General features: G+C 57.2%; 53 protein-coding genes and 1 pseudogene (2 of these 54 running past the window's edge). 28 read left to right on the forward strand and 26 right to left on the reverse strand.

Going from position 1 to position 57,671, the window contains the following annotated elements:
• Nucleotides 1-863, reverse strand: partial view of a tetratricopeptide repeat protein gene (locus AC6IY8_RS15480; RefSeq protein ID WP_497775421.1) — the 5' portion only. The gene continues 241 nt to the left of window position 1, outside the view; 863 of the gene's 1,104 nt are visible here — the first part of the coding sequence; it begins with the start codon at nt 861-863; its stop codon lies off the left edge, out of view.
• 50 nt (nt 864-913) lie between these two features.
• Here AC6IY8_RS15480 and cobO point away from each other — a divergent pair, with 50 nt between their 5' ends.
• Nucleotides 914-1,579, forward strand: a complete 666-nt coding sequence (gene cobO / locus AC6IY8_RS15485) for a cob(I)yrinic acid a,c-diamide adenosyltransferase (RefSeq protein WP_497775422.1) — start codon at nt 914-916, stop codon at nt 1,577-1,579.
• A gap of 273 nt (nt 1,580-1,852) precedes the next feature.
• Nucleotides 1,853-2,692, forward strand: a complete 840-nt coding sequence (accD, locus tag AC6IY8_RS15490) for an acetyl-CoA carboxylase, carboxyltransferase subunit beta (protein WP_497775423.1) — start codon at nt 1,853-1,855, stop codon at nt 2,690-2,692.
• A gap of 208 nt (nt 2,693-2,900) precedes the next feature.
• On the opposite strand, the gene AC6IY8_RS15495 is transcribed toward accD, so the two are convergent.
• Complete coding sequence (locus AC6IY8_RS15495; RefSeq protein ID WP_497775424.1) at nt 2,901-3,365, reverse strand: DUF3224 domain-containing protein; 465 nt, start codon at nt 3,363-3,365, stop codon at nt 2,901-2,903.
• Between the two features lie 165 nt (nt 3,366-3,530).
• Between AC6IY8_RS15495 and AC6IY8_RS15500 the strand changes: the two genes are divergently transcribed.
• The 12 genes from AC6IY8_RS15500 (at nt 3,531) to rpmA (ending at nt 18,039) form a co-directional block, all read left to right on the forward strand.
• Complete coding sequence (locus AC6IY8_RS15500; RefSeq protein ID WP_497775425.1) at nt 3,531-4,475, forward strand: DUF2157 domain-containing protein; 945 nt, start codon at nt 3,531-3,533, stop codon at nt 4,473-4,475.
• Nucleotides 4,472-5,668 (forward strand): hypothetical protein, encoded by a 1,197-nt coding sequence (locus AC6IY8_RS15505; protein ID WP_497775426.1) that lies wholly within the window; start codon nt 4,472-4,474, stop codon nt 5,666-5,668. Before AC6IY8_RS15500 ends, AC6IY8_RS15505 begins: the two co-directional genes overlap by 4 nt.
• Nucleotides 5,669-5,956: 288 nt before the next feature.
• The gene (gene gyrA, locus AC6IY8_RS15510; protein ID WP_497775427.1) at nt 5,957-8,626 is read left to right on the forward strand and encodes a DNA gyrase subunit A; all 2,670 of its coding nucleotides are present in this window, start codon (nt 5,957-5,959) and stop codon (nt 8,624-8,626) included.
• Nucleotides 8,627-8,716: 90 nt separating this feature from the next.
• Nucleotides 8,717-9,235: a hypothetical protein gene (locus AC6IY8_RS15515; protein WP_497775428.1), complete on the forward strand. Its 519-nt coding sequence runs from the start codon at nt 8,717-8,719 to the stop codon at nt 9,233-9,235.
• Nucleotides 9,236-9,556: 321 nt separating this feature from the next.
• On the forward strand, nt 9,557-10,477 hold the full coding sequence (locus tag AC6IY8_RS15520) for a hypothetical protein (protein ID WP_497775429.1): 921 nt from the start codon (nt 9,557-9,559) through the stop codon (nt 10,475-10,477).
• Nucleotides 10,478-10,587: 110 nt separating this feature from the next.
• Nucleotides 10,588-11,355, forward strand: coding sequence for a sulfite exporter TauE/SafE family protein (locus tag AC6IY8_RS15525; RefSeq protein WP_497775430.1), 768 nt, complete (start codon nt 10,588-10,590; stop codon nt 11,353-11,355).
• 129 nt (nt 11,356-11,484) lie between these two features.
• Nucleotides 11,485-14,127 carry a SpoIIE family protein phosphatase gene (locus tag AC6IY8_RS15530; RefSeq protein ID WP_497775431.1) on the forward strand — a complete coding sequence of 881 codons (2,643 nt, stop codon included), beginning with the start codon at nt 11,485-11,487 and terminating at the stop codon, nt 14,125-14,127.
• 17 nt (nt 14,128-14,144) lie between these two features.
• Nucleotides 14,145-14,543 (forward strand): VOC family protein, encoded by a 399-nt coding sequence (locus AC6IY8_RS15535; RefSeq protein WP_497775432.1) that lies wholly within the window; start codon nt 14,145-14,147, stop codon nt 14,541-14,543.
• A gap of 117 nt (nt 14,544-14,660) precedes the next feature.
• Nucleotides 14,661-15,617, forward strand: a complete 957-nt coding sequence (locus AC6IY8_RS15540) for an ABC transporter ATP-binding protein (RefSeq protein ID WP_497775433.1) — start codon at nt 14,661-14,663, stop codon at nt 15,615-15,617.
• Nucleotides 15,614-16,897, forward strand: coding sequence for an ABC transporter permease (locus AC6IY8_RS15545; RefSeq protein ID WP_497775434.1), 1,284 nt, complete (start codon nt 15,614-15,616; stop codon nt 16,895-16,897). Before AC6IY8_RS15540 ends, AC6IY8_RS15545 begins: the two co-directional genes overlap by 4 nt.
• Nucleotides 16,898-17,286: 389 nt before the next feature.
• Complete coding sequence (rplU, locus tag AC6IY8_RS15550; RefSeq protein WP_497775435.1) at nt 17,287-17,724, forward strand: 50S ribosomal protein L21; 438 nt, start codon at nt 17,287-17,289, stop codon at nt 17,722-17,724.
• A 51-nt stretch (nt 17,725-17,775) separates the two neighbouring features.
• On the forward strand, nt 17,776-18,039 hold the full coding sequence (gene rpmA, locus AC6IY8_RS15555) for a 50S ribosomal protein L27 (RefSeq protein ID WP_497775436.1): 264 nt from the start codon (nt 17,776-17,778) through the stop codon (nt 18,037-18,039).
• Between the two features lie 140 nt (nt 18,040-18,179).
• Here the strand turns inward: rpmA and AC6IY8_RS15560 are convergent, their stop codons facing one another.
• Entirely contained in the window at nt 18,180-18,401 is a 222-nt protein-coding gene (locus AC6IY8_RS15560) for a hypothetical protein (RefSeq protein ID WP_497775437.1), read from the reverse strand.
• Between the two features lie 647 nt (nt 18,402-19,048).
• Between AC6IY8_RS15560 and obgE the strand changes: the two genes are divergently transcribed.
• From obgE to AC6IY8_RS15580, 4 genes are all read left to right on the forward strand, one after another.
• Nucleotides 19,049-20,317 carry a GTPase ObgE gene (obgE, locus tag AC6IY8_RS15565; RefSeq protein WP_497775438.1) on the forward strand — a complete coding sequence of 423 codons (1,269 nt, stop codon included), beginning with the start codon at nt 19,049-19,051 and terminating at the stop codon, nt 20,315-20,317.
• Between the two features lie 126 nt (nt 20,318-20,443).
• A complete protein-coding gene (gene nadD / locus AC6IY8_RS15570; protein WP_497775439.1) occupies nt 20,444-21,139 on the forward strand; it encodes a nicotinate (nicotinamide) nucleotide adenylyltransferase in 696 nt (231 codons plus the stop codon).
• A gap of 120 nt (nt 21,140-21,259) precedes the next feature.
• On the forward strand, nt 21,260-21,847 hold the full coding sequence (gene rsfS, locus AC6IY8_RS15575) for a ribosome silencing factor (RefSeq protein WP_497775440.1): 588 nt from the start codon (nt 21,260-21,262) through the stop codon (nt 21,845-21,847).
• A gap of 240 nt (nt 21,848-22,087) precedes the next feature.
• Nucleotides 22,088-22,540, forward strand: coding sequence for a 23S rRNA (pseudouridine(1915)-N(3))-methyltransferase RlmH (locus AC6IY8_RS15580; RefSeq protein WP_497775441.1), 453 nt, complete (start codon nt 22,088-22,090; stop codon nt 22,538-22,540).
• Between the two features lie 29 nt (nt 22,541-22,569).
• On the opposite strand, the gene AC6IY8_RS15585 is transcribed toward AC6IY8_RS15580, so the two are convergent.
• Complete coding sequence (locus AC6IY8_RS15585; RefSeq protein ID WP_497775442.1) at nt 22,570-23,913, reverse strand: bifunctional folylpolyglutamate synthase/dihydrofolate synthase; 1,344 nt, start codon at nt 23,911-23,913, stop codon at nt 22,570-22,572.
• Between the two features lie 106 nt (nt 23,914-24,019).
• Between AC6IY8_RS15585 and AC6IY8_RS15590 the strand changes: the two genes are divergently transcribed.
• Nucleotides 24,020-24,523 (forward strand): hypothetical protein, encoded by a 504-nt coding sequence (locus tag AC6IY8_RS15590; RefSeq protein ID WP_497775443.1) that lies wholly within the window; start codon nt 24,020-24,022, stop codon nt 24,521-24,523.
• A 56-nt stretch (nt 24,524-24,579) separates the two neighbouring features.
• On the opposite strand, the gene AC6IY8_RS15595 is transcribed toward AC6IY8_RS15590, so the two are convergent.
• The 3 genes from AC6IY8_RS15595 to AC6IY8_RS15605 form a co-directional block, all read right to left on the reverse strand.
• Complete coding sequence (locus tag AC6IY8_RS15595) at nt 24,580-25,758, reverse strand: hypothetical protein (protein ID WP_497775444.1); 1,179 nt, start codon at nt 25,756-25,758, stop codon at nt 24,580-24,582.
• A 180-nt stretch (nt 25,759-25,938) separates the two neighbouring features.
• Nucleotides 25,939-26,409, reverse strand: a complete 471-nt coding sequence (locus tag AC6IY8_RS15600) for a DUF4760 domain-containing protein (RefSeq protein ID WP_497775445.1) — start codon at nt 26,407-26,409, stop codon at nt 25,939-25,941.
• Nucleotides 26,410-26,574: 165 nt separating this feature from the next.
• Nucleotides 26,575-27,489: a winged helix-turn-helix domain-containing protein gene (locus AC6IY8_RS15605; RefSeq protein WP_497775446.1), complete on the reverse strand. Its 915-nt coding sequence runs from the start codon at nt 27,487-27,489 to the stop codon at nt 26,575-26,577.
• A 367-nt stretch (nt 27,490-27,856) separates the two neighbouring features.
• Between AC6IY8_RS15605 and AC6IY8_RS15610 the strand changes: the two genes are divergently transcribed.
• The 3 genes and pseudogenes from AC6IY8_RS15610 to AC6IY8_RS15620 form a co-directional block, all read left to right on the forward strand.
• Nucleotides 27,857-28,504, forward strand: coding sequence for an SRPBCC family protein (locus AC6IY8_RS15610; RefSeq protein WP_497775447.1), 648 nt, complete (start codon nt 27,857-27,859; stop codon nt 28,502-28,504).
• On the forward strand, nt 28,501-29,193 hold the full coding sequence (locus AC6IY8_RS15615) for a CDP-alcohol phosphatidyltransferase family protein (protein ID WP_497775448.1): 693 nt from the start codon (nt 28,501-28,503) through the stop codon (nt 29,191-29,193). The genes AC6IY8_RS15610 and AC6IY8_RS15615 overlap by 4 nt, the downstream gene beginning before the upstream one ends.
• Nucleotides 29,190-29,567: pseudogene (locus AC6IY8_RS15620) on the forward strand (GtrA family protein); the annotation flags it as partial. The gene AC6IY8_RS15615 and the pseudogene AC6IY8_RS15620, both read left to right, overlap by 4 nt.
• Nucleotides 29,568-29,577: 10 nt before the next feature.
• Here the strand turns inward: AC6IY8_RS15620 and AC6IY8_RS15625 are convergent.
• The 4 genes from AC6IY8_RS15625 to AC6IY8_RS15640 all read right to left on the reverse strand — a co-directional run bounded on the left by AC6IY8_RS15625 (nt 29,578) and on the right by AC6IY8_RS15640 (nt 34,309).
• Nucleotides 29,578-29,940, reverse strand: a complete 363-nt coding sequence (locus AC6IY8_RS15625) for a DUF309 domain-containing protein (protein WP_497778641.1) — start codon at nt 29,938-29,940, stop codon at nt 29,578-29,580.
• A gap of 232 nt (nt 29,941-30,172) precedes the next feature.
• Nucleotides 30,173-31,207: an aldo/keto reductase gene (locus AC6IY8_RS15630; protein ID WP_497775449.1), complete on the reverse strand. Its 1,035-nt coding sequence runs from the start codon at nt 31,205-31,207 to the stop codon at nt 30,173-30,175.
• Between the two features lie 44 nt (nt 31,208-31,251).
• Nucleotides 31,252-32,925 (reverse strand): cholesterol oxidase, encoded by a 1,674-nt coding sequence (choxAB, locus tag AC6IY8_RS15635; protein WP_497775450.1) that lies wholly within the window; start codon nt 32,923-32,925, stop codon nt 31,252-31,254.
• 175 nt (nt 32,926-33,100) lie between these two features.
• Nucleotides 33,101-34,309, reverse strand: a complete 1,209-nt coding sequence (locus AC6IY8_RS15640; protein WP_497775451.1) for a DUF362 domain-containing protein — start codon at nt 34,307-34,309, stop codon at nt 33,101-33,103.
• A gap of 168 nt (nt 34,310-34,477) precedes the next feature.
• On the opposite strand from AC6IY8_RS15640, the gene AC6IY8_RS15645 reads away from it, so the two are divergent.
• The 4 genes from AC6IY8_RS15645 to AC6IY8_RS15660 all read left to right on the forward strand — a co-directional run bounded on the left by AC6IY8_RS15645 (nt 34,478) and on the right by AC6IY8_RS15660 (nt 40,039).
• Nucleotides 34,478-35,551, forward strand: coding sequence for a tartrate dehydrogenase (locus AC6IY8_RS15645; RefSeq protein WP_497775452.1), 1,074 nt, complete (start codon nt 34,478-34,480; stop codon nt 35,549-35,551).
• Between the two features lie 95 nt (nt 35,552-35,646).
• Entirely contained in the window at nt 35,647-37,878 is a 2,232-nt protein-coding gene (locus tag AC6IY8_RS15650; RefSeq protein ID WP_497775453.1) for a TonB-dependent receptor, read from the forward strand.
• A gap of 213 nt (nt 37,879-38,091) precedes the next feature.
• Complete coding sequence (gene nrfH, locus AC6IY8_RS15655; protein ID WP_497775454.1) at nt 38,092-38,598, forward strand: cytochrome c nitrite reductase small subunit; 507 nt, start codon at nt 38,092-38,094, stop codon at nt 38,596-38,598.
• Nucleotides 38,588-40,039, forward strand: coding sequence for an ammonia-forming cytochrome c nitrite reductase subunit c552 (locus tag AC6IY8_RS15660; RefSeq protein ID WP_497775455.1), 1,452 nt, complete (start codon nt 38,588-38,590; stop codon nt 40,037-40,039). Before nrfH ends, AC6IY8_RS15660 begins: the two co-directional genes overlap by 11 nt.
• Before the next feature lie 403 nt (nt 40,040-40,442).
• Here the strand turns inward: AC6IY8_RS15660 and AC6IY8_RS15665 are convergent, their stop codons facing one another.
• Complete coding sequence (locus tag AC6IY8_RS15665) at nt 40,443-41,429, reverse strand: glycosyltransferase (protein ID WP_497775456.1); 987 nt, start codon at nt 41,427-41,429, stop codon at nt 40,443-40,445.
• A 385-nt stretch (nt 41,430-41,814) separates the two neighbouring features.
• Between AC6IY8_RS15665 and AC6IY8_RS15670 the strand changes: the two genes are divergently transcribed.
• The gene (locus AC6IY8_RS15670) at nt 41,815-42,921 is read left to right on the forward strand and encodes a glycosyltransferase family 4 protein (RefSeq protein ID WP_497775457.1); all 1,107 of its coding nucleotides are present in this window, start codon (nt 41,815-41,817) and stop codon (nt 42,919-42,921) included.
• A 37-nt stretch (nt 42,922-42,958) separates the two neighbouring features.
• Here AC6IY8_RS15670 and AC6IY8_RS15675 read toward each other — a convergent pair whose 3' ends face one another.
• The 14 genes from AC6IY8_RS15675 to rpmH all read right to left on the reverse strand — a co-directional run bounded on the left by AC6IY8_RS15675 (nt 42,959) and on the right by rpmH (nt 57,070).
• Nucleotides 42,959-44,197, reverse strand: a complete 1,239-nt coding sequence (locus tag AC6IY8_RS15675) for a GumC family protein (protein ID WP_497775458.1) — start codon at nt 44,195-44,197, stop codon at nt 42,959-42,961.
• Nucleotides 44,198-44,242: 45 nt separating this feature from the next.
• Nucleotides 44,243-45,157 carry a glycosyltransferase family 2 protein gene (locus AC6IY8_RS15680; protein ID WP_497775459.1) on the reverse strand — a complete coding sequence of 305 codons (915 nt, stop codon included), beginning with the start codon at nt 45,155-45,157 and terminating at the stop codon, nt 44,243-44,245.
• 5 nt (nt 45,158-45,162) lie between these two features.
• A complete protein-coding gene (locus AC6IY8_RS15685; RefSeq protein WP_497775460.1) occupies nt 45,163-46,386 on the reverse strand; it encodes a hypothetical protein in 1,224 nt (407 codons plus the stop codon).
• 107 nt (nt 46,387-46,493) lie between these two features.
• Nucleotides 46,494-47,561 (reverse strand): glycosyltransferase family 2 protein, encoded by a 1,068-nt coding sequence (locus AC6IY8_RS15690; RefSeq protein WP_497775461.1) that lies wholly within the window; start codon nt 47,559-47,561, stop codon nt 46,494-46,496.
• A gap of 1 nt (nt 47,562) precedes the next feature.
• Nucleotides 47,563-48,870, reverse strand: coding sequence for a flippase (locus AC6IY8_RS15695; protein ID WP_497775462.1), 1,308 nt, complete (start codon nt 48,868-48,870; stop codon nt 47,563-47,565).
• Nucleotides 48,871-48,927: 57 nt separating this feature from the next.
• Nucleotides 48,928-49,908, reverse strand: a complete 981-nt coding sequence (locus AC6IY8_RS15700; protein ID WP_497775463.1) for a GDP-L-fucose synthase family protein — start codon at nt 49,906-49,908, stop codon at nt 48,928-48,930.
• Nucleotides 49,901-50,983, reverse strand: coding sequence for a GDP-mannose 4,6-dehydratase (gene gmd / locus AC6IY8_RS15705; RefSeq protein WP_497775464.1), 1,083 nt, complete (start codon nt 50,981-50,983; stop codon nt 49,901-49,903). The genes AC6IY8_RS15700 and gmd overlap by 8 nt, the downstream gene beginning before the upstream one ends.
• Nucleotides 50,984-51,272: 289 nt before the next feature.
• Nucleotides 51,273-52,658 carry a tRNA uridine-5-carboxymethylaminomethyl(34) synthesis GTPase MnmE gene (gene mnmE / locus AC6IY8_RS15710; protein WP_497775465.1) on the reverse strand — a complete coding sequence of 462 codons (1,386 nt, stop codon included), beginning with the start codon at nt 52,656-52,658 and terminating at the stop codon, nt 51,273-51,275.
• A gap of 41 nt (nt 52,659-52,699) precedes the next feature.
• Nucleotides 52,700-53,578, reverse strand: a complete 879-nt coding sequence (locus AC6IY8_RS15715) for a DUF1003 domain-containing protein (protein ID WP_497775466.1) — start codon at nt 53,576-53,578, stop codon at nt 52,700-52,702.
• 88 nt (nt 53,579-53,666) lie between these two features.
• Nucleotides 53,667-54,221, reverse strand: coding sequence for a Jag family protein (locus tag AC6IY8_RS15720; protein ID WP_497775467.1), 555 nt, complete (start codon nt 54,219-54,221; stop codon nt 53,667-53,669).
• 16 nt (nt 54,222-54,237) lie between these two features.
• Nucleotides 54,238-55,992 (reverse strand): membrane protein insertase YidC, encoded by a 1,755-nt coding sequence (gene yidC, locus AC6IY8_RS15725; protein ID WP_497775468.1) that lies wholly within the window; start codon nt 55,990-55,992, stop codon nt 54,238-54,240.
• A gap of 100 nt (nt 55,993-56,092) precedes the next feature.
• Nucleotides 56,093-56,353, reverse strand: coding sequence for a membrane protein insertion efficiency factor YidD (gene yidD, locus AC6IY8_RS15730; RefSeq protein ID WP_497775469.1), 261 nt, complete (start codon nt 56,351-56,353; stop codon nt 56,093-56,095).
• The gene (rnpA, locus tag AC6IY8_RS15735; RefSeq protein WP_497775470.1) at nt 56,350-56,820 is read right to left on the reverse strand and encodes a ribonuclease P protein component; all 471 of its coding nucleotides are present in this window, start codon (nt 56,818-56,820) and stop codon (nt 56,350-56,352) included. The genes yidD and rnpA overlap by 4 nt, the downstream gene beginning before the upstream one ends.
• A 94-nt stretch (nt 56,821-56,914) precedes the next feature.
• The gene (gene rpmH / locus AC6IY8_RS15740) at nt 56,915-57,070 is read right to left on the reverse strand and encodes a 50S ribosomal protein L34 (RefSeq protein WP_497775471.1); all 156 of its coding nucleotides are present in this window, start codon (nt 57,068-57,070) and stop codon (nt 56,915-56,917) included.
• A 483-nt stretch (nt 57,071-57,553) separates the two neighbouring features.
• Between rpmH and dnaA the strand changes: the two genes are divergently transcribed.
• A protein-coding gene (gene dnaA, locus AC6IY8_RS15745) for a chromosomal replication initiator protein DnaA (protein ID WP_497775472.1) crosses the window boundary here: on the forward strand, nt 57,554-57,671 show its 5' portion. It continues 1,268 nt past the right edge of the window; 118 of the gene's 1,386 nt are visible here — the first part of the coding sequence; the start codon lies at nt 57,554-57,556; its stop codon lies off the right edge, out of view.

Raw genomic sequence — 57,671 nt, forward strand, 5'->3', positions numbered from 1 at the left:
GCGGCGAAGAACGGATACGCATCATCGGGAACGCGGCGTTGGGCTTCTGCCAAGGTTGCGTCGAGATCGTTCCAACGCTGCTGGTGAGCAAGGGCGCTGGCGAGATAACGATACCCACCGACGCGTGCCGGGTCAGCTGAGATCGCCATGCGGGCAAAATGTTCGGCCTCGGAGTAGCGGCGATAGGTTTCGCTGTCGAGGACGGATGTGAGGTCGATGATGGCGCGATAAAGGCGCGGGTTGAGCTGCACGGCCTGACGCAGATGTGACTCGATCTCCGGCAGCGGACGCTTCTGCATCTGCAGCAGAGCGGCTTCGGCGAGTGCTCCATCGGCAGCATTGATCTTGTAAATCTGCTGAAGCGTTTCACGGGCCTTCGACTTGGAGCCGCCGACAAGAGCAGGCGACTGCTCGTAGAGTCCCATCGATTCCTTGAGGCAGCGGATGTTGCGAGGGTTGATCTGCAGGCAAGTATCGAGTTCGTGGCGCATTTGGCGGGCTAGCTGCACGCCGCCACCGAGGACTCCGAGCTGCAAGGCGCGATCGCCTAGCGTGTCGGCGAGCTGGCAGTGGAAGTCGGCGCTCGCAGGAGCGATGTCAACCGAGCGGCGCGCAAAATCGACAGCCTTGTCGAAACTTCCATAGGCATCGTAAACAGCGGACATCCACGAGAGGGCTTCGGCGTCCTGCGGATTGTGCTTGAGACGCTCCTGCGCAACGGCAGCGAGTTGGCGGAAATGTCCCTGCTCAAGAAGGGTTTTGCCATCGGCGGCAGAGGCCGCAACGGAGGTGGCAAGGAGTGACGAGGCGATAGCCAGCAGAAGTGTGATCTTTCTAAAGTGGTTAATGGAAGGGATGAACATCAGACCTCTTAACGTTTGTCGCACGGGCGGTCGCGGAGAGAGTGACAACAATGGCAATGGTGCGGCGCGATGGCACACCATTTACAATCGAGGCACTGGAGATTTTGCGGCGGATCTGTTCGCTGCGGGCTCCGGGACGGCCGGTAGACTTCTCTATCGTTAGGAGCTTAACAGAGATGATGGCAGATGTCCGTAAGGGATTGATCATAGTCAATACCGGGCCGGGTAAGGGCAAGACCACGGCAGCAATGGGAACCGGTCTGCGCGCAGTGGGCGCCGGATTAAAGGTTTTGATGCTGCAGTTTCTAAAAGGATCGTGGCATTACGGCGAATTAGACTCGGTGAAGGCTTTTGGCGATCAATTTGTCATGAAGCAACTGGGCCGCGGATTTGTGAAAGTCGGCGGCGCGGAAACCGATCCAGAAGACGTCAAAATGGTGGAAGAAGCCTGGAAAGAGGCCGAAGAGGCCATCCTGTCTGGACTGTATGACCTGGTCATTCTGGACGAAATCAATTACGCCATCGGCTACAAAATGCTCGATCCGGAAAAAGTGGTCGAGGTGCTGAAGCGGAAGCCGGAAATGGTGCATGTGATTCTGACCGGACGGAATGCGCATCCGAAGATCGTGGAGATCGCCGATACCGTGACGGAAATGCGCGAGGTAAAGCACGCGTATCAGAAGGGGATTCAGGCGCAGCGGGGGATTGAGTACTGAGGAGCAAGGTTTCAAAGTTTCAAGGTTTCGCGAGGTTTCGCGAGGTGGGTGGTTGGTGACCTGGGGCGGCGGTTGAGATTGGAGCGGCGGCTGGGTCCTTCGCTTTGCTCAGGATGACACCTCAAAGGCAAGAGCAAGGGCAAAGGCAAGAGCAACAACCACGGAAAGAGCAAGATCAACGGTAGGAGTTAAAGACCCACCTCTGCCAACAACAGGCAGAGGTGGGGCACCGTGGTTTTGCACCGTCGGGTTGGAAGAGAAAGTCGTGAAAGCATGAGTTGGTTTAGGCGGGAATCGCAGGAACTGGATACGAGCGGGGAGCGCAAGGTGCGCACCGAAGGGCTCTGGGTGAAGTGTGACCAGTGCCGGCAGATTATCTGGAAGAAGGATTTGGAAGCGAACTTCCACGTGTGCTCGAAGTGCGATAAGCATTTCCGCATTGATACGCGGACGCGACTGGGGTATCTGCTGGACCCGGGCTACGTGGAAGAAGACAAGAATCTGGTAACGACTGACCCGCTCGGGTTCGCAGATCGACGCCCTTATAACGAACGCCTGAAAGAGGCGCGGAAGCTTACTGGCCGCAAGGACGCGATTGTCAATGCGCGCGGGAAGATTGATGGGCGAGCGGTGATCGTGTCGGCGATGGAGTATGGCTTCATCGGCGGCAGCATGGGAGCCGTAGTGGGCGAGACGATTACGCGGGCGGTGGAGAAATCATTGCGCGAGCGCGTGCCGCTGATCGTTTTTTCGTCCACGGGCGGAGCGCGCATGATGGAAGGCACCGCCTCGCTGATGCAGATGGCAAAGGTATCGGCAGCGCTGGCCCGGCTGGATGACGCGCGCGTGCCCTACATCTCGGTGCTGACCGATCCGACGACGGGCGGAGTGACGGCGAGCTTTGCCATGCTGGGCGACCTGAATATCGCCGAGCCGGGAGCGCTGATTGGATTTGCCGGACCACGCGTTATCGAGCAGACGATTCGACAGAAGCTACCGGAAGGTTTCCAGCGAAGCGAGTTCCTGGTGGAAAAGGGATTCCTCGATGCAGTGGTGCACCGGAAGGATATGAAGGCGTATCTGGGACGGGCGCTGGCGTGGATGGCGGCGTAGGGCGAGGTTCAGGTTTCGCGAGGTTTCGAGTTTTCGCAAGGTTCAGAGGTTACAAAATCAAAAGCACAGTCAAGACCGCCGATTGATGACCTGGGCAGCAGCGGAGATTGGCGCGGAAGCTGGGAGCCTTCGCCTGCGGCTCAGGATGCACCATAGTTTTGCTGAAAACTTTCGTGTTGAGAACACTGCGTCGTGAATGACAACACGATCAGTTCGGCAATTGGTATTCGAAGTCGTAGGAGTGCTTGCCTCCGGCGACGTTGATGTAGAAGGTGCCGGAGATGCCCTGAAGGGAGCCGGTGCCAGAGCCGGGCGCAACGAGTATCTGCATATGCTGGCCCGCGGCGTCCATGGTAGCCGAGTGCTGCAGCGCAAAGCTGCCTTTGCGTCCCTCGAGTGTGCCGGTGACCAACTCCATGGCTACATATCCAGCCTCTCCCGCCTTGAAATTGCCAGCCGAAATCATCTCGCCCTTCGTGATGGCCTCGAGATCTCCGTGGATGACCTTGTCGATCGACATGCGGGCGATGCCGTCGGCAGCAGCGGGAGTTAGAGGCTGCATTTTCACTTCAAATGTTCCTCGGGCGTGATGGAGCACAGGCTTCTCCTTAGAGGTCTGGACGGCCGTGGGTAGCAGTGCGGCAAACAGCAGCAGAATTGTGCAACCTGGCATGCTGGGTTGGATGCGGTACAAGTCTGCACTGTCGTTTTATCTCTGGACAGTTGCGCAGCGGTGGGTATTCGTGGAACTCAGAAGCGATCCGGAGTAAAGTGCTGGCTGTTGAGCAAACGAACGAGGATCCACGTGGCCACCCCTGGTCGAAGAATGGAAGAGTTGATGACCATACTTGCACGCCTGGAGCAGTGGAAGGAACAGGGCGAGATCTCACCGGAGCAGCACGCGCGTTTGGCCAGCCTCTCGCGAAGAGAACCCTTCTCGATTTATCTGGAGCTGAACGTTCTCCTTTACGGCGGCGTGCTGGCATTCGTGGCCGGACTGGGATGGACGGTTACAACCTGGGCGCATCAGCTCGGGGATGTAGTTGTGCTGACAACTCTTTCAGGCATCTTCCTTGTCTGTCTCGGGTATTGCTTCTGGCGCGCGCCCGCATGGTCGCCCACGGAGACGTGTGCACCAAGTGCGGTTTTCGATTACGTGCTTTATCTCGGCAGCCTGGTTTGGTGTATAGAACTCGCTTACGTGGAGAACCGCCTTCATCTGCTCTCGGGGAAGTGGGACCTCTATCTGCTGGTGACTGCCTGCCTGTTTTTCTTTCTCTCTTATCGTTTCGACAACCGATTTGTGCTGTCACTCGCTCTGTCCTCACTTGCGGGATGGTTCGGGCTAACGGTGTCGCACTGGCCCACCCATGAAGAGGCGGCGTATCGCCACTGCGCCCTCTTTTACAGCCTGCTGGTCATTGCCATCGGAGTGGCTCTTCTGCGCGTACGTTTGAAGCCGCATTTCTTCAGCACCTATCTGAACGTGGGAACCAATGTTCTCTTCTGGGCATTGCTCTCCGGCGTGTTTGAACGGGAGGGCTATGGAATCTGGCTATTCGCTCTGCTTGGCGCCTGCGGCGCATCTCTCGCCTGGGGGTTGACGCGGCGGCAGTTCGCCTTCGTTGCTTACGCCGCGGTTTACGGGTACGTGGGCGTCAGCGCGATCCTCATGCGCGATGTCATCGGCGATACCACAATCCTGAGCTATCTCGTGATTTCCGGAGTGGCAATGCTGGTGGCGCTGATTCAGATCGCGCGCCACTTTGGGAGGACAGCGTGAGAATCTACACGGTAATCGAAGAAGAAACGCTGCGCGCCCGCAGACTGATGGAGGATTGGACCGGAGAGGGCATCCTGAGCGAGGCACAGTGCAAGCGCCTGGAAGCGGAGACGGCGTGCGAGCTGCGCACCACGAATGTTTATCTGCGGCTGATTTTGTTCATTTTCACGTTGGTGATCGTAGCAGCTACCGCCGGGCTGTTTATCAACGTAGTTCTTTCGCCCGCGTCGGCACAAACGACCAGCGTGTTTTGCGTGATCTTCGCTGGCCTTTGTTACGCGGGGGCGGAGATTGTCGTGCTGAAGCTTCATCTGTACCGGTACGGCATTGAGGAGGCTCTCGCCGTTTGGGCGCCGGTGTTTCTGTGCATCGGGTTACACCTGGTTCTGTTCAACGACACACCGACCAGAAAAGGCGGAGCCGACTGGGGCGTCCCTGCCGCTGGAGCAATCGCCTGGATGTGGATCTGGCGACGCTTCGGGTACTGGTATGCGTTTGTGGCAGCGATGATCTTTGCGGTATTTGTGCCAGGGTACTGGACCTCGTCCATTGCAGCGCAGCACTTGACTGTTGCCTTTTTCTACGGCGCTGGATTGGCGGTCATCGGCGGGGTACGCCGTAGGCATCGCTTCGACTATCTTGAGGAGACTTACTCGTTCAGCGAAGCGCTTCTCTGGCTTGGGATTTATCTGGCTCTCAATCTGAAGCTCTCGGGGCTGGATCTTTATCTGCGGTGGTGGAACGCCGGCGTCGAGACTGCCTCTGCGCTTTCAAAGCCATTCTACTGGACGACGTGGGTACTTATCTGGTGTCTGCCGCCCGTGGTAATTGTGCGCGGGACTCGGCTGAAGGACCGCTTCGTCATGTCGGTCGGCGCGACCTCCGCCGTACTGACCCTAGTCTCAAATAAGCCTTACCTTGGATGGGCGCGTCACACCTGGGATCCAATGCTGCTGGGCATACTCCTAATGGGAGTGGCGGTACTGCTGCGACGCTGGCTTGACCTTGGTCCGGACCGAGTGCGCCATGGCTTTACCGCGACGCGCCTGTCGGGGCGGGATAAACACTGGATCAACGCCGGATCCACCGCATTGGGCTTGGTATCGCCCGAGGCAGTCACGCCGAAATCCGAAGTAGAGTTTCATTTCGGCGGAGGAGCGTCGGGAGGCGGCGGGACGAGCAGCGAGTTTTAGCAGCGGGTTTAGGGTGGGGCACCGTCGTGTGTACGAGAGACTCTACTTGCCGGAGGAATGGGCATCCGCGCGGGCCGTAAATATGGCGCAGGAGTGAACTGCGGATTGCGCTGTAAACGATTGATGCATAGCCAGTTAGTGCTGGAAGTGAATTGGCCGGACGTGCTATAATGGCCTGTGCTACTAAGTGCGAATTCCCTACATTCAAGCAGTCATGGGCTCCTGATGAGCCTGGCGATCATGACTGTTTCCGATTCTCGAAGCATTGCCGGAAGGTATCTGAAATAAATGGCCGACGAAACCAACAATCCTAAGCTTCCGCTGGAAGGCGGCGGGGGGCCTCCCTCAAACGTACTGCCGATCAACATTGAAGAGGAGATGCGGAGATCGTATCTCGACTACTCGATGTCGGTCATCATTGGCCGCGCGTTGCCGGACATCCGTGACGGAATGAAGCCGGTGCATCGCCGCATTCTGTATGCGATGCACGACATGGGCCTGCTCTACAACAAGAAGCACGTAAAGTGCGCCAAGGTCGTGGGCGAAGTGCTGGGTAAGTATCACCCGCACGGCGACTCCTCCGTTTATGACGCGCTGGTGCGCATGGCGCAGGATTTCTCGCTGCGTTACCCGCTGGTGGACGGGCAGGGCAACTTTGGTTCGGTCGATGGCGATCCTCCGGCGGCATACCGATACACCGAGTCACGGTTGACGGCGATTGCGTCGGAACTGCTGGCAGATATCGATAAGGACACGGTGGACTTCGTCGCGAACTTCGACGACACGACGGCCGAGCCGACGGTACTGCCGACAAGAATTCCGACACTGCTGGTGAACGGCTCGAACGGTATCGCCGTAGGTATGGCGACGAACATTCCGCCGCACAATCTGACCGAGATTCTGAATGCCGCGATTCTGCTGGTTGAAAAGCCTAAGACGCAGCTGGAAGAAGTTCTGACGATTGTGCAGGGGCCGGACTTCCCTACCGCTGGATTCATCCACGGGCGTAAGGGAATCCATGAGGCCTACAGGACGGGACGCGGACGCTTCCTGATGCGCGCCAAGGTTGCGATTGAGCACCTGACGAAGGAGCGCGAAGCAATCGTTGTGACCGAGATTCCTTACCAGGTGAACAAGTCGAGGATGATCGAACGCATCGCCGACCTGGTGAACGAAAAGACGATTGAAGAAATCAGCGACATCCGCGACGAGAGCGATCGTGATGGTATGCGCATCGTGATCGAGTTGAAGCGCGGAGCGCAGCCTGAGATTGTGCTGAACCAGCTCTACAAGCACACGCAGATGCAGGAGAGCTTCAGTATGATCTTCCTGGCCGTGGTCAACGGCCAGCCGCGCGAGATGGGGTTGGTGCAGGCGCTCCAACACTTCATCGACCATCGCACGGACGTGATTCGCCGCAGAACGGCGTTCCTGTTGCAGAAGGCAAAGGACCGCGCACACATCCTGGAGGGATACCAGAAGGCTCTGGACCACCTGGATCATGTGATTGCAATTATTCGGGGCAGCCAGAATCGCTCGGAAGCTCGCGACAACCTGGTGGCGTATTTCGGCGGGAAGAAGATCACGATCAACCTGACGGGCAAGCTGCCGACGGGCGACGCGGAGAATCCTTTCACGACGAAGCAGGCAGACGCGATTCTCGAATTGCAACTGCACAGGCTGACGCGGCTCTCCATCGACGAAATCACCCACGAGTTGCAGGAACAGCGCGAACGCATCGCAGAGTATGAGCTGATTCTGTCCTCAGAGAAGAAGCTGAAGTCGGTGATCATCGATGAGTTCAAGGAAATTCTGAAGAACTACGGTGGGCCGGTGAAGGACCCGCGGCGCACGATCATCCAGGACGAAGCGAAAGAGCTGCAACTGGAAGACCTGATCGCAGACGAGCAGGTGGCCGTAACGGTAAGCCATGCCGGATACCTGAAGCGGACGAACATCTCGACCTACAGGCAGCAGCGGCGCGGCGGTACAGGACGCAAAGGAATGAGCACCCGCGAAGAAGATTTCGTGGAGCACCTGATTGCGGCCTCGACGCACAACTTCATCCTGATCTTTACCAACACGGGACGCGTGTACTGGCTGAAGGTGTACGAGATTCCCGACGTGCAGGCAGCAGGCAAGGGCAAGCACATTGGAAACCTTGTGAACCTGCAACCGGGCGAGACAGTACGGGCCTTCCTGAACGTGAAGGATATCGAGGAAGAAGGTAAGTTCATCTTCTTTGCGACACGCAAGGGCACGGTGAAGAAGACTCCGCTGAAGGACTTCTGCAACGTGAACTCGCGCGGCATTATCGCCATCGGTATCGACAAGGACGACGAGCTGGTCTCGGCACAGGTGACGGACGGACAGCAGTACATTCTGCTGGCGACGCACGACGGCATGGCAGTGCGCTTCGACGAGGAGGACGTTAGGTCGATGGGACGTCCGGCGTATGGCGTGCGAGGCATGAACCTGGCGGAAAAAGACTACATCGTCGGAATGGTCGTGACTCCGAAGAACGCGGCGTTGAGCGCAACCCAGGCGGCCGAGCACAAGAGCCGCAAGAAGAAGGGCGAGGATGAAAGCGGTGAAGCAATGCCGAACCTGATCCTCAGCGTGTCTGAAAACGGCTACGGCAAACGCACTCCGGTGGATGATTACAGGCTGACGGGACGCGGAGCCAAGGGCGTCATCAACCTGAAGACCACGGCAAAGAATGGCAAGGTGGTCGCCATTCTGCTGGTAAGCGAAGAGAGCCAGGCGATGCTGATCAGCCAGTTCGGCAAGATCATTCGCATGGGCACGGATACGATTCGCGAAGCTGGACGTGCAACGCAAGGCGTGAAACTGCTGCAACTGGATAACGATGATCGCGTAGCTGCGGCCGTGGTGCTTCCGAAGGAAGAGGCCAACGCAAATGGCAATGGCGAAGATCAGGCAACGCTGCTCGAATAGCTACAGAGCGTCGTAAAAGCTCTCCCTGCGGGGAGAGCTTTTTTGTTTGGTGCTACTATGTTCGGCACTTCACGGATGGAGGTACGCAGGATGCGACGGAGCTGGGTGTTGGTGGTGATCGTGGCAATGGCGGCTATGGCTTGGGCCGGAGATGAGCACTCTCGAGCGGAAGTGAAACAGACGCCGGAGTGGACGACCCTGAAATCGCTGGTAGGGAACTGGAGCGGGAAAGTAGAAGAAGGTGGCAAGGAACTTACGTCGAATGTGGAAGTGCGCATGACGGGTGATGGGTCGGCCATCATGCACTGGATGGACAAGGGAACTCCGCATGAGATGGTCACGATGTTTCACCCGGACAAGGACGACCTGCTTGCGACACACTACTGCGCGGCGCACAACCAGCCGCGGATGAAGTTGGTATCGGCAACGGCGAAGCGCCTGGTGTTCGAGTTCAAGGATGGAACGAATATCGGCCCAAAGGACGGACACATGGTTGGTCTCGCCATGAATGTGATTGACAACAATCATCACGATGAGGAGTGGAGCTACGAACAGAACGGAAAGCGCATGACGAGCGTGTTCCATTTCACGAGGACGATGGCGAACTGAGAAGTCGATATGGGTTGGGAGCAAGGCCCGCTGGAGCGACTCCGGCGGGCTTTTCTTATCGCAGCGTTTACTGGGCGTTTTTGCTGCACAGAGATCGCGCGCAATGTTTACCTTAGACGCGCCACGGGAGTCTCAGAATGAGCATCTGATTACTCACTCGGAGCAGGGTTCAACAAGGAATTCTGCACCGTAGATAAGAATTATAGGCGAATGTGGCTGGTGTATTTTGGGCGGCGAATTGCAGCTACACAGAAATGTAAGCGGGAAGAATTCATTCGATGTATGGGGGCCTGAGGTATGCGCTGTGGTGGTCGTGGTTTAATGCTCTGCTGTTTAATGGTTGCCGCCTTGGCTTCGGCTGCGGTTGCCGAGTGTGCCGTTCCCGCACAAAGCGGACTGGCAATGTGCTTTCCTTCCACGGGCTCGACCGTGATGTATCCGCCGGTCATCGAGCTTGCAGCGAACTCGGGCGCGGTGCCCATTACTCATATAGCTGTATATGACGGTTCGGCGATGATCGATACCTTTGATTTCTTGCCGGGAACGCTGATCGATTACGCAATCAAAAACGGCTACCACAACATCACGGTGAACGCCTGGGACGCTAATGGAAAGCTATACCAGGCGAAGAAGAGCTTCAGCGTTACGGGATTTGGCGTAGGGACGTGCGCACGCGGCACGAGCGCAATCACGCTCTGCTGGCCGACACAGGGAAGCTATCAGCCGGAAAGCTCAGTACCGATCTCGGCGGCATTTGCCACGAACGTGAAGAGCTGGTCGATGACCCTGGATGGCAAGGCTTTCTTCAACTCGACAATGACGGGTTCGCCGACAGCTCCGCTGCTGACGGGTGCGGGAACGACGGCGGGTAGCCATACGCTGGTGATCACAGCGACGAACACATCGGGCGTGAAGAGCACGGTTACGCGGCAGTTCAACAGCTTCTATGACGGAGAGTGCAATCCGAAGACGGGAGCCTGCAATCCGGGTATTGAAATACTGTCACCCACAGCAGTCGATGTGACGGGAACGACCTTCCGCATTCAGGCCGAGGTGACGGGAAATCCGAAGCCGACAACCAAAATGGTCGTGTATGTGGATGGCGTGAATAAGGCGCAGTCGGCAGGACCGGGGATCACGGCGAACGTGACGGTGACCAAAGGCTCACACTATTTCGTGGTGCTCGCGTGGGATACGGCGGGCCGGATGTATGAAGCGTACAGCAACGTGAACGTGCAGTAGAAACAAACCTGTGCGACGACACGGCGGGCCGGATGTTCGGCCCGCTTCGTTTTGTCTGCTCGCGCGGGAAGTTATAGAGGACTGATGAAGGTTCCGCTTACAATTGTTGCGTGCTGACTTTGGAGCAGGGCGGACTGCTGTTTGCGGTTGCGATCGTAAGCGGCGCGATGAACGCGGTGGCGGGCGGTGGGAGCTTTCTGAGCTTTCCGATGCTGTTGCTGGTGGGCGTGCCACCGATCCAGGCGAATGCGACCAACACGATTGCGCTATGGCCGGGAATCATTGGCAGCATTGGCGCGTATCGGCGCGAGTTCGAAGGACCCGAGGCGCGGCGGGTGCTGATTCCGCTGCTGGCGACAGGCATCTCGGGCGGACTGCTGGGAGCAGTGACGCTGCTGTTCACACCGCAACAGACTTTCCTTCGATTGATTCCGTGGCTGCTGCTTTCGGCGACATTGTTATTTGCTTTCAGCCGGAAGATTACGGCAGCGCTGCGGCCCAAGGGTGGCGAAGCTCCCCTGACAACCGTGGGTGCAGCAGTGGCACAGCTTTTTGTCGGCTTCTATATCGGATACTTCGGCGCCGGAGCCGGAATCTTGATGATGGCATTGCTGGCCCTGCTGGGAATGACGCAGATTCATCGCATCAACGCTTACAAGACCGTGCAGGCGGCGGCGTGCAACGGCATCGCAATCGTCGCCTTTATCGCCAAGGGCGTCATCTTCTGGAAGCATGCGGGGATCATGGTGGCCGGCTCGCTGCTCGGCGGATACTACGGCGGCTACTTCGCGCAGAAGATGAAACAGGAACATGTGCGCTGGATCGTGATTGCCATCGGCTTGGGAATGGCAGCGTACTTCTTCATCAAGCAGAGATAGCACGGGCGATTGGTGTTGGAGAATCCTATCTAGTAGTCGTGGCCGCCGCTCCGTTGCAACGTTGGCGGGATTTCTGTTTAATGCTGGAACCGTTGTCTACCGGAATGTAAGGCCCGGGAAAACTCGAACATGGCTCCCATTGCTCCAGCTCGCAAATCCGCGACATTTCAATACATCGTTCTTGCTGTGCTCTTCGTTATCACGGCTGCCTACTTTGCGAAGCACGTTTATTACATGGCAGAGTACCTGTCCGGACGCGTTGATACCGTGGCCTCTCCGGTAGAGATGGAAAGCTCAAGGGCGGTTGTGGCGAAGGTACAGAAAGAGGGCGAGCGCTCGGGGTTAAGCCGTGGAGACACGCTGCTGGCCCTAGATGGATCTGCGTACAAAGGGGAAGCAGACGTCGTCCGTGCATTAAGACATGCGCGTCCCGGTGGCAAACTGCACGTGATGGTGCAGCACACCGACGGTAAGCGCGAGACAGTGGAAATTCCGTTGACACCGCGCGCTCAGGCCGCCAGTGACAACGCGGTGTTTGCGATTACGTTGCACGTGTTGCTGCCGCTCTCCTGCGTTGCGCTGGGATTCTGGGTTGCGGCGCTGCGTCCGCGGGAAAAGATGGCTTGGATTCTCCTGGCGTTGCTGCTCGGGTTCAGCCAGATTTTTGGGCTCGCGCAGGAAAACCAGAGCGGCACGTTGAGCGACTTTCTCGCGCTGATTTACAAGGGGCTGTTCAGTTCGCTGTGGCTGCTATGGCTGTTCTTACTGGGACTCTATTTTCCTGAGCGGCTTGGGTTTGAACGCCGCCATCCCTGGATGAAGTGGCTGATAATCTTTCCGCTGGCGATCAGTTCACTCGCCGGATGGATCCACGTAATACTGGCAAACAAGAGCTACGCTCTCGCCTCGCGCTTCGACCACTTATTGCCGTCCAGCGTCTCAAGTGTCATAGGACCGGTAACCGTGTTCGCCGCTCTGGGCGCGGTCGTGGGATTCTTTGTGGCCATTATTGCCAAGCACTTTGTGGCCTCCACGCGAGATGCGAAGCGCAGACTGCAATTGCTGTACTGGGGAATCTTTCTGGCCGTTGTTCCGACCTTGGTGTTGGTCGTCACTAGTTCGATTCTCAAGAAACCGATCGACGATTTTCCGGCTTGGATCGAGCTGCCTTGTCTGCTGCTGACGAGTTTGTTTCCAGTGACGCTGGCGTATCTGATTGTCGCGTATCGCGCGATGGATATTCGAGTCGTGGTACGGCAAGGGTTGCAGTACACGCTTGCGCGACGCGGGATCAAGCTGATGCAGGCTGTGCTGACGGGAGCACTGGTCGTCATTATCGGCGTGCTGGCGAAAACCCACGCAACCACCCTTCTGCAAATCGTTCTGGTGATATCACTCGGGCTGCTAGCCATTTATCTGTTGGGACGCGGCGCGACTCGTCTTGCGAAGTGGATCGACCGCATGTTTTTCCGCGACAGTTATAACGCCGATCAGTTGCTGATCGAATTGAGCGAACAGGTAAGAACGATGGTGGAAATGCGTCCATTGCTTGAAACCATCTCTCATCGCATCTCGGAGTCGCTGCACGTTCCACGCGTGGCAGTACTGCTCTCAAACGACAGCGCCTATCGGCTCGCCTATGCTTTGGGATATGAGTCAGTGCCCGAAATCGAGTTTGCGGACAGATCGGCAACTGTGAGGCAGTTGAGCGACGCTCGGCAACCGACACGAGTGTATCTGCGCGATCCAAACAACTGGGTGAATCTGCAATCCGAGGTCGCTCCGGAAGAGCGCGGCACATTGGCGCGGCTGCAATCAGAGCTTCTGGTTCCGTTGTTGGCGATGGGACGCCTGCTTGGATTCATCAGCCTGAGCCAAAAGCGCAGCGAAGAACCGTACTCGCGCAACGACCTACAGCATCTCGGCCTGCTGGCCTCCCAGGCAGGATTGGCGCTCGAGAACGCGCGGCTGGCCTCAGCCGTGGCAGAAGAAGCAGCACAGCGCGAGGCCATGAAACGCGAAGTGGAGATTGCGCGAGAGGTACAGGAAAGGCTGTTCCCGCAGAATCCTCCGCAAATAGAAGGCCTGGATTACTGCGGAGTGTGCCGCCCGGCGAGAGGAGTGGGCGGAGACTACTATGACTTTCTTCCGATGCCGGGTGGGCTGGGCGTGGCAGTAGGAGATGTGTCGGGCAAAGGAATTTCAGCCGCACTGATGATGGCGAGTCTGCAGGCTTCTCTGCGGGGGCAGACGATGAGCGGGCCGGAGGAAATGGCAGAACTGGTGGCGCGGGTGAACAGGCTGGTCTATGAAGTGTCCTCGCCGGAGCGCTACGCGACCTTCTTCTTTGCACAGTATGACGCCGAAGCGCAGGTGCTGACGTATGTGAACGCCGGACATAATCCTCCGATGCTGCTGAGCAAATGCGAGGACGGTTGGCAGGTTAAGAGGCTGGATGTGGGCGGGACCGTGGTGGGACTGCTACCGCAATTCACATACTCTCAGGACTCGGTGCGGCTGAAGCCCGGCGATGTGCTGGTGGCATTCACCGACGGCATAAGCGAAGCCATGAACGGAGCCGATCAGGAATGGGGCGAGGAGAACATGCTCGAAGTCCTGAAGACATGCGATGGAACGAGTGCGGCAGATACGGTGGCGTGCATCATGGAGGCCGCAGATAGATTCACGGGCGGCGCCAAGCAGTATGACGATATGACCCTGGTAGTGCTGAAGGTGAAGGCAGACGCTGGATCGCAATCACAGGCGCCATAGTGAAGAAAGGGAATGCGATGAAACTGACTAAGCTGACTCCCAACCTGGTGGTGAAAGATGTGGAGGCGAGTGTTCAGTTCTACCGCTCGGTGCTGGGATTTGAGCCGGGAATGACGGTGCCGGACGCGCCACCTTACGTATTTGCGTCCGTGGTGTCGGGAGACGGCGCCGTGGAGATCTTCTTCAACGATCAGAAAGCGGTGAGGGAAGAGTATCCCGCGCTGGGCGAGCGCGCGATTGGCGGAAGCATGACGCTCTTTCTGGAAGTGGAAGGGATCGAGCAGGCGCTTGAGGCAGTAGAGAAGAGCGGGGCCAGGATCACGATGCCGCTGAAGACGCAATTCTATGGCATGAGGGAGTTTGCGTTCGAAGATCCAGAGGGTTGGGTGGTGACTGTGGCGGAGCGGGTGAAGTAAAGCATCGAGTATTCCGGCATGGGAGACGCTCTGCCTGCATGCGATGCAAACCGAACTTTCGTCAGGGCAATTCCGTAACAGAAGTTTAGCTCTAGGAGAATACTGTTCGGAGGCTGAATGGAAGCTGCCGGGGAAGACGTTTCAGGCTCGCTCATCGGCTTGCCTTTGCGAATTCAGGGGCTGAACAAGAATTTTGGCGATCTGAAGGCGCTTGAGGATGTGACGCTCGAAGTCAGAAACTCCGAGTGCCTGGGGCTGCTCGGCCCCAACGGCGCAGGCAAGAGTACATTGTTGCGCTGCATCGCCGGACGGCTGCGTCCCAACTCTGGCTCGATCTCGATCTTCAATACATCCGTGGGTTCGCCCACGGCTCGCCGAAGCTTCGGCTGGGTTCCGCAGGATTTGGCTTTGTACGGCCGCCTTAGCTGCCGAGAAAATCTGGAGACGTTCGGACGATACCAGGGACTGAGCGGCAAGGAGTTGAACGAGTCGATTGCCTGGTGCCTGGGATGGGCTGCGCTGGAAGAGCGTGGAGCGGCTCTGGTGAAAGATCTTTCGGGCGGAATGAAGCGCAGGCTGAACATGGCTGCGGGACTGATCCACAGACCCCGGCTGGTGCTAATGGATGAGCCAACGACCGGTGTAGATCCGCAATCCCGCAATCGTATTTTCGAGATGATCGAAGCCCTGCGCCGCGACGGAATCTCGATTATCTACACAACGCATTACATGGAAGAAGCCGAACGCCTTTGCAGCCGGATCGCCATCATCGACCACGGCCATATCATCGCCAACGGCAGTGCTGAAGAACTTATACGCAGGTCATTCGGTTCGCGCAGCGAAGTTCTGGTGCGAGTTACCGGCGAGGCGGATCGCGCAGCGCAGTGGGTCACACAACACGATGGACACCACGCGGACGGCGCGGCACAGTTCACCATCGACAACGCTTCTATCATTCCAGCCTTACTGGAGAGCATTGCCGCAGCCGGGCTGGGGTTGGATGACATTGCCGTGCGGCGGCCAAATCTTGAGTCGGTATTTCTGCACCTGACTGGAAGGGGACTGCGAGAATGATCGCCTCGATTATCCGTTCCGCGTGGGTTTCGCTGCGCCGCGACCGGGGAGCACTAGCCATGAGCTTTGTTCTTCCTGTCGCTTTCTTCAGTATCTTTGCCGTGATCTTCGGAGGCCAGAAGGAGCACACCCCGAAGATCGCGGTTGTGGTGGCAGACGAAGACCATAGCAAGGCTTCTGAGAGATTGATTCGCGGGCTGGAACAGGAAACCGCGCTCGTCGTTCGCACGCGGCCAAAATCCTCAAAGGGAGTGGAGCAGCCGCAATACACTGCCGCCAGTGCGGAAGCAGCGGTAAAGAGCGGCGACGCTCCGGTGGCGCTCATTGTGCGCAAGGGCTTCGGCTCTAACCCTGTTTCATTCGGAAACAGCGTTGGAACAGCTCAGATTCAACTGCTCAAAGACAGCAGCGACCTCGTGGCCCCGCAAATGGTCCACGGCCTGTTGCAGAAAACCGTAATGACCGCGATGCCGGATCTGATGGCCGAGGAAGGATCGAAGTATTGGGAGCAATACCTAGGAGGTCTTACTACAGAACAGCGCCGCAAGTTCGACAACGAACTGCAACAGCTTCGTCGCCTGAAAGAAGATCCAAACCGTAATGCGGCTGCAGGCAGCAGCTTCGAGGGAGGGCTTATTCCGGTTCGGGCGCGCGATGTCATAGGGGCGGACAAGAAAAATCCTATGGTGTCGTTTTATGCAGCCGCGATCGGAGTCATGTTTCTGATGTTTACCGCCAGTGCCGCAGCAGGCTCTCTGTTGGATGAAGCCGAAAACGGAACGCTGGATCGCGTGCTCAGTTCTCAGGTAAGCATGACGGTGTTGCTGGCTGGAAAGTGGGCATACAGCGCGCTTCTTGCGTTTTCTCAACTGGTGCTGATGTTTGTCTGGGCGTGGGCGGTCTTCAAGCTTGATTTGTGGACCCACATTCCCGGGTTCATTGTGATGGGGCTATCGACGGCCTTCGCCGTTGCGGCGTTCGGCATGCTGCTGGCGAGCATCTGCCGCACGCGGGCACAATTGGGCGCGCTGTCAACGCTGGTAATCCTACTGATGTCGTCCATTGGCGGCAGCATGTTTCCACGATACTTGATGCCGGAGGCGATTCAGAAAGCCGGGCTTGTGACGATCAACGCGTGGGCTATCGACGGGTTCACCAAGGTCTTTTGGCGCGACGAGCCGCTCCCACACCTGTGGCCACAGGTCGCGGTGTTGCTGGCTGCAGGTCTTGTGCTTTTTGGCATTGCGAGACGGCTGGCGCGGCGTTGGGACTATTCATAACTGCAATACAGCCCTTATGATCTCTTCCTAACCCAGCGCGGTTTGGAATTCCGTCTCGTCGGAACGGGAACGGGTTTGCAGTCGAGAGTCTTTGCCAGGTAGCCCTTTGGCAAAGTTGAGGGTTTTGGCGCCCTGCTTTCAATCGATTCTTCTTTGTTTGACCTCAGGCTGAGGAAAACGATAGAATCTTGTTGGTTTGCCTGTACTGCTTCGCCTCGTCAGAGGCACCCCGCATCAGATTCTGCGCGGTCGGTTGAGAGCGCTGGATCTGCCTTCGATCTCTCGATCTGCGAGGAAGTGCAAGCGCACAGAATTGATTTGAGTAACTCCATCGGCCTCCTCGAATAGCGGTGTCCTCCGATGGAGGAATGATTTATGGAGGCATTGCTATGTACGCGGTGATCCGCGCTGGCGGTAAGCAGTATCGCGTCGCCCCCGGTGACGTCGTTAAGGTCGAAAAGACGTCCAACAGCGATCAGAACATTGAATTTGAAGTTTTGGCAGTCAGCGGCGAAGAGGGCAAGATCGCCAAAGCCGACGATGCCAAGGTGATCGGCGAAGTGCTCGGAGAGGGCCGCGCCGACAAGGTTCTGGTTTTCCACTTTAAGCGCAAGAAGCAGTACAAGAAGCTGAACGGGCACAGACAGCCGTTCACTCAGGTACGCATTGCGGAAATCAGCGCAGGCGGAGAGACATACAAGGCTCCGGCGGTGGCCGTGAAGGCGCCGAAGGCAGCAAAGAGCGAAGCCAGCGCGACGACGGCCAAGAAGGCTCCGGCTAAGAAAGCGGCAGCCAAGAAGACCACGGCTAAGAAATCGAGCAAGTAATCTCTGCTTCGCCTCGCAAGCGGCGATGAGTGAAGGAACAGGAATTCAGTTATGGCACACAAAAAAGGTCAAGGTACATCCCGCAATGGCCGCGACTCGAACGCACAGCGCCTGGGCGTGAAAGCCTTCGGCGGTGAGACGGTCACGGGCGGAACGATCATCGTTCGCCAGCGCGGCACCCGCATCAAGCCCGGCCTGAATGTCGGCCGCGGCAAAGACGACACGCTCTTTGCCAAGATCGACGGCAAGGTGAAGTTCACCGACCGCGGATCGATGGGCAAGTTTGTCGTAATCGAGCCGATCGCGCAAGCGTAAGACTCGCAGCAAGACGATTCGCAGAAACAAGTTCAGAGCAGAGGCCTCGCCTACGGGCGGGGCCTTCGTGCGTTTGGGGATCTTTTCGGAACTGCTGTTTGCCCGTGCACTCGTGCCGGAGCCGACGCGAGTTCGGAGGATTAGCTGTCCTTGCGATAGAGCAGGTTTCGCATCGCTTCGCGGCGCGCTTCGTTCATCTCGGCTGTGCTCTTGCGCTCGTCGGCGTCGAGTCGGTTTTGGGCAGCCTTGGCTTCTTCTTCGGCTTCGGTGCACTCGGGGCAGCGATTGGCAAAGCCGGGCTTGTCGGGCTTGAGCTCGAACTCTTCAGAACAGATGATGCAGGTCATAATCGGGAATGCCATGAAGGAATTTTAGCGCGGAAAGAAAGTAGGTTGAAGACGTGGTGAGAGCAACCGCACGAGTGTGAGACATCGTCCGCGTTTCGAGTTTGAAGACAGACAAAGGGACGAGGTGCACGGGTCGGAACTTCGTTCATCCTCACAGGTGCGCGAGACATTCGAAGAGCAGAGAAGAGAGATGGTGAATGCAAAATGCATTCATGTGCGAGCTGCGAGCATCTCACTTCACAGCGAGTTCGAATACCGGTGGCATGACACGAACCGCGAGCAGACGACGAGAAGAGCAGTTGAGCTGACCGCAATGGAATTTTTTCTTATCCGGATGGAAAGGCGAAGCCGGGGGATCTCTCTGAGAGGATGGATAGCGCGAGAGACGTTCACGAAGTTGAGCGAGTACAGAGTGGAGATTATCGCGATGTGCTGCAAAGGCGCATGAACACTGATTGCGAAGAGCATCGCAGGATCGAATGTTGAATCGTACGCAGAGAATGAGAAGCATGAGCGGAGTAGATTGAAGCAGGGAGAGTGATGCGAAAGGACCGATGGTTTATGGATTTACATTTATAAATCTTTATTCTTTCATCATTTCCCATCTATGTTTCTTGCACTAGTTGTGGTGAAATAGCTCAGTTAGCAGGACTAAGGTATCGATGTTCGTTGATGAAGCAAAAATTCGAGTCGCATCCGGAGCCGGTGGCAATGGCTGCATGGCGTTCCGCCGCGAGAAGTTTGTTCCGCGCGGAGGACCGAGCGGTGGTGATGGTGGCCGCGGTGGCGACGTGATCATGGAAGCCAGCGAGCGACACAACACGCTGGTCCACTTCCGGTTCAATCCGGAATACAAGGCACAGCGCGGACGTCACGGCGAAGGCTCGAACAAAACAGGACCGGAAGGCAAGAGCATCACGCTGAAAGTTCCGGTCGGCACGATGGTCTATAACGATGAGACCGGAGAGTTGCTGTACGACTTCGCAACTCCGAACGAAAAGATCGTGATCGCCAAGGGCGGTGGCGGCGGAAGAGGCAATCAGCACTTTGCCACTCCGACCCACCAGGCACCAAGAGAGCACGAGGCAGGAAGGCCAGGACAAGAGCTGCGGCTACGGCTCGAGTTGAAACTGCTGGCCGATGTGGGACTGGTCGGGTATCCGAACGCAGGCAAGTCCACACTGATCTCGCGCATTTCGGCGGCACGACCAAAGATTGCTGATTATCCGTTTACCACGCTGCAACCGAATCTTGGCGTGGTGGCACTGGGCGAGATGCCGAATGTCGTGAGCTACGTAGTGGCCGACGTTCCGGGATTGATTGAAGGTGCGAGCGAAGGCGCGGGACTGGGCACTCAGTTTCTGCGTCACCTGGAGCGCACGCGATGCCTGGTGCACCTGGTGGACTGCTCGGATGCGAGCGGAAGACCGGACCCGGTGAAAGATTTCGATGTGATCATGCGCGAGCTGAGACGCTTTGGCGCAGGCCTGGAACGCAAACCCATGATCGTCGTGGCCAGCAAGATGGACGCGGCGAATCCGCAGAAGGTGGAGAAGCTGCGCAAGCATGCGCGCAAGCTTGGTCTCGAATTCTATGAGATTTCCGCCGTGACGGGAGCCGGCATTTCGGAGCTGGCGTGGGCAATGGCGCGTTACGTCGAAGAGGTTCGCCGCCAGAATAACGGCGGAGAAGGAGCAATCGACCTCGAGCCGAAAGGCATGGAGGAAGAAGCTCCAGTGAAAAAAACAACAAAAGGGAGAATACCAATGGCTGCTACAAAGAAAGCTGCTACGAAGAAGGCCGCCGCCAAGAAGCCGGCTGCCAAGAAGACCGCCACCAAGAAGGTTGCCAAGAAGGCCGTAAAGAAGGTTGCCGCGAAGAAGACGACCGCCAAGAAGACCGCGAAGAAGGCCGCAAAGGCGACGAAGTAGTTCATCTGTTATTGCGGCGCGGACCCATCACGGTCCGCGCCGAAATTTTGCGATCTGCGATTCCTGTTTCGAAGGTTCCCATTCCAAGCAAAGGTAAATTGAGCTAGGCTCTCGATGAGCTGTGCTATGAACGACTCGTGTGAATGCGTGGCAATGTATGGCGGATCGTTTGATCCCGTGCACCGGGGGCACCTGGCGGTGGCTCGGGCGGCGGTGGAACAGTTTGGGATTGCGCGCGTGTACTTCATTCCGGCAGACGTGCAGCCGCTGAAGGCGCAGCAGAAGGTCACGAACTTCTACGACAGGTATGCGATGCTGGCGCTGGCGCTGGCGGGAGAAAAGCGATTTGTGCCGTCGCTGCTGGAGGCTCCGGAGATTGGGCGCGGCCAGGGACGCCGGGCAAGCTATACAGTGGAGACCGTGGAGCGAATGCGGGCGTGGCTGAAACAAGGAACGCGGTTGCTGTTCCTGATTGGGGTCGATGCGTTTCAGTCGATTGCGCAATGGAAGGAGCCGGTGAGGCTGCTGAGGTCGGTTGAGTTCGTGGTCGCAAGCCGTCCGGGGTATCCGCTGGAGGAAGTGGGAAGCATGCTGCCTGCAGAGTTGCGTCCGGATGATGATGCATCGCGGCAGCTGCTGGAAACAGGGTCGCTGGAACACAATGGCGCACGAATTCACCTGCTGCCGAATGTTCATGAAGATGTGAGCGCGACGGAGATTAGAGAGGCGGCGCGGCGCGGTGATGGACTGGAAAAGCTTGTGACAGCGGAAGTCGCCGAGTACATTACGAAGCTGAAGATTTATAGGGATGAAGGCAGGTAAGGTTTCAGGTTTCAAGGTTTCAAGGTTTCAAAGGTTCATGGTTCGCACTGTGATGAGCTAGAGCTTGCGCGGGGGGACGAAGCTGCGCACAATAGCTCATCATTGGAAACGAGAGGAACGATGCCGACGCAAGACATTCGAGAGCAGGTCGCACTGGCCCTGAAGGCCGTAAACAACAAGAAGGCGGAAGACGTTGCGTTGCTGCAGCTTCCCAGAGAATCGAGCACTTTTACTGATTATTTCCTGATCTGCAGCGGTGCGAATGCGCGCCAGGTACAGGCGATTGCCGATGAGGTCGATGAGCGGCTGTCGAAAGACATGCGCGTGGAACCGAACGCGCGTGAAGGTTATGACACGGCGGAATGGATTCTGCTGGACTACGTGGACTTCGTGGTGCACATCTTCAACGCGCAGCGACGGGCATACTACGACCTGGAGCGGCTCTGGAAATCGGCTCACAAGCTGACCGAAGATGAACTGCTGCATGGCAAGGCTCCGGCGGAAGCGGAGGGCGGGGAAGCTCCGGCTCCGGTAAAGCGGGCTCGCAAGACTGCGGCAAAGAAGACGGCTGTAGGCGTACGCCAGGCTGCGCGGTCGGGCGCTCGGGGCGGAAAGAAGACGGCTGCGAAGAAATCTCCGGCGAAGCGAGTAGCAGGGAAGAAGACGGGTGCGAAAAAAATAGCGAAGAAAGCAACCAAGCGGAAGTAGGCTGCGGCGGAAGGACCCTGGAGGGCTGCGCAGATTTAGGTTGCGGCAGGGGTCCTTCGCTTCGCTCAGGATGATACTCCAAAAAACAAAGCAAGCAAGAGCAAGAGCAACCCCGAGGTCCTTTGCTTCGCTCAGGGTGACAGCAAAGAAACAACGGCAACAGCAAACGGACCTTTGTTGTGTCGCGGCCGCCAACCGCGGGAACATCGGGGACGCTCTTCGAAGCAAATCATTCCATCCATGAAGATCCGGCTGATTTCCATTACAAAGCGCAGAGGTGCAAGCAAGGACTCGGCCGTTGATGAGCTGACGGCAGAGTATATAAAGCGTGCGGCACGATTTGCGCCCGTAGAGGCGACGGAGCTTGCGAGCGAGGAAGCGCTGCTGAAGTCTCTGGAAAGACCGGGGCGCACGGCTCCGGTGCTGGTGGCGCTGGATTCGCGCGGGAAGCAGTTGACGAGCGAAGAGCTGGCGGATTTTGTGCGCGAGTACATGGAACGCAGCACGCAGGAGTTGCTGTTTGCGATCGGTCCGGCGGATGGATGGACGGCGGCGACGCTTGCGCGCGCGCAGCAGAGGCTATCGCTGGGGAAGATTACACTGCCGCATGAACTGGCTCGTGTGGTGTTGGCCGAGCAGATCTATAGGGCATTCACGATTCTGAATCACCATCCGTACCACGGCGGTCACTGAGCGCAAATCGTCCGATCGCACCCGTCACACTACAGCAGTTCGAGCGCTTCCCCGGCGATATAGATGGAACCGGAGATGACCATCACTGAGCCTGGGCCGAGTGCCCGGGCTTTTTCAGTTGCGAGCTTGAGGCCTTCGGCAACCGTGAGGGCGCTTGAGTGCGGAACTCCGAGTGATTGTGCGAGTCTTGCGAGAGTTTCGGGCGCAGCGGCGCGGGGATTGTGCGAGGTGCGGGTGAGGACGACATGCTCCATCAGTGGCCAGAGGATCTGGGCCATTTCTTCGACAGCCTTGTCGGCCATGGCTCCAAAGAGGAGCACCAGCGGATGCTCGGCGAATTGCTCGGTGATGGACGCGCGCAGAGCCCAAGCTCCGGCGGGATTGTGCGCGACATCGACAATGGTTTCGGGGCGAGCGGCGGTGGCAGCAAAGTGCTGGAAGCGAGCCGGCCAGCGGGTTTGGCGCACGCCGAGAGCAATGGAGTCGGGAGTGATGAGGTATCCCTGGCCGGAAAGTTCCTCGGCGGCGGTGATGGCCAGAGCGAGATTGCGGAGTTGATGGCGTCCGACAAGCGGAGACGCGATTTCGACTTCCTTGCCGAGCACGCTGAGCCGGAAGCGCGTCTCGCTGGCTGAACTGTGTACGAGCGAAGACGCTGATGGCGAGACGGAAGCCATGTTGCGAGTGGCACTGACGGCGCGCACTCCGAGCGACGTCATGATGTCGCCGAGCATCTGGTTGGCCTCAGGATGCTGGGGCAGAGTGACGGCCGGAACGTTGGAGCGGAGGATGCCAGCCTTCTCGCGCGCGATCTCCGCTATGGTGTTGCCCAGGAATTTCTGGTGGTCGAGATCGATGTCGGTGATGACGCACAGGATGGGATCGACGACATTGGTGGCATCGAGGCGTCCGCCCATGCCGACTTCAAGCACGGCGATGTCGATGCTGGAAGATGCGAAATAGTCGAAGGCCATGGCGGTCATGGTCTCGAAGAAACTGGGAAGATGCGGCAGCGCGGAGGACTCGACCAGTTTCTCAGCTACCGAATGTACGTGGTCGTAGGCGGCGGCAAAGTCCGCGTCAGGGATGGGCTGGCCGTCGATGGAGATACGCTCGTTGACGCGCAGCAGGTGCGGCGAGGTGTACAGCCCGACACGATGCGAGGAGGCTCGCAGGATGGAGGCCAGAGTGGCCGCCGTGGAGCCCTTGCCGTTGGTTCCGGCGATGATGACGGAGGGAAAGCGGTGCTGCGGATTGCCGAGCGCCTGGCAGAGTACGCGCATGTGAGCAATGTCGAACTTGTGCGGCGTTCCGGCCTGGAGTTCGTGGCCGAGAGCATAAAGATTTTCGACCGCGGTGGGATAGGAAATCATAAAAATCGATTATCGCACCGCGACGAGGCGAGCGGCTGTGAGGTGCGGGCAAAAGCCCAACCCGCGAGAGGTTTGAGCCATCCATCCACTGGGACGGAGAGATGAAATGAATAGAAACAGGTTCAACTCTGCGCTGCTGATTGGGATGACAGCAGGATTGCGATCAATGACGGCTCCGGCAGCGCTGGCGCTGGCACAACAGCGGAATTTCACCTCGGACGGCCCGTGGTTGCTGGATAGCCCGCGAGTGGGGCAAGTGCTGACCGCGATGGCGGTTGGCGAGATGATCTTCGACAAGCTGCCGTTTGCACCGAACCGCATCGCTCCCGGATCGCTGGTGGGGCGCTTGCTTTCCGGTGCGATGTGCGGCGCTATCGTGGCACGCAAGGAACAAAGAGAGGGCGCGCTGTTGGGAATGCTTGGAGCGCTGGCAGGGAGCTTTGCGGGATACTTCCTGCGGAAAGGCGCGGTAAGAGCCAGCGGAGCTCCGGACGCGCTGGTTGCGTTGGCGGAAGATGCGCTCGCCGTAGGTGTTGCAGCGGTAGCAGTAAATCCTCCGCAGGATAGGCGCGGACACGTGCTCGAATGGCACGACGCACACGTGGCGTGACGCGGAATTACCGCCGCACTGAAAGCAGCTCCGCGGGTACGGTAATCCAATGGTGGTTATCGGCTGGGACCCGAGTACAGCCGCATGAGGCTGGCAAGGCTGTAAGCCGCCTGCGCGGCGATGACAGCGAAAACGACAGCGAGAGCAGTTTCCTGCCGCTTGCTCTCGATGAGATCGGCGAACACTCCGGAGACAAAGAGCAATAGCAATGGCAGGCTGGCAAAGAGGATGACGCCAGCACCATTCATGGGCAGAACAACCGCAATCCCAAGCAGAAAGACGAAGACGATCAGCGGAGCAGTGTTTCCGAAGAATCGCGTGCGCCGCCAAGACAGCCATGTGATGAAAACCACGACAAACAGCAGCAACGCAGCTGGGACGGCGTTGAAGTAGAAGTGTCCCAGGAGGCGCGCAAGCGAGATGGGGTGCAACGGGTTGAGATCCTCGAAGCGCGAACTGATCCACGTTGCATTGCGCAGGCCCTGGATGAAGGCGCCGAGCATGCCGAGATAACAAATGCTGAGCAGCACGGTCGCAACGGCTGTGGCGGCTCCGAGAATGAGCAGAGCGGCTCCGCGGCGGTGTGGAACGGCCCACAGCATGAGGGCTGCAGCCGGCACGAGCAGCCATGCCAGAGGCCATTGAGCTCCGACGGCAAAAGTGATGGAAATGCCGAGCAGGACGATGCGCTTCCAGTTCCAGAGAATGACCTCACGCGGAGCGTAGAGCGTGTGCGCTGTGGCGATGGCTGTGAAGATGAGGCCGAAGGCTCCCCAAGCGGCGAAGATCTCTGGACCGGCGAGCGAGGAGCGGGCGACCATGCCGGGACTGAAGGCATAGAGTGCGAGCGCGATGTGTCCGGCGGCATTGCCGTAAAGGCGGCGCGCGACATACCACAAGGAGAGCGCAAGACAGAGTCCTGCGAGCAGGAACGGAGCGCGAATGTACCAGCGATGCTGGTCAAGCCAGAACTGATCGAGCAGAACGGGACTGGGGGGAAGATTCCACGAAATTCCGAGGACAGAGAACAGTGGGACCATCGGAGAGGACACGGGTTCGGCTGTGAGCGGCACGTGACGGACGAGCGCGATGCCGCGCAGGATCACGTCCGCCTCAAGTTGCGTGAGGGGGACGGACGCGATGAACCAGGAACACTGCGCAAAGAAGGCAATGAGCAATACGAGCGCGATGAGGTGGTAGGAACGGACGGGCTTGGGAGTGCGCGATTCAGCCATTTTGGTCTGACATAGTTTGTATCACTTGCGAGCTGAATTCTCACGCCATGTTTCGTGGATTAGGAGTGGGAAGCAAAAATGTGGGGCAAGTGAGGCTCGCCCCGGAGGATTTGATTTGTTGCGAAGCTAGTTGGAGATACGAAAGAGGGTGGAGCAAAGTTCATCGAGTTGCGGCTTCTACTATGCGGCTTTTCCGGCCTTGCCCATTTGCGCGCGCATTTGCTGCCCCCACTGGCGCATGGCGGAAACGTGTCCGGGGGAGTGTTTCTCGGCCCACTGCTCGTAGCGTTGAGCGGCCTGCTCGAGGTTCACACAGAACTGGTTATTCACGAAGCGCTTTCGGCCCTCGGCAGCAGTTGGCTTGAGCCGCTCCCAGACACCGAAGAACTCGCCGTTGATCTGGAAGAAAAGGTCTTCATGCAGCAGTCCGTAGTTGAGTAGAGCGCAGGCCTGCTCCCAATAACTGATGACCATCATGAAGGACTTGCCAGCCTCGCTCATGGGTGCGGCGACGCGCATGGCTTCGTCCAGAGTGTCGGCGAAGTAGTTGTTGAAGAACCAGTCGCGAGCCTCGCGAAGACGTGGTTCACGGCGCTGCTCGAAAATCTGCATTTGCAATTGAGCTTGCTCGAAGGTGGGTTTCGATTCCATGGGAATCCTCCTTGTGAGGCGTTTTGTTGCTGAGTGGCACTTTCACGCGCAGCACGCGAAAGCTCGGGATGGTGGATGCCAGTAGCGCGGGATGGGTTGAGTGCAGCAGAGCGATTCCTGCACCTAGCACACGCGACGTAGTACGGCCGGCGAGAGCTGGTGGTATCAGTTGCGGGAACGAGCAGCTCCGGCGCCCATGAGGATGAGTGACCGCTGGGCAAATGGAGAATAGACGAGCAGGGCGGTCGAGGCCAGGGCGAGTCCGAAATTGATGTGGTGCAGCAGAAGGAAGGGCGAGAGCGACCACAGCTCATCGAAGAGAAGCAATAGCGGCCAGAGCCGAAGCAGTTTCGACTGCACCCGGGGCGCGTGAAAGACAATCGACAGCAAAACGAAAACGCGGATCGGAATAAGGATAGCCGCGGTGGCGATGAGCACCGGGTAGAGGCGCGCGGTAAACGGCAAGGCCGACATGAGCTCTTCGATTTCCGCAAGGTTGGCGAGGGCAGAAACGTAGAAGGCGATGTACATCAACTGAAGAAGCAGAAGGAGTGTCTCGACTACCTTCAGCGGAGTGTGTGGGAGTTCGTGGGGCGCGGCGAGAATCTGCAGGCCGGAGATGCCGGGCGTGGAGAGTGCAGAGGTATCGGCTATCGTGGCCGGCGCGGGAGCACACGGAGGGTTGGCACCGCTTTTGGGTGGCTCAATGTATTCGGCGATTTCGGGAGTCGGCGCGGGTTCGTGCTCGGGAACAATGCGCTCGACGGGTGCGATGAAGCGATAACCGCGCCGGGCTAGGGTTTCCACGTAGCGCGGGTTGGAGGCTGTATCGCCGAGAGCTTCGCGGATACGATTGATGGCTGAGTTGACGCCGTGCTCGTAATCGACAAAGGTGCCATCGGGCCAAAGCTGGCGGGAGATTTCTTCGCGAGTGAGCAGCTCGCCTGGATGCTCGAGCAGTATGAGGAGAAGCTGGAATGGCTGCGCGTTGAGCTTGATGCGCACACCTTGACGGCGCAGTTCGCCCGTGGAGGCGTCGGCCTCAAAGACTCCGAAGCGATATGTGGGCGACGGCTCCATCGTTTCCCGGCCAGTGTATCCCGTTGCGAGCGCAATCCCAAAGCATTCCCTCAAAGGACAAGTTGAGTGAAGTTCTTCTGCTGCATGGAATTGCGCGGTGAGGAACAAATTCTTACGGGTGAGATTCCATGCATTGCTCCGCAGGACGTAACAGGAGCATGTTGCGGGCATGAAGAGCTTGTGCAGATCGTTGTCGAGCAGAGTTGGAGCGGTAATTTGCGTGGTAGTCGCAACATCAGCGGCAGCGTTGGCGGCTGTTCCATCTGTGGGAGCGAACGAGGAGTTCGTGTCTTATACGGAGCAGGTAGAGAGCAGACTCGGCCAGCAGAGGAGAAGCGAGGCGGGGACGGTGCGGCTGAGTTCTGGGGTGCTAGCACCAGAAGTGGAAGTGCGGCTGAGACGCGGCGAGATGGTGATCGAGCGGTTGACGCCAGAGTCGGGTCGAACGCTACGGGGAGCAATGCTGCATCACTGGCGGGGGACGGCGTACGTGCCGGGAGCAAAGGCGACGGAGTTTGTGCGATTGCTGGAGGACTTCCCCGCATACCGCCTGCGCTACGCGCCACAGGTCGTAAGGGCGGAGGTGCTGGCGCGAGATGGAGACCGGTTCCGGGCACGGCTGCGCGTGAAACAGCACCATGTAATGACCGTGGTGATGGACACGACGTATGAAGTTCGCTTTGGAGAGCTGGACGCGCGAGATGGTTACAGTGAATCGCGCAGCACCGAGATAACGGAGATTGAGGCTGCGGGCACGACGCATGAGCGGCGACTGAGTGCGGCGGAGCAGCATGGCTATCTCTGGAGGCTGAACAGCTATTGGAGTTACGCGGAGCGCGATGGCGGACTCTACATTCAGATCGAGTCAGTATCACTGACGAGAGATATTCCACGCGGGCTGGGGTGGATCGTGGGCCCGTTTGTCGAGAGCATTCCGCGAGAGTCGCTGGAGTTCACGTTGGGGCGCACGCGGGATGCGCTACGCGAAACGCGACGGGCGGAGGAGGCGAGATGAATTCGAAGGTGGCGGAGATGGGTGAAGATTTTCGTTCGGCGCGAAGGGTCAACGAAGGGTTGACGGCTGGGATTGAGCGACGGGCGCTGGTTTGGATGGCCAGGAGAGCTCCGCGCTGGGTGACTTCCGACCAGCTCACTGGGCTTGGTTTTGTGGCGCAGATTGGAGCTGGAGCGTGCTATGCGTTGGCACGGTACGACCTTCGCGCACTGCTGCTGGTGATCGTGTGCCTGGGACTGAACTGGCTCGGCGACAGTATGGATGGAACGCTGGCGCGAGTAAGAGGGCAGCAGCGTCCGCGATATGGATTCTATGTGGATCACGTGGTGGATGCGTTTGGAGCGGTGGCGCTGATGTGCGGCATGGGGCTTTCGGGACTGCTGCACTGGTGGGCGGCACTGGCGATGCTGCTTGGGTTTCTGCTGCTGTCGATTGAGAGCTATCTGGCGACGTACACGCTGGGCCGGTTCCAGATGTCGCAAGGGGTGTTTGGGCCGACGGAGATTCGCATTCTGCTGGCGATTGGAAACCTGGCGCTGTTGCGCAGCCGTTACGCGACGGTTGCTGGACATCGCTGGCTGTTGTTCGACATTGGCGGGGCGGTGGCTGCGGTGTGCATGTTTGGCATGGCTGTGGCGAGCACGGTGAAACACACGGTTCAGCTCTACCGTGAGGAGCGCATTCGGTGACGGCGGCGGCACGGTGGTGGAGATTTAACCTTGTCGGCGTCTTTGGCATGGGGGTGCAGCTCGCGGCTGTCGCCATGCTCACGCGATGGATGCCGAAGCAATACCTGCTGGTGACGGCACTGGCGCTGGAAATCACGCTGCTGCACAACTTCTGTTGGCATGTGCGATACACGTGGCGGGATGCGATGGCCGGTGCTGGCGCGAGAGAAATCATTTCTCGGGCGGCGAGATTTCATCTGTCGAACGGGCTGGTGTCGCTGGTTGGAAATCTGGGGCTGGTGCGGTTGCTGGTGGGCGGAGCGCGATGGCCGGTGCTGGTAGCAAACGTAATAGCGATTATCGTGTGCTCGCTAGTGAACTTCTATGTTGGCGACCGCTGGATCTTTAAGGCATCGGAGAGATGCGCACAGGATGGCGTGGACGCGCGGAATCGGGGGATTCGAGGGCGCGAAGCCAGTGCTGAATTTCATCGCGAAGAGAGATTACCGAGATCTGAGCGAAGAGATCGGGGTAGGTGGCGAGGCGTCCGAAGGCACCGCGCATCAGGAGGATGGCTCCCTTGGTGTTGTTGCGTTGCAGATGATGAAAGGCTCCGGCGATTTGAATGAGAGCTTGCAGGAAAGTCTTCTCGGGCTGGGGCGCGGTACGCCAGACGTTCTCCCAATACTCGTGCGCTTCAAAATACTTTGCCGAGCGGTAGAGGGAGAGGCCCTCGGCGAGGTCGGGTTGGGTCCAGTCGAGGGACATTGAAAGAGGGTACACCGAGTGGCGTGGTTGGCGTGGGCTCGTCAGAGCTGGAGTGAAGATCAACAGCAAAAAGGCTGCTGGGTGGTTGGTGACCCGGAGCCGCACAACAGAGCCGGGCTGCACTGGGATCACCAAATGCGAGAGCAAAGCAAAAAGCCAAAGCGGTTGGAAAGCATTCCACCCTGAAGCTGCAAATCTGAGTTCAGGGTGGGGGTCAGAGACGCGTGATCGTTTAGCTGAAGCCGAGGACGGGGTGAGGGGTGTAGGGCTGCTCGAGGGAGGCGATCTCTTCAGGAGTGAGTCGCACGTCGAGCGCGGCTACGGCATCCTTGAGCTGGCCGGGCTTAGTGGCTCCGACGATGGGAGCGGTGACGCCGGGACGGTTGAGCAACCAGGCAAGCGCGAGTTGGGCGCGAGGGATGCCGCGCAGTTCGGAAAGCTCGCCGAGTCGGTCGATGACGCGGCGGTCTTCGTCCTGCGTGCGTGAATACATCTTGTTGCCGAAGTTGTCGGTTTCGAGGCGCTTGGTCGTGTCGCTTTGCCATGGGCGCGTGAGGCGGCCGCGGGCGAGCGGGCTCCAGGGAAGGACGGCGATTTTTTCTTCCAGGCAGAGCGGAATCATCTCGCGCTCTTCTTCGCGATAGAGCAGGTTGTAGTGGTTCTGCATGGAGATGAACCGCGTCCAGCGGTGAAGCTCGGCGAGATAGAGAGCCTTGGCAAACTGCCAGGAGTACATCGACGATGCGCCGATGTAGCGCACCTTTCCGGCTTTGACCACGTCGTGCAGAGCCTCGAGCGTTTCTTCGATGGGCGTTTCGTAATCCCAGCGGTGAATCTGGTAGAGATCGACGTAGTCGGTCTGCAGGCGGCGCAGGCTCTGCTCGAGTTCGAAGATGATTTCCTTGCGCGAGAGGCCGCGGCCATTGGGTTCCTTGCGCATGACGCCGTGAACCTTGGTGGCAATGACGACGGCTTCGCGACGCACGTTGGCCTTGAGGAACTTGCCGACGACCTCTTCGCTGGCACCGTTGGAATAGACATTGGCTGAATCGAAGAAGTTGATGCCGAGATCGAGCGCTTCGCGCAGGAAGGGCTGGCTTTGCTGTTCGTTGAGCACCCAGGGGCGCGCGCCTTCATCGGATTCCGGCGAGCCATAACTCATGCAGCCGAGGCAGATGTGAGAAATCTTCAGTCCGGTGTTGCCAAGGTTAACGTAGTCCATGTTTTCCTGATTCGTGCGACGCCGTGCAGGATGCAGACGTTTCACAGGATTCGCACAGCTCTTAATTCAGAAGAAGTATAGATCTACGCCTAATTGCAAGCAGTGCTGCCGAGTGGCTCGGCTTCGCTCTCACGAGGAGCTACGGTGGAGACGGACGGAATGAAGCTCATGGCACGCTCGGCAAGAGCTGTGATGGTGAGACTTGGATTGACTCCAAGATTGGCGGAGACCACCGATCCGTCGCAGATGTACATGTTCTCGTAGCCAAATACACGGTGTTGCGCGTCGATGACGCCCTCGGCGGCGGAGCGGCCCATGACGCATCCGCCAAGACAGTGCGCTGTGCCGGGGACGTCGAAAAGAATCTCGGGGAGCATGCTCATGGCGGTTCCGCCAGCCATGCGCGCGAACTTTTCGGCGAAGTCGTTGGCACGTGGAATGTAGGTGGGCACGCGCTCGCCGCGGCTGACGAGGAATTTACGGAAAGGCCAGAACCAAGGACGCTTCCAGTGCATGTCGATGTGGGCATCGAGCGCCTGCATGCAGAGCAGGATGATGCATTCGCGCGCCCATCCGAAAGGCTGGAGAAGCCGGATGGTCTTGATGGGATGGCGCAGGAGTGAGGAGACGAGGTTCTTGATCCATAGCAGAATGCGTCCGCGGCCGGGACGGCCTCCGGTGAGGATCGTGGATAGAAGCGACATGGCATCGGCACCGGACGGATAGCGCACGGCCTCGATGTGCGTGTGTTCGTCGATATAGACGCCGGAACCGATTGCGACGCCTTTCGAAAGATCGTCGCCCGAGCCAGGAATGCGCACGCCGATAAGCGATTCAGAGTTGGTACGGATGTGCTTGCCAAGCTGCTGGCTGATGCGGGGCAGAGAACGCTGCTCGCGAAGGCGGAAAAGCAACTCGGTGGTGCCGAGCGAGGAGGCGCTGAAGACTACTCCACGGCAGGTGTAGCGGTGCGGCTGCTTGTCGAAAAATGCGAGCGAGTTGACGGTGTGAACCTCGTATCCGGCGCTGCCGTCGGCGCGGCCTTCCAGAGGCTTGACGTCAACGACCTTGGTTTCGGCAAAGATGCGGGCGCCACGTTTTTCGGCGAGATAGAGATAGTTCTGATCAAGCGTGTTCTTGGCGCCAAAGCGGCAACCCATCATGCATCCGCCACAGCCGTTGCAGGTGGTGCGGTCGGGGCCTTCGCCGCCGAAATACGGATCGCCAACCTGCGTACCGCGCGGCTGTCCCTCGGGACTCTGCAGAATGCCGACCTTGGTGCGGTAGTAGGTGGCACCGACACCGTACTCTTCGGCAGCGCGGCGCAAAAGGTGGTCCGCTGGGCCGAGTATGTTGTTTTCGGCAACGCCAAGCATGCGCGAGGCGGTGTCGTAGTGAGCAGGCATTTCCGATTGCCAGTTGGAGAGCCCGGCCCAGGAGCCCATCTTCCACACCTTATCCGGAGGGCGAAGCAGCGTGCTGGCATAGGTGATGGAGCCTCCGCCGACGGCGCACCCGTGCAGGATGGTGACATGCTTGAAAAACCGCATGTTGAAGAACCCGCGCAGAGCGAGCGAAGGACGATAGAACCAGCGGCGCAGCGACCAGTTGGTGTGCGGCAGATTTTCGGGCGTCCAGCGGCGGCCCATCTCAATGACCGCTACGCGATAGCCTTTCTCCACGAGGCGCAGGGCAGAGACACTGCCGCCAAATCCTGACCCAACGACGATGTAGTCGAAATCGTATTCGCGGCCGTGACTCATATCGCAGCGTTGGATGACACAGGAGCTTGGACCGATGGCCGCGACTCAGCGGAAAGACAATGCAGTTCCCAAAAAGGGTTCGTTGCTAGCAAAGGCTTTGACCGGGAATAAATACGGGCACGGCCGAAACCGTGCCCATTTTGCAAAGAAGCAAGGAGAAGAACGAAGGCAAAGATCAGACTCGAAGCTGGCTCTGCAGGTAAAGGCGAGCTTTCGAATCCGTGTTTTCGTTGTGTTCGACGACCGAAAACTTCACGTCCTGATTGCTGTTGAGGCGAATGTAGTTGAGCACCGCAGGATGACGGTAGATGTCTCCGGGCTGGAAGACAGGCAGTTCGGGGACTTCCGCGTCCGTGGTGTTCCAGACCAGCTTGTGGAATGCACGGTTGCGCACGGTGCGATTCTTCTGCACATCCCACAGATTGCCGCCGAGCGCAGCGTCGGTGACATCCTTGGGCGTCATGGTTTCGCGTGTGTACTGGAGGAAAGCGTAGGCGAAGATCTCGTGCGCGAGCAGATTTTCGGAGGCAAAAATCGGCGCGGATTCCGGCTCAACGACGTGCCCCACATCGGGGCCAATGAGAGTCATGACGGATCGGCCCGAAGTGACGGACAATCGCAGGCGCGACTTGATTTCGGGAACTTCGTTGATTTCCTGGTACATGGCGTAGAAGTTTTCGCCGCCCTGATGGAAGAGCTTGCGGCTGTCTTCGCGGAGGAAGCCGACGGGAATCTTGAAACCAGAAGTGACATCGGCCAATCCGTGAGAGCCAAGACGCGGCAGATAAACGATGTGATCAACCTCGTTGACGAACGAGGTGATGCGCATTGGCTCCTTCCAATGATGCTCGGCCTTGGGAACAGTCTCAATGTAGGCGCCGTAGCCGCGCTCTTCGAAGAAGACCGGGGTGGCACCGTTGCGTTCGATGACCGGGAGCAGGCCGGAAGACTGGGCAAACGCGCGCGAGGTACCGCGGACCTGTCCGTTGGCGGTCCAATACACATTCCGCACGCCGGACTGATCGCCGACGAAGATCTTGGTGGCGCCGTGCTCTTTGAGCACCTTGATGAGGCAGTCGAGCGCCCAAGGATCGGACGTGGCCGGATATTGATTGCCGGAGTTGAGGGCGAGCTTGATCAGGACACGGTCGCCTTTATGAAGCCAGGAGAAATCGGTGGCTCCCTCGACCATGCGCTTGAAAAGACGATAAGAGGTGTCGCCTTTTGGCATCCATGCGGTGCTGAGACGAGCGTTGTGGACGGGTGTGGAGGCAAGCTTCTTCTCATCGAAGGCAAACCCCGCGCCACCCAGCAGCGCCATGGAAGACAATGTGCCGATACCCCACAGAAAATCGCGACGGCTTACGCCAGGCTTGCTCTCCATAAGAATCCGTACTCCTTAACTCAACAAATTTGCATTACGAGACTGATAGTTCTGTAATTGTTGTCCCGCTTCGGATTGCCGTCAACCGGAATTGCGAAGGTGAGGCCGAAGAATTGGCGTGCGGAGGGCGGTTAGCGTAGCATTCAAGGCTCGGGGCGAGAGAACGTGATGAAAACACATCGTATTGCGGTTATTCCGGGAGACGGAATCGGGAAGGAGACGGTTCCGGAGGGCGTGCGGGTGCTGGAAGCGGCGGCGAGAAAGTTTTCGCTTTCGCTCGAATGGAAGTGGTTTGATTTTGCAAGCTGCGACTACTACGCCCAACACGGCAAGATGCTGCCGGATGAGTGGTTTGACGTGCTGCGAGGGTTTGACGCGATCTACTTCGGAGCCGTGGGGTGGCCGGCGACGGTGCCAGATCATGTTTCACTGTGGGGCTCGCTGCTGCAATTCAGGCGAGGCTTTGACCAGTATCTGAACCTGCGACCGGTCCGGCTGATGCCAGGGATACGGTGTCCGCTGGCGGGACGTGCTGTGGGCGACATCGACTTCTACGTGGTGAGGGAAAACACGGAAGGGGAATATTCGAGCATCGGCGGAAAGATGTTTGAAGGCAGCGAGCGTGAAGTGGTGATCCAGGAGACCGTGATGACCCGCACGGGTGTGGATCGCGCGTTGAAATTTGCATTTGAGTTGGCACAGAAGCGCGAGAAGAAGCACCTGACCTCGGCGACCAAGTCGAATGGGATCTCGATCACGATGCCGTACTGGGATGAGCGCGTGGAGCAAATGGCCAAAGCATTCCCGGATGTGCGCGTGGACAAGTTTCATATCGATATATTGACCGCGAACTTTGTGCAGCATCCGGACTGGTTTGACGTGGTAGTGGCGAGCAATCTCTTCGGCGACATCCTGTCCGATCTTGGACCGGCGTGCGCGGGCACAATTGGCATTGCACCTTCCGCCAATATCAATCCGGACAGGAAGTATCCCAGCCTCTTTGAGCCTGTGCATGGGTCGGCCCCGGACATTGCAGGAAGAGGCATTGCAAACCCCATTGGGCAGATATGGTGTGGGGCGATGATGCTCGAACATTTAGGCCAAGTGGAAGCTGCGGCCCGAGTGATGAACGCCGTCGAGCAGGTGCTCAAGGCAGGGCACCAGCGGGCTCCATTCACTCGCGATATCGGCGGGAGTGCGACAACCGTGGAGTTGGGCAAGGCTATAGCCGACGCAGTATAGGTTTACGATTCGCAAAAAACGCTCGGGCAAACGGGTTTCAGCAGCTTGCATCTAGTGGTATGAGTTCTGTTCCGATTGCGAGCCTGATGCGAGAAATGCACCGCACAATCTTGATTTTGCTGTTGCTGGCGTTGCCCGCTATGGCGCAGGAGACTGCGTTGACCGGCACGGTGTCCGACCCTGCCGGAAACGCCATCGCCAACGCTTTACTGCGCGACACCGCAGGTCACATCACGCACAGCGATGAACAGGGACGGTTCCAGTTTGCGCAGGCACCGCGCGAGTTGACGGTGAGCGCTCCGGGCTTTGCGGAGGAGCGCGTGACGGTAACTGGCACGAGCATCGCCATACGTATGGTCATCGCGCGGCCAGAAGAACTGATCAGCGTCAGTGCCACAAGCGAGTCGCTGGCACCGGCGACCACCACCTTCGACAAACAATTTCTGCGGCAGGCTCCCACACTCACGCTGGACGAAGCTTTGCGCGATGCTCCGGGGTTTTCGCTTTTCCGGCGTGCTCCGTCGTGGACGGCGAATCCGACGACGCAAGGCGTATCGCTGCAGGGAACCGGTTCGAGCGCGGCAAGCCGAGCACTGGTGCTCGAGGACGGCATTCCGCTGAACGATCCGTTTGGCGGATGGGTGTACTGGCAACGTATTCCCGTCACAGCGCCCGAGCGCGTGGAATTGCAAACCGGAGGCGGCAGCGGACTGTATGGCAGCGATGCAATTGGCGGCGCCATCAGCATTGTCACTCCGCGTCCGTTTGCAAATGCGAATGCCACGCATGAGGCGATCGATTTTTCATACGGCAACCTGAATACCCCGAGCGGCTCGGCATCGCTGGTGGGATCGCGCGGCGGTTGGGCGGGGTCGGCATCGGTGTTCGGCGCATCGACCGACGGATATATTCCTGTACCATTCTCGCTGCGTGGTGCGGCCGACTATTACGCGAGTTCTACCGACATTGGCACCGCACTGCGAGTCGATCGCAAGCTTGGATCGCAAGCGACTGCGTTCGTGGGCGGGTCGCTCTATGGCGAGTCGCGGCAGAACGGAACACATCTGCAGACGAATGGCGCGACACTGCGCGAATTGCGCACGGGTCTCGATGTGAACAGCGCACATTTTGGATCATTTGCGGCCCGCGCGTATGGCGGGACCGAGACGCTCAGGCAGACATTCACCTCCATCAGCGCGGACCGTAACAAGGAAACGCTGACGCGCAACCAGGGGGTTCCGGCAAACCAGGCAGGAGGAAGTCTGCTGTGGTCGCGTCCGCTGAGGGCACGGCAGTTGGTCGTCGCGGGATTCGACTTGCGATATGTGGAAGGCGAGAGCGACGAATACGCCTACCAGGCGGGAGCGCTGACGTCCTATCTGCGTAGCGGGGGAGTGCAGCTACGCTACGGTGGATTCATTGAGGATCGTGTGCGCCTTTCACAACGATTGCTGCTGACGATTTCGGCCAGAGTCGATCGTTGGTCCGACAAAGATGCGCGCTCAATCGTAGTTCCTCTTGCGACGCAGGCTGGCGCCACCGCGACCGAGCTCCCCTCGCGCAGCGCGGTTGCGTTTGATCCGCGTATCGCTCTTTCGTATGCAGTGAATGGACGATGGACGGTTTCGGCTTCTGCGGCAAGAGCGTTTCGCGCTCCGACGCTGAATGAGCTGTATCGCGCATTCAGGGTCGGCAATGTATCGACACTTGCAAATCCAACACTACGCGACGAGCGCTCGACCGTGGTACAAGGCTCTGTGTTGTACACGCCGAACTCAATGACATCATTTCGCGCAACCGGCTTCTGGGACGGCATCAACGCACCTGTGTCGAACGTGACGCTCTCATCGACACCTGCGCTGATTACGCGTCAGCGGCAGAACCTCGGGAGCCTGCGTGCAGCGGGCATGGAGGCTGCGGCGAGCATGCGCTTCCGCAATCTGCAAATAGATGCCGCGTATCAGTATTCGCATTCGACAGTAACGGGTTTTGCAGCCGACCGGACTCTGATTGGCTTGTGGATTCCGCAGGTACCCCGGCACTCGTCGTCGCTGCGCGCAGCCTACGCGCAGAAGCTCTGGACCGTGGTTCTCGACGGCCATTACTTCGGACGACAGTTCGATGACGATCGCAATCAGTTTCCGCTGACAGGAGCCTTCGTGATGAATGCGGCTCTCTCTCGGACGCTGCCTCGCGGCTTCAGCGCATATATCGCGGCAGATAATCTGTTGGATCGCCGCTATGCCGTGGCAAGAACGCCGACCCTCTCCACCGCGCCGCCGACTGTGGCGAGAGTGGGCGTGAGGTGGGAGTCGAAGGAGCGGTAAACGCCAGAAGTGCGCTGGGACGAGTTGGGACACGCCTGTGCCTCTAGCTTTTCCCCAGCCGGTCGCGTACGAGCGATTCGAAATTGAAAGCTGAAGTAAAGTTCCAGTCCAGAACTAGACCAGTTGTGACTTAAGTCGCAGCCCTTCCCTAAACTCATCCGCAGGATAGAATATCGGGCGGTCACGAATCGCCGCTTTCGTCTGGAAGGGACGATGAAAAATTCCATCCCAATCACTTTGGTTCTTGCCGTAGTTGTGGGGGCACTGATCGGGCTCGGCGCGTACACGTTCATCTATGCCAAGGGATATTCCTATCTGTCGAATGACCCTCAGGCTTGTACTAACTGCCACGTGATGAACGCGCAGTATGACGGATGGGTTAAGGGAAGCCATAAGCACGCGGCGACCTGCAACGATTGCCACACGCCTCACAACTTCGCGGGCAAGTATGCGATCAAGGCCCGCAACGGATTCTTCCACTCACTCTATTTCACGACGGGGAACTTTCCCGACAACATTGAGATCAGCGGCACGAGCCGCTACGTAACCGAAAATGCCTGTCGCCGCTGCCATGAGGATGTGGTGCAGGCCATCGACACTGGACGCCATGGCAGCGGCAACGAAACAAGTTGCCTGCGCTGCCATAACTCTGTTGGACACTCGGAATCTACCGCCAAGCTTCACACGCCCGTACTGGGAGATCTCATCCATGGCAAATAACGAACCGTTGAATCAGGAAAAGAGACGCTCGCGCCGCCTGCTGCTGGGCGCAACGCTGGCGGCGGCCATTGCGGCTGTCGCAATCACCGCTCTGCTTATCAACATTTTCGAACGCAAGCAGGAAGCCAAGAACCCGTTCTACCGCGTGGTGGAACTGAACGATACGATCGACGATCCCGCAACCTGGGGTAAGAACTTTCCTTTCCAGTACGACGGCTATAAGAAAACTATCGACCAGGTTCGCACGAAGTACGGCGGCAGCGAGGCAATGCCGCAGACGCCGAGCAATGCCGATCCACGTTCGGTTGTAGCGCGTTCGAAGCTGGAACAAGACCCGCGGCTCAAAACGATGTGGGCAGGATATTCATTCAGCATCGATTACCGCGAGCGCCGCGGCCACGCCTACATGCTCGACGACCAGACCTACACTGGGCGGCAGAAGGCGAACCCTCCGGCGATGTGTATCAACTGCCATGCCTCGCTGGTAACGACGTATATGAAGATGGGCAATGGCGACATCATGAAGGGCTTTGACGAGTTCTCGAAGAGCCACATGACGTACCCGCAGATTCGGCAGCAGGTGAAACACGCCGTGGCCTGCATCGACTGCCACGACCCAAAGAACATGCAGTTGCGCGTGACCCGTCCCGCATTCATCGAGGGTATCCGCGCCCTGAAAGCTTCGCAAGGTGTGAAGGACTACGACGTGAACACGATGGCAACGCGTCAGGAGATGCGTTCCTATGTGTGCGGACAGTGCCACGTAACCTACTACTTCAAAGGGCCGGAGAAGCGGTTGACTTATCCGTGGTCGCAGGGCTTGAAAGTGGAAAACATCATCGCTCATGAAGATGCAGACGGTGTGAAGGAGTGGGAGCATCCCGACTCGGGCGCCAAGCTGATCAAGGCGCGACATCCTGAGTTTGAGATGTGGAACCAGGGCGTGCATGCGCGCTCGGGTGTGGCCTGCGCCGACTGCCATATGCCGTACATGCGCGAAGGCGGCTTAAAGGTGAGCGATCACCAGGTGAACAGCCCGCTGTTGAAGATCAATCGCTCTTGCCAGGGCTGCCATCACTTCCCGGAGACAGAGCTGAAGGCGAGGGTCGAGGAGATTCAGGACCGCTACTTCAACCTGCGCAATGTGGCTCTGGATTCGCTGATGGATCTGATTCGCGATATCAAGGACGCGCGCGCCAAGGGAGGGGAAAACGAAGCCGCTATCAAGAATGCTCAGGATTATCAGCGTAAAGGGCAGTTCATGATCGACTACGTGATGTCTGAAAACTCCATGGGATTCCACGCTCCGGAAGAGTCCGTTAGGATTCTGGGCGACGCAATCAACCTGTGCCGACTGGGACAGCTCGCCCTCAAAGGCGGTCCACAGCCAACACACACCGTTCTAACCCAGCTCGCTGCTCCCGCAGCGCCGGGCCACTAAATACACCAAGCGGAGCGCTGAAGGCTCGGCGCTCCACTTTTCCTGCCTCAGAGCTCATCACAGCATTTTCAACAACTATCACTGCAAAATCACAGGCGATCAGAGACGCGCACACACTGGCACAGAGCGCTGTTAGCGATGCATGCCCCGGAGTGTCTGGTGGAAATCAGGCTGTGGATGTTGTGTGCAGATGGTGAACAACTCGCGGGCTTTCCACTAGACCCTCCATTTTTGCACTACCGCAATGCCCAAGAGCGAGTGTTTTCCGCAGCGCTTTTTTCACCACTTGGAGACTGGGCGAGACGTTCAACGCTTTTCCACATTTTCCGCAGGGCCTACGACTGCTACTAGGTTTGTTTGTTCCTTGAGATACATAGACGTAACAGCAAAACCCGGGGCCTCGCTATATATTTTTCTCGGTTACGCGGGCACTCCGGTCAGCCAGGAGTTGGTGGAGGACTTCTTCCCATCCTTTCAGGACCGAGAGGCGACAAAACTCCCGCATGTAGACCTCGTGACACCGATTTCGGAGCGATTCCATTTCCGCTGGATTTGCAATCAGGCGTCGGAACTCCTCGGCTACACTCGCCGCCGCGCCTGGCGAAAGAACCCATCCAATCTTGAACTGCCTGATCCAGCGGGCAACTGCAGACTCCTCACTTCCGCAAAACAGCACAGGCCGGCCAATTGCCAGAGCGCCAAAGAACTTTGACGGAATAACCATGCCTGTCCACTCTTCGCGCAGGCTAATCACATGAACGTCAGCCGCCGCGAGACGGCTGGAAAGTGATTCGAGACTCGCAAACGGAACGAAATGGATGTTCGAATCGTCCGGTCGAACCGCGTCAACAAGGTCCTTGTGGCGGTTACCTTGGACGCTTAGCGCCAATTCCAGACCCTCGCCCCGCATCATTCTGACCAGTTCGAACAAATCCTTATAGCTATGTGCGCGTCCAAAACTGCCGGAATACATTAACGCCAGTCGTGCGTCGCCGTAGATCTGCTTGCGTTCAGGACCCTCGGACGCAGGAACAGAGTCCACTTCCGCGAGTGCCCATGGCACCAACGTTTTCTTCACTCCATAATTCTTGTACGCAGAAAGGCGCTCGCGCATGCAGCTACCGATATCGATAATGGCATCGCAACGAGCGTAGCCCAGACCAGCCAGAAACCTGAAAAACGTTGCGGCGGGACCGCTCCTCGAGAGTTTCCCATCTGCAATTGCCGCTTCCGGATAGAGATCAAAGCACCAATGAACAATCTTGGTGCGCGGTGAAAAGAGGCGCCATGGAAGAGCAGTTGTGACACTCAGGATAGGATCAGTACCGATGATGACGATATCGGCCTTATTGCGGGACCTGATGGCGAGCAGTGTCCAGGCAACCAGCATCCAAACCGCATTCAGGATTCTGCCGAGAGTTGAAGATTGGGACCATGCTGGTCTCCAAATTCTGTGGATGTGAACTCCTTGCCACTTCTCTTCCTTACCGAACTCTGCTGCCGCGTCATGACAACTGCGATTTGAAGGAAACGCGTCAACGATCCAGCCGCTTTTTGCAATCCCTCCACAGAGGTCACTCATGAGAATTGAACTGACTACGGTGTCGGGATGAAGGAATTGGTAAAGAACGAAGACATTCAACAGAAAATCGCCTTGAGCTCGAAATTCAAGATCACGTCACGAAGCCACTACGGTCTGCCAACGCGCAACGTAGATTATGCACTCTTTAGGTTGGCCTATCCCCACAACGCACTAATATCTTACCATCCATAGTATGAGGATCTTTTTCGACCATCAGGCATTCTCCCTCCAACGAGCAGGCGGAATTACCAGATATTTCTACGAATTGATCAGGGGATTGGGGGAACATCCTGAAATAAGGTCTGTCGCGGGCCTTGGTTTCACCAGCACAACGTGGCCGATTGCAGTAGAAGCCCCGACGCATAGCCAGGTATTGCAGTTTGGGGACCAGGTTCTAAATCCGAAGGCGACGTATGCGATCAATGAGATCCTGATGGGCGCGATTGTTGCAGCTATGGGAAGCTTTGATATCTATCACAACACGTTGTACCGGTTCATGCCCTCGGTCCGGTGCCGCCGACGTGTGGCAACCCATCATGACTGTATTCACGAACGGTTCCCAGAATATTACCCCAACCGAGCACGGATCATGCGACTGAAGAAAAAGATGTTCGACGAAGCCGACCTCGTGTTTTGTGTATCACAGGCTAGTCGAGATGATCTGGAGGAATTTTATGGCATCGAGCGAAGTCGAACTTCAATCGTCCATCACGGCATTGCTCCGATTCCCCGAACCGCGGCTGGAGCAGCAGAACTGCAACAGATGGGCTTGAGGCCCTTCATCCTATACGTCGGATTAAGGGGGCTTTACAAGAACTTTACCGGCTTGCTACGGGCCTTCTCTCGTTCTGGAGCTTACAAGCATTTTGATCTTCTTGCGATCGGCGGCGGGGAGCTGACTGCAGATGAGCGGAACAACGCCATTCAATTAGGTATTCGGGATGCGCTGCATGTAGTTCCTCGCGGCTCAAACGAGCTACTGGCAGAGTCGTACGCATGTGCAAGCTTGTTTGTGTACCCGTCATTGTACGAAGGATTCGGTATGCCGCCGCTGGAAGCTATGTTAGCGGGTTGTCCTACTCTGGTCGCACAAACGAAAGCTTCAATGGAGATTAACCAAGGCGCGTCTATACTTTTCAATCCTCACGATGAGGAAGAGTTTGCTACCAAACTGTCCTTCATCTTGCAGGACGAGTGTGCTCGTAAGAGCTCCGTACAGCTCGGTCTCCAAGTCGCCGCAGGATATACGTGGGAAGAGGCAGTAAGGAAAACGGTCCTTGGATATCGATCACTTACTTAGCACGTCGCGCAATTTTTGCTTGCGTATTCGGATTGCTTCAGGATTTATGCACGGCGGATATGCTACTCCTCAGTGACCATGCTGACTTAAGCAATTGCAGGCGCTTCTGCCGTTCAGGCAAGGTGTTTGCAACCCTTGCACCTTTGGCAATTAGCGTCCAAGCCACAGCTAGAATCATTGCCAAGAAAGTAGAAAAGATCACAATCAACGCTCTTTTTGGAGACGTCTTCTTGTCCGGAACGAGTGCAGTATCCACGACCTGTATCTGTGACCCTTGACGAGCCTCATCGAGCTTCGCAGCCTCGAACTGCCGCGCTAAAAGATCGAACATTGTTTCGCTATACTTCACATCGCGCAATTTTCGAACGTAGTCCAAGCCGGCTTCCGGAAGACCAGGTGGTGCGATGAGACCTGTGTCTTCACCACCGCGAGCACCACTTAACTTCTTAAGCTGGGTCTGAAGGGCCGCCAGTTCCTCCTTCGTAGTTGCCAATTCCGCATTAGTGCCAGTTTCTGAGAAGCTAAGCGCACGAATCTGAACCTCTTTCGCGACTATCTGCGCTCGCAGTTCGGCTGCAGACTGAATCAGCACACGAGATTGACTGTCGAGCTGAATCATGCCGCTCTTTTGCTGAGCGATCTTCATGGCCTCTTCAGCAGAGGCGAGATTGTTCTTTGCCTGTGCCAGTTGCTCTTCAAAGAACTGCCGGCGATAAGATGCTTCAGACAGAGCCAATGTGGCGGAGAACTTCTTGTACTCATCGACATAAGCGTTCGCCATATCTGCGGAACGCTTTGCATCCGAATCCTCGACCGTGACTTTAATCAGACCGTCTTTCGGATTGCCTTCCACGGCAACGTTCTTTTCCAGCTTCGCTCTCGCGTCGGACATGCGCTTCACCCTGTATTGCGCCATCAGGTCGAAGCGGCGAATTACCGCGTCCTCCACTGCTCTGCTCTTCATGAGCGACACATAGAGATCCGTCGGACTCTTTAGTCCGAGTCCTCCTCCAGCAGCACCGAGCAGAGCCCCGGCATTGCCCATCTGAGACTGCAACATCGCGGACGCAGAGTTTGATTGTTGCGGCGGCAAAACAGTAGTAAAGGCCGTGTACCGCACCGGCAGAATCATTGAGACGACAGCTGCCAGAACCGCAACCACAACGACCACCTTGGCAATAAATACCTTCTGCTCCCCCACGGCTACAAGCAGATCTACGAGGGAGATATCTTCTTCGGGGCGGACTGTTGCGAGCTCTTCAGTAGTTGAGTTCATTTCTGAGATCGGCCATCTTTTTAGAACCAGTCCAGACGGACCGGTTCAGTGTTTCGGTTGATTGGATACCAGCATTGTATCGCGAAGTGAATCACTGTATTTTTCTGGATCGAGTAAACCTACGGCAAAACCCCTAAGGATGCCACGAAAACGGTTCCAGTAAACCGCACGTCGAATTCTGTCAGTCATGTGTGCGCAGGCCCCTGCGAGTGAACGCATCGTGACCTCGGCAAGGAACATCACAACCGCCGGATGCCCCGCGCGGAAGATCCTGCCATTCAGGTACCCAAAGCCAACGCCATATTTGAAATACTTGGTGGCATCTTGCGCGACATAGGCAGGAACGGGGTGATAGACCTGCAGGTTACCCAGGTACTGGATTCTGCAGCCCGCCTCAAGTAACCGCGCGAGTAGGTCGGTTTCCTCTCCAGACCCGATGGGGGTACCGGCACCTAGCGATTCGTTGAAAAATGTACCCGCTTTGAGCAAGGCGTCGCGACGAACAAAGATACCCACCGAGATACTTAATCGGAATAAGTTGCGGAACGTGATCAGTTGGGTAATCCCAACTGGCCTACGCCCATACGCAACTTGCCGCTCAGGGTCGAAAACATTCGTACAGATACAGTCGATTTCCGGGTGATCCGAAAAGTGTTTCGAGATTTTGTCTAGCAGTTGCGGCTCATACCAGCAGTCGTCATCCGGGAAGCCGATGATTTCTCCTGAAAAGTCTCCCAGTCCAAGATTTCGCGCGTGCGAAAGAGAGGTTCGTCCGCCTGTCCGCAATTCTCGAAGGCAAATCGAGGACGGAAGGGAATCACAGATCCCGGGTCGGCTATCACTCTGGTTTACGAAAATGAGTTCAAGGGTGCCCGTGTAGCTCTGTTCAGAGGTGCTGCGGAAGAACCGCTCCAGCTCGGCGGTACGATCAAAGGCAGTGACTACAAGAGAAAACCGCATCTTCGTTATCTCACCACCTGTTTCGGGTCCGAAGCATTCATGTTTGTAAATTCGATCGTCTCGGTGGAATGTCCGGGCTGTAGCCCTCGGACAATCAGGATAGCAATAACGCCCCACAACAGCGGTAAATTTAGGTCCGGCACACCAGCGGACATGGAAAGCAGCGTTCCGATTAGCAGCCACTTCCAAGAACTGCTGAGAGGCTTGAGAAGTCGAATAATGAACCAACCAAAAAGCACGACGCCAACAAAGCCTACAGTAGCGAGTAATGTGCTGATTAGGCTTGATGCCCTCATGCTCCCGAGTCCCGTTCCAAGCAAATAGGTGCTGAGCGCTGAACGGAGAGCTGAAATGTCCGAACTTATACGAATGACAAACGAAAGCGTGTCAGACTTATCAACGGTGCTGCTAGCCATTGCGTCGCGAACAGGACCGCTCAGGAGTAGAACAGGTGTAATGATCAATGCCCCAAACACTAGGACGATCCAGCGTTGAGTTCGCCTGCCAAGAATTCGAGAACCGCGAATTGGAAATCGGGTAATCATCAATATGGCAACTCCTACCCCAAACGCGAGGAGTGAAGCACTAGAACGCACTACCAGCACAAGCAGTGCTGAGGCGATCAATGGCAGAAGCGAACCACCGTCTAGGTATCCACACAGCGCTGATAGTGCAATTCCCGTTAGCAACACCGCGCCAATTGAGGGTTCGCTGAACAATCCATTAGGACGATCATAGATGCCAGTTCCGAACATCGACTGCACTTGGCTTTCATTGCTATGGAACAGCCACAAGGGAAGGGCCACACCAAACTGAATGAGGATGAGTTGCAGCACAATGACCGCAACTACTAGAGAAATCGCAACAATCGTAGCGATTCGACATGCACGCCAATCTGCGAATTCCGCAGCATATATAACGGTTGCGCAGTTTGCCGCTAACCAAGCCGCCTGTATAAGATTTGCTTGCGACCAGTGAAGTGGTACTTCGATGGGGAGCATGCTAAGGACGTCGCCCCTCGAATCTTGAACCGGCAATCCTGCGAAAAGAATCGGCATTAGAAACGCGGAGAGAATGCTCCAAGCACAGAACAGTAGCAATGGGGTTAAAACTGCACTTGGACGCCTGAGAGTGTCCGCCGATGTAATTGATGCGACGGGCCAACGCAGCAGGATAAGGAGCGCAATGAAATAGTAGGGAGGAAGCCCCAACTTTCCGATGTTCAGCACTGCTCCAGCCTGAAAAACCGAAGCACATATTGCGAGCGGGACTAGCCATCTAGGCCTCAGCAGCCAGCAGTACAATCCGAGTGGCATAAAGATGAAGCCAAGCAGCGTCATCGTACGGCCCCTCTGCGTGCGAATCGAATCCGACCGAGCGAATGCTCCTGTAGGACGATTCGTAGGTTTCTCATAACCGATAGCAGAACCTGACAAGCTGAATAGGGAAGCCCGCACAAGCTACCCCAAAACGCCTTGTCCCGGAGTCGCGGCAGCATGGTGATAAGCTGCGTTCTCCGCAGCCCTTTGTACTCCGACTCGCCTGAAACGACCAGATAATGTAGCGCGAGGCGCACGTAATCCTTGCAGTCCGTGAGTTGTAACCGGTCCACCTCCGGGTCATCCAGACGATGAGATAAGAATTGCTGAACAGTCTGGAAGACCTGTTCATACTCCTGAAGAAGCCAAGCTAGTTGTTTCGTCTTTCCGTCAAACGAGAAGGTCATGTTTCGCCCGTGCTGACGATAGTCGGTAAGTGCCTCCGGAATCTGGCAGAGTGGGGTTAAGAGCCCGGCTGGATATTGAATACAAGCATCGGCAGCACCACGGCACGGACTGTCCAGAGGAAATACAATTTCCGCAACTTGCCGACGGATGGAGAGCGCCGAGGTGGCCGGTAACGGAAGCCGTCCTCCGGATGACAACAGGCGTTCGCGCAACCAGCCGGATTCCATCGAAGCCGGGAAAGGGGGGCCGAAGGGATGTCGCTTGGAATCGACGCGCTGCATGCGGTGGACACAAACACCGCATGCAGGATTGTGTCGGAAAGCCTCTATAACGGCGCGAAGCTTGCCAGGGCAAAACAGATCGTCGGCATCGAGGAACGAGAGGATTTCTCCCTTCGCGATGGCCACGCCGCGGTTCATGTTCCCCGGTTGTCCCACGTTGGGCCCTTGTACAATACGGATACGTGAATCGCTCGAGGCAATTTGCCGGACTATTTCGATTGTTCCGTCATGCGAGCCGTCATCCGCTACGATCAGTTCGAAGTTTTGATAGTCCTGTTGCAGTACGCTTGTAAGGGCGTCGGACACAAAGCCGGCATAGTTATAAGTTGTGACGACGACGGAAATGAGAGGACTGTCTTCTAGTTTCCGTAGTGGAATGGGGAGAGCCGCAATCATCTTAGTTCTCAATGGCAAGCTTCTGAAGGCTTGAATGGTCTCGCATAAGATGCGGCACTCGTCTGGCTGTTAGCGATAATAGGCAAACCATGATCACTGCCTCAGTGATCACCACAGACCACGCAACTCCAAGCTGCGCACTTCGAGGTACGAGAATAAACAAACACGTGATGTTGACGATCCCGCCCAGCACCGTAATGACGTTAAACTCACGGTCCATGCCGTTGGGCAACATGAATTGTGTTCCGAGAACAATATTGCATGTTATTGGTGCAAGGCAGAGCGACAGAATCCGGAGGACTGGTACGACTTGCTCGTACCCCTTCCCCAGAAAAATCCGGATTACAATCGGAGCAAATGTAAAACAGAGGACGCAAAGAACCAGTCCAATAACAGAACCGAGAATTAGCGTGAGGCGGGCAAGCCTTCCCGCAGCTGCTTCATCATGTGTCATCAGATTGTTCACTCGGGGATACACTGCTTGCGTAACCGGTTGAATCGTATTTACCAGCACGTTATTGATCTTCTCTGCCGCAGCGTAGTACGCCACAGCGACAGGTGCGGTAAGGAGTCCCAGAACTAGCGTATTCGCCGTGGTGTAGAGCGTCACCGCACTCCTATACAGGAACATCGATGCGGACAGTTTCAGTGAATTCCGGGCGGCTGCAATCGAAAACCCACACGCCGGGAATTCACGATAAACACGGGCGATCAGAAATATAGTAGAGGCACTGTACCAGAAGCACTGAATCCAAAGAACCTTCCAGTAGTCGGACGGAAGGTGAATGAGGACGAACACCGATACCGCGAACATCACCTTGCTGAAAATGTCCACGGCCGAGACCGTGCGCATCCGCTCAAGCCCCTGATAGAACCATGCAACACTGAAACCTTGGGCGATGCCAGCAACCGCTCCGGCATACATGAGCGAGCGGTCATGACGAAACTGGGGCACGAGAATTACAACTATCGATGCAGCCGCCAGACAAACTAGAGACAGTATGACTTTGGCCCCGACCACACCTGCGAAGATTCGCGACAGCATGCTAGCGTCGTCGCGATTTTTTGCCACTTCGCGGGTGCCAGACAACGTGAATCCGAAGTCAACAATGAGGGTAGCGTAGAGTCCAAACGCCTGCGCAAAAGCAACAAGTCCCCAATACTTTGGAGTAAGAACCCGCGCAAGATATGGCAATGTGACCAGAGGAGCCAAGTATCCGGCCAATTGCATGCCATACAGCGATACGATGTTGTGGAGTAACGTGCTCCTGCGAATCGTGCGCCAGCTCAGGTTGTGGAATGCGATCAAAGCTGGAGCTCTCCTGTACAGCGCAGTCGAATATCCGCTGCGCAATGATCACTGCGCTTAAGCTTTGCTGTATTGCTCGTGCTTGCAAAGATAGTCCTTGTACGTTGAACGCAATCCCTCGCGCAGGGATATCTCCGCCTGCCAACCGAGCTCGCGCATTAGGCTCACGTCGAGAAGCTTGCGGGGCGTACCATCCGGCTTTGTCCGGTCGAATGTCAGGTTCCCTTTGAATCCGACCACTTCCGCTATAGAAGTCGCAAGTTCCTGGATACTCAGATCTGTCCCGCACCCTACATTAAAGAGCGGGGGGTGCTCGACAGAAGCACATAGATCCGAGTACTTCTGATCCTCGAGTTCCAGCATGTGGACGCATGCTCTACCAAGATCATCGCTGTGGAGAAATTCACGACGGACCTGCCCTGACCCCCAAACGACGACCTCCGACGCCTGGCTTACCTTGGCTTCATGAAATTTTCTTAGCAGCGCGGGTAATACATGCGAACTCTGCAGGTCGTAATTGTCATTCGGACCGTACAGATTGGTTGGCATAAGAGCTACAAAACGGGTTCCGTATTGACGGTTCAGAGCCCAACACATCTCGATGCCGGCTATCTTGGCCAAAGCGTATGGCCGATTTGTCAGCTCGAGAGGCCCGGATAGGAGGTATTCTTCGCGAATTGGCTGATCACAGTCTCTAGGATATATACAGCTCGACCCCAGGAAGATCAGGCGTTTCACACCAAACTCGTGCGCAGACTCAATGATGCTCGTCTCGATGTTCAGATTCTTGAAGAGAAAGTCTGCAGGAAAATTGGAGTTGGCGAGTATACCGCCCACCTTTGCAGCGGCCACTACAACGAAATCCGGATTCTCTTCTCTGAAGAACCGTCTCGTAGCCTCGCGGTCCGATAGGTCCAAGTCGGTATGACTGCGAGTAATGATGCTGCCAAAACCCGACCTCTGAAGTTGCCGAACGATGGCCGATCCAGCTAGACCGCTATGTCCCGCTACGAAGACTCGTTCAGAGTGTTTATTCATGGTAGTCGTACGCCTTGTATCCATTACTCCTGACAAGATGGTCGCGCTCGGCTGCTACGAGATCCTCGCTCATCATTTCGCGCACAAGTTCGGCGAATGTTATACGAGGAGTCCAGCCCAGCTTTTCTTTTGCTTTGGCTGCATCTCCAAGCAAGGTCTCGACTTCCGAGGGTCTGAAATATCGAGGATCAACTGCAACGATGACCCGCCCCGAGTTGTCTACCCCCTTCTCATTGACGCCCGATCCGTGCCACTCAATATTGATTCCAATCTCTGCAGCGGCTGTTTGAACAAACTCCCGGACGCTGTGCTGTTCACCGGTAGCAATTACGAAATCTTCCGGTTTTGATTGCTGCAGCATCATCCACTGCATCTCGACGTAGTCACGCGCGTGTCCCCAGTCGCGCAACGAGTCCAGGTTGCCGAGATATAAACAACTCTGGAGGCCTAGCTTGATGCGAGCAAGTGCACGCGTGATCTTCCTGGTTACAAAAGTCTCACCCCGTGTAGGTGACTCATGGTTGAAGAGAATGCCGTTACACGCGTACATTCCATAAGCCTCACGGTAGTTCACTGTTATCCAGTATGCATAGAGCTTGGCGACGGCATAAGGGGAACGGGGATAGAAAGGAGTGTGTTCTGTTTGCGGGATTTGTTGAACTAGACCGTAAAGTTCAGAGGTCGAGGCCTGATAAAAGCGGGACTGCAGACCTAGGATTCTAACAGCCTCCAAGATACGCAATGCACCAAGCGCATCAACATTGGCGGTGTACTCTGGCTGCTCGAACGAAACTGCGACGTGGCTCTGAGCGGCCAAATTGTAGATCTCGTCCGGCTGAGACTTTTGGCAGACATTGATCAAACTCGAAGAGTCTGTCATGTCTCCATGATGCAATATGAAATTCCGGCGGGCTAGCTCTGGCCCCTGATACAGGTGGTCGATGCGGTCTGTATTGAACAGCGAGGTTCTGCGCTTAATGCCGTGAACTTCGTATTCCTTGCGAAGTAGAAAGTCCGCGAGGTACGCTCCATCTTGCCCTGTGATGCCCGTGATTAACGCTACTTTCCGTTTCAAAAGAAGCACACCTTCCCAAGCCCACGCATATCGGAGTGGCAACTACTCAAGACGCTAGTGCGCAGGATCGAATAATTGATTTTATCGTGGAATTCTGGATTGTACGCAGCGGAAGCTACCCGCGACATCCAAAAACTTTCCCTTAGATAGCGTTTTTTAATACCGTCTTGCGAGAAAACGTGACTGGTCGACTCGCCATAACGCCTGCTGTGTTGCCGCGGGAGAGACGAGGACTCTGTGAAGGGCGACAATTGTTTGTACCGCGGCGAACCTCGGCAAAAAAGAGCCTTTACTTGCCGATGCAGAAAGTAGAGAAAATTAGGTTCAGGATGTCGTCAGCGGTGGTGACGCCGGTGAGTTCGTCGAGGGCGCGGAGAGAAGTATAGAGGTCGAGCAGAATCATTTCGTGGGGAATGGAACTGCTCACGGAGGTTTCTGCTGCAGCGAGAGAGGTGAGGGCCGACTCGATGGCTATTTGCTGGCGCAGGTTGGTCAGCATGGCTCCGCTGTCGTGGGACATGGGTGCGCCGATTATCTTGAGGATGGCTGCACGAAGTTCGGCAATGCCTTCGCCGGTGAGGGCAGAGGTGCGTACGGTGGCGAGATCAGCCGGGATGTTGCTCCACGTGCTTTGAGTCTGGGGGTCGAAGGACTTCGTGGAATCGGCGAGGTCCGATTTATTCCACACGATAATGGCGGAGCGGCCCGAGACGTCTGAGAGAAGTTCGCGATCGACTTCGTCGAGGTCGTGGCTGGTGTCGAGCACGACGAGAACAAGATCGGAGTCGGCGAGGGCTTCCATAGATTTACGAATGCCGATATTTTCGGCTTCGTCGAGGGCTTCGCGTATTCCAGCTGTGTCGACGAGGCGAACGGGGATGCCTCCAATGGAGACGGTTTCCGTGACGAGGTCGCGAGTGGTGCCGGGAGTGGCCGTAACAATGGCGCGTTCGCGCTCGACGAGTTGGTTGAAGAGGCTGGATTTTCCAACATTGGGACGACCAACGATGGCGAGGGTCAGTCCCTGGTGAATGACCTTTCCATAGGAGAAGCTCGAGGCCAAAACGCGCAGAGGAGAGCGTATCTCATCCATGGCAGCGAGGATCTGTTCGCTCGGGGCGATCGCAACGTCATCTTCGGCAAAGTCTATTCCAGCCTCGAGTCGCGCGATGAGGGAGACAAGCTTCTCCTTAATCGGCGCGACGGCGTGCGACACAGATCCCTTTAGTTGCTGAGCGGCTATCTTGGCTTGGTAGAGTGTCTGCGAGTCGATGAGGTCGCGTACGGCTTCTGCTTGCGTGAGGTCGAGGCGACCATTGAGAAAGGCGCGCTGGGTGAATTCGCCAGGTTCGGCGAGACGTGCGCCTTGAGCGATGGACATCTCGAGTACGCGACCCAGGACAACGGGCGACCCGTGACAGCTGATTTCAACGATGTCGTCTGTGGTGTAAGAGTGTGGTGCAGCGAAGTAAGTGGCGACGACTTCATCGATGCGCTCACAGGTGTCGATCTCTACGAGTTCGGTGAATTCAGCGCGATTGGCCTCGAGTGGACGACGGAGGCGGAGCATTTTCGTGGCAATCGATCGCGAGTCGGGGCCTGCAAGCCGGACTACTCCGATGCCGCCGCGTCCGGGCGGCGTGGCGATAGCGACAATTGTGTCATCGAGATTCAAAACGGCCTCGCAGGATAGGCATTACACAGTAAACACGCGAATCAGTAGTAATCGTTGGGCCCTTTATCTTCCAGGCGTGCGCGCTGTCGGCGTTCCTTCTCCTGCTCACCCCAACGCTGCTGCACGCTGTTGTACATGCGATCGATCTTCCGGTGGAGGGTCGCGATTTCGAGTTCGGCTTTGCGGTTCACTTCAAAATCGAGATCGCTCTTGATGCGGTCTTTGGAAGCTTGTCGATTCTGGCTCATCATGATGACGGGTGCCTGGAATGCGGCAAGGGTTGAGAGCACCAGGTTGAGCAGGATGTACGGGAATGGATCGAATGCATGCTTGAGGAGAGCGGCGCTGTTGAGCGTGATCCAGCCTCCGATGATGACAGCGAACATGATGATGAATGTCCACGAGCCTCCGAAGGCTGCAACACGATCCGCAATTTTCGCACCCAGCGTCAACTGTTCGGCTTCCTCAACGTTGGCGTTGCGCGTAACGTGCGTGCGCAAGAGTTGATCGGTCGAGCGTAGGCGGCGCCCCACAACGGTGAGCAGGTCGAGCGCGGCGTGAGGGTGAGAAGAGACCAGCTCCTGAAGGTTTTCGCGATCGAGGCGGAAAACATCGCTCTTCTCAACGGCCGTGGCGTTCGCCGTCCGCGGGCCGCCATCGAGCATTGAGATTTCGCCGAAGACGTCGCCAGCGCTGGCTTCTCCGATTGCAACTTCTTCGCCTGCGTCATCTTCCACGGAGATCTGCACACGGCCGCGCCGCACGATGTAGAGGCTGTCGCCGATGTCGCCGATGCTGAAGATCACCTTGCCTGCGGCGAATGTCTCTTCGCTCATCAGCTCAGAAAGGGTGGTGCGCTCGTCATGATCGAGCAGGCTGAACATGGGAATCTCAGCCAGCATATTTACATTGGTGGACATAGTATTCCTCTGCCGCGCCCAGAATAAAAAGCCCGCTGCGAGTTTCTCATCGAATCGCAGCGGGGCTCAATGATTTCGTTTCGGATGTTTATCTGCGACCGCGACGCGCAGGCCTTGCCAGCGGAGCTGCAGGTGCCTTTCCCTTGTAGTCCTTGGGATAGACAACCAGGTGGCGCGCTGGACCTTCGCCCTCGCTTTCGGTACGCAGATCGGCAACTTCGCGCAAAGCCAGGTGAACGACGCGGCGCTCGCGGCTGTTCATGGGACTGAAAGCATAGGGCATTCCGGTGCGGCGAACCTTCTCGGCTGCTACGTTGGCCGACATGACGAGTTCGTCCACTCGGGCCTGCCGGAATCCGATCGCGTCAAAGGTGATGCGTTCATCTGGTTCAAGCATGTCGCCGACGGATTCGACGGTGATCATCTCGAGCGCGTGCAGAAGTTCGCCGCCGCGCGCCACCAGCAGGTTGCTGTCGGGGCCGGAGAAGTCCACAAGGATCGCCGGGCGGTCCCACTCAGCGCCTTCGTTCACCGGCGGATCGACCGCGATGCGATACTTCACGCGAAAAGAGCCGAGCCGGACAATTTTGTTCAGCAGTTCGTTGATCTGTTTTGCCGCTGCGATTTTTTCTTCGATTGCCATGATTGTTCCTCGCCGCCTAGCGCTTCTTTTCCGCCGCTTTCAGGGCGCGTTTTTCGGCCATGGTGCGCATTTCGCGGCCCATTTCCGTCTGGTTCATAACAAGCTGCTGGATGATCTGCACTACGGTGCCGGTGATGATGTAAAGGCCCAATCCCGAAGCCACCGACCAGGTGAACAGGGCAAACATGACAGGCGTCATCATGTTCATCATGCGCTGCTGTTCTTTGCTCATGCCGCTTGCGGGCATCATGCGTTGCATGATCATCATGAGGATGATGGTCGCAATCGGAATGATGTGCCAGTGGTCAGGCGCGGAGAGATCGTTGAGGTAGAGCCAGTTGGCGTGCCGCAATTCGATTGCGTTGCGCAGCATGGTGTAGAAGGCAAACAGGAACGGCATCTGAATGAGCACCGGAAGGCATCCGCCGACCGGGTTGACGTCGTGCTGCTTGTAGAGCGCGGCAATTTCCTTCTGCATCTCGCCACGGCGCGGGTCATCCAGCTTGTACTTCTTGTACTTCTCCTGGATGGCCTGCATTTGCGGCGCCACCTTCTGCATCTTCATCGATGACTTGATCTGCGAGATTCGCAGAGGCAGTAGCGCGACGTTGATGAGCACGGTTACAAGGACGATGGTCCAGCCCCAGTTTGACGTCCAATGCTGCTGCGTCCAGCGAACCCAGGCAAACAGCGGCTTGCCGATGAATTCGAAGAATCCGAAATCAAGAGTGCCGCGAATATCGACGCCATTGGTGCTGCGCACAGTCTCAAGCACATCGACCGCTTTGGGTCCGGCAAACAGGCGCACTCTCGAAGGAGCATTCAGAGCTCCGGCGGCTACGCCGAGAACCTCAGCCTTAACCTTTTCGCTGTTGGCGTTGGTGGGATCCTTCGGGATCTGTATGGCATTGCGCAGTTCGGCGAAGGCGGAGTTCTGCGGCTGCTCGGGGAGGAACACGGCGCCGAAATATGCATCGGAGGCACCTACCCACTGATAGTTTCCGGTCTGCACGCGACCGCCGCTGATGTCCTTGCCCTTGCGATCAAGCTTCATGCGCTTCACGCTCTCGCCCGTGGCGATGTAGTCGAGGCGCTGCTCGGCATAGCTGGGAAGGCCAGTGGCGTCCCCGAATCCAGCGGGCCAGGCAGGCAGGGCCGTGACGTAGTTCGAGCCTTGGCGCACGCTGGTCTTCACTCCGATGACATATGTGGTATCGAAGTGGAACTCCTTGCGCACCGCGAGGTCTCCCTCGGCGTACTCGAAAACCAGATCCTTGTCCGCGCCCGGGCCGGGTTCTGTGGCGACGTAGAGCGCGTTGTTCAGGTGCTGGCGCAGGTTCTCGTCTCCAGTCCACAGCGAGAGCGGAAAGCCGTACTGCGACGCAGCCTGTTGCTGCACGAGATCGAGTTCGTGGCCGTTGTCGTCCTTATACTTCTTAAGCACCCAGCTCTTCACCAGTCCGCCGCGATTGGTGAACGTGATCTTATAAAGATCATTCTCGACGACCGTTGTGGCTTCGGCGGTGGCAGAGCGCGCGGCGATGGGCTGGCTTGGTGCCTGTACGACAGGAACTGTCGCGCTCTGGGTAGGTGTTGGCGTGGTCGGAGCCGGGGAAAGCTTGGCGGCCTCTTGCTGTTTTTGCGTGGCCTGCTGCTGCGGCTTGACCAGGAACTGCTGGGCCAACACTAACACGACCATGGTGAGCGCGAAGATGAACATAACGCGCTTGTCTATGCCGGGCTGGTTCTGCGGATTCTGGAACTCGCTCAAGGTAGTATGCCGATCTGCGCGGACGGGCCGCGGACTTGAAGTTCTAATTCCTGTACACGCGCCCTTGGCCTCGGCCAGCGGCGCGGGGTCGTACTAATCTTCAATCAAGGCGAGCCGCAGAAGGATGATTCCCCGCGCGACAGCCGAAATGTTCTGGGACCGGATCAAGCCCGTGTCCACCCAGAGGATGACAACGCAGCAGGCGCCACACGGCCAGCAGCACTCCAACGAAGGCTCCGTGACGCGTGATGGCCTCTGCGGCGTACTCCGAACATGTTGGCGTGAAGCGACAGGCCGCGCCCAATTGTGGCGACAGGTATCGCTTGTAGCCCGCAAGCATCGCGAGGAGAATGCGGCTCATGCACGCACCTCCCGCCGGGAATTCTTTCCAGCAACCGATTCGCAATTCTGCCGTATTACACGAAAAGCCCGCTCGATCTCCTGCGAGATCTGCGGAAACTCTGCCCGGAGCAGACTCTTCTTCGGATTGATCACCACATCGACAGCAGCCATCATGCCGTCGAACATTGCCAGGTGATGGCGAACAGCTTCGCGGCTGCGACGGCGCATTCGATTTCGCTCGACCGACCCGCCCAGAGCCTTGGATACGGTGAAGCCGACACGCACACGACCGTTCTTCCGCGCACACAACTCCTCGGCTGCCCCGGCCTCGACAGGCGCGGGAGCAGCTTCGGCTTGATTTCGCAGATAGAAGACGGTCATGTTTCCCGAAAAATGACGCCGTCCTTGCTGATACACGCGTTGAAAGTCCGAGTGTTTCAACAAATGCGCGGTCTTCGGAAAAATGCCTTTCGGTGTGTCGCTCACGCTATCATCCACGGCGGTCGCGTTCCTGCTTCTTTCGACATCTGTGAAGGGGCCAGAAACGGGCGTGGTCCTGCGATGATTTACGTTGTGCTGGCTAGTCGCGATAGCCGGGGCTAACGGAGACGCGCTTGCGTCCCTTGGCGCGGCGGCGCGACAGCACGGCCTGGCCGCTCTTGGTCTTCATGCGCTGCCGGAATCCGTGCACCTTGGCACGACGGCGGCGATTGGGTTGGAATGTGCGCTTAGGCATGTGACTAACTGCTCCTGCTTCGAGATATGTCGGTGAGCAAAGGGCAAGTATAAATGAAGGAACGCTGTTCGGCCAAACCGCCTGAAGCTCTCCGCCGTGCCCGGCTCTATGCTTCATCCTACATTTTCCCGGCCTTCTCTGCACCTCATTCGCAGCAATGACAAATTTATGTCTTGACGAAGTGCCGTCCGAAGGCCAAAAGTGAGTACACTTCGTCGCGAGAAATGTTGGGAGTGGCGCTCTTCGAGCCTGTCATTCGTGCTAGTATCCGTTTTGCGGTTTCTGTTTTTCTTCCGCGAGTGCAGGTAGGTATCACGCTCTGCGCCCCCCAGCTTCACAGGTATTCGTTGTGCCTGTGGAGTTGTATCTATTCAGCGACGACATTTTGAAAATTCGTCCAGCCAAGCCCCAGCAGGGCAATCTCCTTGTTCAGATTGAATGAGGCAGGGAGCTCGCGGGCTTGCGCCGGAAGATGGTCGGTACATGTCAGCATTCACATCAACGGCAACGTCAATGCCTAATCCGTGGATTCAGATCCTGGATGCCCTTGAAAAGAAGGTCAACCGCCACTCCTATGACACGTGGTTCAAGCCCACACGCT

It is taken from the genome of Koromonas soli (genome assembly GCF_059726265.1).

Coding starts and splice junctions, on each gene's coding strand:
- cobO (WP_497775422.1), top strand. CDS start 914: ATGGCAATGGTGCGGCGCGATGGCACACCATTTACAATCGAGGCACTG.
- accD (WP_497775423.1), top strand. CDS start 1,853: ATGAGTTGGTTTAGGCGGGAATCGCAGGAACTGGATACGAGCGGGGAG.
- AC6IY8_RS15495 (WP_497775424.1), bottom strand. CDS start 3,365: ATGCCAGGTTGCACAATTCTGCTGCTGTTTGCCGCACTGCTACCCACG.
- AC6IY8_RS15500 (WP_497775425.1), top strand. CDS start 3,531: ATGACCATACTTGCACGCCTGGAGCAGTGGAAGGAACAGGGCGAGATC.
- gyrA (WP_497775427.1), top strand. CDS start 5,957: ATGGCCGACGAAACCAACAATCCTAAGCTTCCGCTGGAAGGCGGCGGG.
- AC6IY8_RS15515 (WP_497775428.1), top strand. CDS start 8,717: ATGCGACGGAGCTGGGTGTTGGTGGTGATCGTGGCAATGGCGGCTATG.
- AC6IY8_RS15520 (WP_497775429.1), top strand. CDS start 9,557: ATGCTCTGCTGTTTAATGGTTGCCGCCTTGGCTTCGGCTGCGGTTGCC.
- AC6IY8_RS15530 (WP_497775431.1), top strand. CDS start 11,485: ATGGCTCCCATTGCTCCAGCTCGCAAATCCGCGACATTTCAATACATC.
- AC6IY8_RS15535 (WP_497775432.1), top strand. CDS start 14,145: ATGAAACTGACTAAGCTGACTCCCAACCTGGTGGTGAAAGATGTGGAG.
- AC6IY8_RS15540 (WP_497775433.1), top strand. CDS start 14,661: ATGGAAGCTGCCGGGGAAGACGTTTCAGGCTCGCTCATCGGCTTGCCT.
- AC6IY8_RS15545 (WP_497775434.1), top strand. CDS start 15,614: ATGATCGCCTCGATTATCCGTTCCGCGTGGGTTTCGCTGCGCCGCGAC.
- rplU (WP_497775435.1), top strand. CDS start 17,287: ATGTACGCGGTGATCCGCGCTGGCGGTAAGCAGTATCGCGTCGCCCCC.
- rpmA (WP_497775436.1), top strand. CDS start 17,776: ATGGCACACAAAAAAGGTCAAGGTACATCCCGCAATGGCCGCGACTCG.
- AC6IY8_RS15560 (WP_497775437.1), bottom strand. CDS start 18,401: ATGGCATTCCCGATTATGACCTGCATCATCTGTTCTGAAGAGTTCGAG.
- obgE (WP_497775438.1), top strand. CDS start 19,049: ATGTTCGTTGATGAAGCAAAAATTCGAGTCGCATCCGGAGCCGGTGGC.
- nadD (WP_497775439.1), top strand. CDS start 20,444: ATGAACGACTCGTGTGAATGCGTGGCAATGTATGGCGGATCGTTTGAT.
- rsfS (WP_497775440.1), top strand. CDS start 21,260: ATGCCGACGCAAGACATTCGAGAGCAGGTCGCACTGGCCCTGAAGGCC.
- AC6IY8_RS15580 (WP_497775441.1), top strand. CDS start 22,088: ATGAAGATCCGGCTGATTTCCATTACAAAGCGCAGAGGTGCAAGCAAG.
- AC6IY8_RS15585 (WP_497775442.1), bottom strand. CDS start 23,913: ATGATTTCCTATCCCACCGCGGTCGAAAATCTTTATGCTCTCGGCCAC.
- AC6IY8_RS15590 (WP_497775443.1), top strand. CDS start 24,020: ATGAATAGAAACAGGTTCAACTCTGCGCTGCTGATTGGGATGACAGCA.
- AC6IY8_RS15595 (WP_497775444.1), bottom strand. CDS start 25,758: ATGGCTGAATCGCGCACTCCCAAGCCCGTCCGTTCCTACCACCTCATC.
- AC6IY8_RS15600 (WP_497775445.1), bottom strand. CDS start 26,409: ATGGAATCGAAACCCACCTTCGAGCAAGCTCAATTGCAAATGCAGATT.
- AC6IY8_RS15605 (WP_497775446.1), bottom strand. CDS start 27,489: ATGGAGCCGTCGCCCACATATCGCTTCGGAGTCTTTGAGGCCGACGCC.
- AC6IY8_RS15615 (WP_497775448.1), top strand. CDS start 28,501: ATGAATTCGAAGGTGGCGGAGATGGGTGAAGATTTTCGTTCGGCGCGA.
- AC6IY8_RS15625 (WP_497778641.1), bottom strand. CDS start 29,940: ATGTCCCTCGACTGGACCCAACCCGACCTCGCCGAGGGCCTCTCCCTC.
- choxAB (WP_497775450.1), bottom strand. CDS start 32,925: ATGAGTCACGGCCGCGAATACGATTTCGACTACATCGTCGTTGGGTCA.
- AC6IY8_RS15640 (WP_497775451.1), bottom strand. CDS start 34,309: ATGGAGAGCAAGCCTGGCGTAAGCCGTCGCGATTTTCTGTGGGGTATC.
- AC6IY8_RS15645 (WP_497775452.1), top strand. CDS start 34,478: ATGAAAACACATCGTATTGCGGTTATTCCGGGAGACGGAATCGGGAAG.
- AC6IY8_RS15650 (WP_497775453.1), top strand. CDS start 35,647: ATGCACCGCACAATCTTGATTTTGCTGTTGCTGGCGTTGCCCGCTATG.
- nrfH (WP_497775454.1), top strand. CDS start 38,092: ATGAAAAATTCCATCCCAATCACTTTGGTTCTTGCCGTAGTTGTGGGG.
- AC6IY8_RS15660 (WP_497775455.1), top strand. CDS start 38,588: ATGGCAAATAACGAACCGTTGAATCAGGAAAAGAGACGCTCGCGCCGC.
- AC6IY8_RS15665 (WP_497775456.1), bottom strand. CDS start 41,429: ATGCTGGTTGCCTGGACACTGCTCGCCATCAGGTCCCGCAATAAGGCC.
- AC6IY8_RS15670 (WP_497775457.1), top strand. CDS start 41,815: ATGAGGATCTTTTTCGACCATCAGGCATTCTCCCTCCAACGAGCAGGC.
- AC6IY8_RS15675 (WP_497775458.1), bottom strand. CDS start 44,197: ATGAACTCAACTACTGAAGAGCTCGCAACAGTCCGCCCCGAAGAAGAT.
- AC6IY8_RS15680 (WP_497775459.1), bottom strand. CDS start 45,157: ATGCGGTTTTCTCTTGTAGTCACTGCCTTTGATCGTACCGCCGAGCTG.
- AC6IY8_RS15690 (WP_497775461.1), bottom strand. CDS start 47,561: ATGATTGCGGCTCTCCCCATTCCACTACGGAAACTAGAAGACAGTCCT.
- AC6IY8_RS15700 (WP_497775463.1), bottom strand. CDS start 49,908: ATGAATAAACACTCTGAACGAGTCTTCGTAGCGGGACATAGCGGTCTA.
- AC6IY8_RS15715 (WP_497775466.1), bottom strand. CDS start 53,578: ATGTCCACCAATGTAAATATGCTGGCTGAGATTCCCATGTTCAGCCTG.
- AC6IY8_RS15720 (WP_497775467.1), bottom strand. CDS start 54,221: ATGGCAATCGAAGAAAAAATCGCAGCGGCAAAACAGATCAACGAACTG.
- yidD (WP_497775469.1), bottom strand. CDS start 56,353: ATGAGCCGCATTCTCCTCGCGATGCTTGCGGGCTACAAGCGATACCTG.
- rpmH (WP_497775471.1), bottom strand. CDS start 57,070: ATGCCTAAGCGCACATTCCAACCCAATCGCCGCCGTCGTGCCAAGGTG.